At 73.8% G+C, this 56006-nt stretch carries 51 protein-coding genes and 1 pseudogene (1 of these 52 running past the window's edge); 28 read left to right on the forward strand and 24 right to left on the reverse strand.

The features are described 5' to 3' along the window. The first annotated feature begins 186 nt into the window (after positions 1 to 186). From ACFQ6N_RS15470 to ACFQ6N_RS15480, 3 genes are all read left to right on the forward strand, one after another. The gene (locus tag ACFQ6N_RS15470) at positions 187 to 1251 is read left to right on the forward strand and encodes a polysaccharide deacetylase family protein (protein ID WP_380649449.1); all 1065 of its coding nucleotides are present in this window, start codon (positions 187 to 189) and stop codon (positions 1249 to 1251) included. A 99-nt stretch (positions 1252 to 1350) separates the two neighbouring features. Beyond that, complete coding sequence (locus tag ACFQ6N_RS15475) at positions 1351 to 2226, forward strand: DUF3592 domain-containing protein (RefSeq protein WP_380649450.1); 876 nt, start codon at positions 1351 to 1353, stop codon at positions 2224 to 2226. 11 nt (positions 2227 to 2237) lie between these two features. Beyond that, positions 2238 to 3197 (forward strand): hypothetical protein, encoded by a 960-nt coding sequence (locus tag ACFQ6N_RS15480; RefSeq protein WP_380649451.1) that lies wholly within the window; start codon positions 2238 to 2240, stop codon positions 3195 to 3197. Positions 3198 to 3219: 22 nt separating this feature from the next. Here ACFQ6N_RS15480 and ACFQ6N_RS15485 read toward each other — a convergent pair whose 3' ends face one another. The 4 genes from ACFQ6N_RS15485 to ACFQ6N_RS15500 form a co-directional block, all read right to left on the reverse strand. Continuing rightward, positions 3220 to 3921 carry an exonuclease domain-containing protein gene (locus tag ACFQ6N_RS15485; RefSeq protein ID WP_380649452.1) on the reverse strand — a complete coding sequence of 234 codons (702 nt, stop codon included), beginning with the start codon at positions 3919 to 3921 and terminating at the stop codon, positions 3220 to 3222. A 172-nt stretch (positions 3922 to 4093) separates the two neighbouring features. Continuing rightward, on the reverse strand, positions 4094 to 5359 hold the full coding sequence (locus ACFQ6N_RS15490) for a Dyp-type peroxidase (protein WP_380649453.1): 1266 nt from the start codon (positions 5357 to 5359) through the stop codon (positions 4094 to 4096). A gap of 99 nt (positions 5360 to 5458) precedes the next feature. Beyond that, a complete protein-coding gene (locus ACFQ6N_RS15495) occupies positions 5459 to 5998 on the reverse strand; it encodes a GNAT family N-acetyltransferase (RefSeq protein ID WP_380649454.1) in 540 nt (179 codons plus the stop codon). Positions 5999 to 6105: 107 nt separating this feature from the next. Further along, entirely contained in the window at positions 6106 to 7296 is a 1191-nt protein-coding gene (locus ACFQ6N_RS15500; RefSeq protein ID WP_380649578.1) for an SAV2148 family HEPN domain-containing protein, read from the reverse strand. A gap of 529 nt (positions 7297 to 7825) precedes the next feature. Between ACFQ6N_RS15500 and glgX the strand changes: the two genes are divergently transcribed. From glgX to treZ, 3 genes are all read left to right on the forward strand, one after another. Next, positions 7826 to 9949 (forward strand): glycogen debranching protein GlgX, encoded by a 2124-nt coding sequence (gene glgX / locus ACFQ6N_RS15505; protein ID WP_380649455.1) that lies wholly within the window; start codon positions 7826 to 7828, stop codon positions 9947 to 9949. Between the two features lie 150 nt (positions 9950 to 10099). Then, positions 10100 to 12583, forward strand: a complete 2484-nt coding sequence (gene treY, locus ACFQ6N_RS15510; protein WP_380649456.1) for a malto-oligosyltrehalose synthase — start codon at positions 10100 to 10102, stop codon at positions 12581 to 12583. Then, the gene (gene treZ / locus ACFQ6N_RS15515) at positions 12583 to 14319 is read left to right on the forward strand and encodes a malto-oligosyltrehalose trehalohydrolase (protein WP_380649457.1); all 1737 of its coding nucleotides are present in this window, start codon (positions 12583 to 12585) and stop codon (positions 14317 to 14319) included. The genes treY and treZ overlap by 1 nt, the downstream gene beginning before the upstream one ends. Before the next feature lie 31 nt (positions 14320 to 14350). Here treZ and ACFQ6N_RS15520 read toward each other — a convergent pair whose 3' ends face one another. Next, positions 14351 to 15244 carry a transketolase family protein gene (locus ACFQ6N_RS15520; protein ID WP_380649458.1) on the reverse strand — a complete coding sequence of 298 codons (894 nt, stop codon included), beginning with the start codon at positions 15242 to 15244 and terminating at the stop codon, positions 14351 to 14353. Positions 15245 to 15334: 90 nt separating this feature from the next. Next, a complete protein-coding gene (locus ACFQ6N_RS15525; protein ID WP_380649459.1) occupies positions 15335 to 16084 on the reverse strand; it encodes a transketolase in 750 nt (249 codons plus the stop codon). Between the two features lie 57 nt (positions 16085 to 16141). Here ACFQ6N_RS15525 and soxR point away from each other — a divergent pair, with 57 nt between their 5' ends. Further along, positions 16142 to 16690, forward strand: a complete 549-nt coding sequence (gene soxR / locus ACFQ6N_RS15530; RefSeq protein ID WP_380649460.1) for a redox-sensitive transcriptional activator SoxR — start codon at positions 16142 to 16144, stop codon at positions 16688 to 16690. A 160-nt stretch (positions 16691 to 16850) separates the two neighbouring features. On the opposite strand, the gene ACFQ6N_RS15535 is transcribed toward soxR, so the two are convergent. Both ACFQ6N_RS15535 and ACFQ6N_RS15540 read right to left on the reverse strand, forming a co-directional pair. Then, positions 16851 to 17471 (reverse strand): formylglycine-generating enzyme family protein, encoded by a 621-nt coding sequence (locus ACFQ6N_RS15535; protein WP_380649461.1) that lies wholly within the window; start codon positions 17469 to 17471, stop codon positions 16851 to 16853. A 9-nt stretch (positions 17472 to 17480) separates the two neighbouring features. Further along, complete coding sequence (locus ACFQ6N_RS15540; protein ID WP_380649462.1) at positions 17481 to 18074, reverse strand: TetR family transcriptional regulator; 594 nt, start codon at positions 18072 to 18074, stop codon at positions 17481 to 17483. A gap of 63 nt (positions 18075 to 18137) precedes the next feature. Between ACFQ6N_RS15540 and ACFQ6N_RS15545 the strand changes: the two genes are divergently transcribed. After that, entirely contained in the window at positions 18138 to 18620 is a 483-nt protein-coding gene (locus ACFQ6N_RS15545) for an SRPBCC family protein (protein ID WP_380649463.1), read from the forward strand. A 107-nt stretch (positions 18621 to 18727) separates the two neighbouring features. Then, on the forward strand, positions 18728 to 19159 hold the full coding sequence (locus tag ACFQ6N_RS15550; protein WP_380649465.1) for an SRPBCC family protein: 432 nt from the start codon (positions 18728 to 18730) through the stop codon (positions 19157 to 19159). Positions 19160 to 19162: 3 nt separating this feature from the next. Here the strand turns inward: ACFQ6N_RS15550 and ACFQ6N_RS15555 are convergent, their stop codons facing one another. From ACFQ6N_RS15555 to ACFQ6N_RS15570, 4 genes are all read right to left on the reverse strand, one after another. Beyond that, a complete protein-coding gene (locus ACFQ6N_RS15555) occupies positions 19163 to 19615 on the reverse strand; it encodes a hypothetical protein (protein ID WP_380649466.1) in 453 nt (150 codons plus the stop codon). Between the two features lie 69 nt (positions 19616 to 19684). Beyond that, positions 19685 to 19867 carry a hypothetical protein gene (locus ACFQ6N_RS15560; protein WP_380649467.1) on the reverse strand — a complete coding sequence of 61 codons (183 nt, stop codon included), beginning with the start codon at positions 19865 to 19867 and terminating at the stop codon, positions 19685 to 19687. Then, positions 19864 to 20139 (reverse strand): hypothetical protein, encoded by a 276-nt coding sequence (locus ACFQ6N_RS15565; RefSeq protein WP_380649468.1) that lies wholly within the window; start codon positions 20137 to 20139, stop codon positions 19864 to 19866. The genes ACFQ6N_RS15560 and ACFQ6N_RS15565 overlap by 4 nt, the downstream gene beginning before the upstream one ends. Further along, the gene (locus ACFQ6N_RS15570; RefSeq protein WP_380649469.1) at positions 20136 to 20528 is read right to left on the reverse strand and encodes an ATP-binding protein; all 393 of its coding nucleotides are present in this window, start codon (positions 20526 to 20528) and stop codon (positions 20136 to 20138) included. Before ACFQ6N_RS15570 ends, ACFQ6N_RS15565 begins: the two co-directional genes overlap by 4 nt. 306 nt (positions 20529 to 20834) lie before the next feature. Between ACFQ6N_RS15570 and ACFQ6N_RS15575 the strand changes: the two genes are divergently transcribed. Beyond that, positions 20835 to 21680, forward strand: coding sequence for a helix-turn-helix domain-containing protein (locus ACFQ6N_RS15575; RefSeq protein ID WP_380649471.1), 846 nt, complete (start codon positions 20835 to 20837; stop codon positions 21678 to 21680). After that, on the forward strand, positions 21677 to 21898 hold the full coding sequence (locus tag ACFQ6N_RS15580; protein WP_380649472.1) for a DUF397 domain-containing protein: 222 nt from the start codon (positions 21677 to 21679) through the stop codon (positions 21896 to 21898). Before ACFQ6N_RS15575 ends, ACFQ6N_RS15580 begins: the two co-directional genes overlap by 4 nt. A gap of 106 nt (positions 21899 to 22004) precedes the next feature. Here the strand turns inward: ACFQ6N_RS15580 and ACFQ6N_RS15585 are convergent, their stop codons facing one another. After that, positions 22005 to 24044, reverse strand: coding sequence for a HelD family protein (locus tag ACFQ6N_RS15585; RefSeq protein WP_380649579.1), 2040 nt, complete (start codon positions 24042 to 24044; stop codon positions 22005 to 22007). A gap of 446 nt (positions 24045 to 24490) precedes the next feature. Here ACFQ6N_RS15585 and ACFQ6N_RS15590 point away from each other — a divergent pair, with 446 nt between their 5' ends. Together ACFQ6N_RS15590 and ACFQ6N_RS15595 are read left to right on the forward strand one after the other, a co-directional pair. Further along, complete coding sequence (locus ACFQ6N_RS15590; RefSeq protein ID WP_380649473.1) at positions 24491 to 25216, forward strand: class I SAM-dependent methyltransferase; 726 nt, start codon at positions 24491 to 24493, stop codon at positions 25214 to 25216. A gap of 36 nt (positions 25217 to 25252) precedes the next feature. Further along, positions 25253 to 26512 (forward strand): alpha/beta hydrolase, encoded by a 1260-nt coding sequence (locus tag ACFQ6N_RS15595; protein ID WP_380649475.1) that lies wholly within the window; start codon positions 25253 to 25255, stop codon positions 26510 to 26512. Positions 26513 to 27162: 650 nt separating this feature from the next. On the opposite strand, the gene ACFQ6N_RS15600 is transcribed toward ACFQ6N_RS15595, so the two are convergent. The 3 genes from ACFQ6N_RS15600 to ACFQ6N_RS15610 form a co-directional block, all read right to left on the reverse strand. Continuing rightward, on the reverse strand, positions 27163 to 27771 hold the full coding sequence (locus ACFQ6N_RS15600; RefSeq protein WP_380649476.1) for a hypothetical protein: 609 nt from the start codon (positions 27769 to 27771) through the stop codon (positions 27163 to 27165). Between the two features lie 156 nt (positions 27772 to 27927). Then, on the reverse strand, positions 27928 to 28491 hold the full coding sequence (locus ACFQ6N_RS15605; protein ID WP_380649477.1) for a GNAT family N-acetyltransferase: 564 nt from the start codon (positions 28489 to 28491) through the stop codon (positions 27928 to 27930). A gap of 62 nt (positions 28492 to 28553) precedes the next feature. Next, positions 28554 to 29462 carry a LysR family transcriptional regulator gene (locus ACFQ6N_RS15610; RefSeq protein WP_380649478.1) on the reverse strand — a complete coding sequence of 303 codons (909 nt, stop codon included), beginning with the start codon at positions 29460 to 29462 and terminating at the stop codon, positions 28554 to 28556. A gap of 70 nt (positions 29463 to 29532) precedes the next feature. On the opposite strand from ACFQ6N_RS15610, the gene ACFQ6N_RS15615 reads away from it, so the two are divergent. Further along, the gene (locus ACFQ6N_RS15615; RefSeq protein ID WP_380649479.1) at positions 29533 to 30264 is read left to right on the forward strand and encodes a hypothetical protein; all 732 of its coding nucleotides are present in this window, start codon (positions 29533 to 29535) and stop codon (positions 30262 to 30264) included. Between the two features lie 155 nt (positions 30265 to 30419). Here the strand turns inward: ACFQ6N_RS15615 and ACFQ6N_RS15620 are convergent, their stop codons facing one another. Next, positions 30420 to 31034 (reverse strand): GNAT family N-acetyltransferase, encoded by a 615-nt coding sequence (locus ACFQ6N_RS15620; RefSeq protein ID WP_380649480.1) that lies wholly within the window; start codon positions 31032 to 31034, stop codon positions 30420 to 30422. A 101-nt stretch (positions 31035 to 31135) separates the two neighbouring features. Between ACFQ6N_RS15620 and ACFQ6N_RS15625 the strand changes: the two genes are divergently transcribed. Continuing rightward, a complete protein-coding gene (locus tag ACFQ6N_RS15625) occupies positions 31136 to 32461 on the forward strand; it encodes a sensor histidine kinase (protein ID WP_380649482.1) in 1326 nt (441 codons plus the stop codon). 146 nt (positions 32462 to 32607) lie between these two features. Here the strand turns inward: ACFQ6N_RS15625 and coaE are convergent, their stop codons facing one another. After that, positions 32608 to 33207, reverse strand: coding sequence for a dephospho-CoA kinase (gene coaE / locus ACFQ6N_RS15630; protein WP_380649484.1), 600 nt, complete (start codon positions 33205 to 33207; stop codon positions 32608 to 32610). A 68-nt stretch (positions 33208 to 33275) separates the two neighbouring features. After that, positions 33276 to 33920, reverse strand: a complete 645-nt coding sequence (locus ACFQ6N_RS15635; protein ID WP_380649485.1) for an MBL fold metallo-hydrolase — start codon at positions 33918 to 33920, stop codon at positions 33276 to 33278. Positions 33921 to 33982: 62 nt separating this feature from the next. Here ACFQ6N_RS15635 and ACFQ6N_RS15640 point away from each other — a divergent pair, with 62 nt between their 5' ends. Further along, entirely contained in the window at positions 33983 to 34444 is a 462-nt protein-coding gene (locus tag ACFQ6N_RS15640) for a MarR family winged helix-turn-helix transcriptional regulator (protein WP_380649486.1), read from the forward strand. 38 nt (positions 34445 to 34482) lie between these two features. Here ACFQ6N_RS15640 and ACFQ6N_RS15645 read toward each other — a convergent pair whose 3' ends face one another. Together ACFQ6N_RS15645 and rpsA are read right to left on the reverse strand one after the other, a co-directional pair. Further along, positions 34483 to 36756: an MMPL family transporter gene (locus ACFQ6N_RS15645; RefSeq protein ID WP_380649487.1), complete on the reverse strand. Its 2274-nt coding sequence runs from the start codon at positions 36754 to 36756 to the stop codon at positions 34483 to 34485. A gap of 195 nt (positions 36757 to 36951) precedes the next feature. Then, positions 36952 to 38442: a 30S ribosomal protein S1 gene (rpsA, locus tag ACFQ6N_RS15650; protein ID WP_380649489.1), complete on the reverse strand. Its 1491-nt coding sequence runs from the start codon at positions 38440 to 38442 to the stop codon at positions 36952 to 36954. A 430-nt stretch (positions 38443 to 38872) separates the two neighbouring features. Here rpsA and ACFQ6N_RS15655 point away from each other — a divergent pair, with 430 nt between their 5' ends. The 8 genes and pseudogenes from ACFQ6N_RS15655 to ACFQ6N_RS15690 all read left to right on the forward strand — a co-directional run bounded on the left by ACFQ6N_RS15655 (position 38873) and on the right by ACFQ6N_RS15690 (position 46607). Continuing rightward, a complete protein-coding gene (locus ACFQ6N_RS15655; protein ID WP_380649490.1) occupies positions 38873 to 39799 on the forward strand; it encodes a class I SAM-dependent methyltransferase in 927 nt (308 codons plus the stop codon). A 5-nt stretch (positions 39800 to 39804) separates the two neighbouring features. After that, positions 39805 to 42321, forward strand: a complete 2517-nt coding sequence (hrpB, locus tag ACFQ6N_RS15660) for an ATP-dependent helicase HrpB (protein ID WP_380649491.1) — start codon at positions 39805 to 39807, stop codon at positions 42319 to 42321. Between the two features lie 21 nt (positions 42322 to 42342). Beyond that, positions 42343 to 43011 carry an HAD family hydrolase gene (locus ACFQ6N_RS15665; RefSeq protein WP_380649493.1) on the forward strand — a complete coding sequence of 223 codons (669 nt, stop codon included), beginning with the start codon at positions 42343 to 42345 and terminating at the stop codon, positions 43009 to 43011. Positions 43012 to 43110: 99 nt separating this feature from the next. Further along, on the forward strand, positions 43111 to 44310 hold the full coding sequence (locus tag ACFQ6N_RS15670) for a helix-turn-helix domain-containing protein (protein ID WP_380649495.1): 1200 nt from the start codon (positions 43111 to 43113) through the stop codon (positions 44308 to 44310). A 104-nt stretch (positions 44311 to 44414) separates the two neighbouring features. Beyond that, a complete protein-coding gene (locus ACFQ6N_RS15675) occupies positions 44415 to 44903 on the forward strand; it encodes an ATP-binding protein (protein ID WP_380649496.1) in 489 nt (162 codons plus the stop codon). Between the two features lie 14 nt (positions 44904 to 44917). Then, positions 44918 to 45481: a hypothetical protein gene (locus tag ACFQ6N_RS15680; RefSeq protein ID WP_380649498.1), complete on the forward strand. Its 564-nt coding sequence runs from the start codon at positions 44918 to 44920 to the stop codon at positions 45479 to 45481. A gap of 156 nt (positions 45482 to 45637) precedes the next feature. Next, positions 45638 to 46210: pseudogene (locus ACFQ6N_RS15685) on the forward strand (hypothetical protein); the annotation flags it as partial. Between the two features lie 115 nt (positions 46211 to 46325). Continuing rightward, positions 46326 to 46607 (forward strand): delta-aminolevulinic acid dehydratase, encoded by a 282-nt coding sequence (locus ACFQ6N_RS15690; protein ID WP_380649499.1) that lies wholly within the window; start codon positions 46326 to 46328, stop codon positions 46605 to 46607. Here ACFQ6N_RS15690 and hemC read toward each other — a convergent pair. From hemC to polA, 3 genes are all read right to left on the reverse strand, one after another. Then, the gene (hemC, locus tag ACFQ6N_RS15695; protein WP_380649501.1) at positions 46604 to 47530 is read right to left on the reverse strand and encodes a hydroxymethylbilane synthase; all 927 of its coding nucleotides are present in this window, start codon (positions 47528 to 47530) and stop codon (positions 46604 to 46606) included. The genes ACFQ6N_RS15690 and hemC overlap by 4 nt on opposite strands. Positions 47531 to 47555: 25 nt before the next feature. Then, positions 47556 to 48338, reverse strand: a complete 783-nt coding sequence (locus ACFQ6N_RS15700; RefSeq protein WP_380649502.1) for a hypothetical protein — start codon at positions 48336 to 48338, stop codon at positions 47556 to 47558. 91 nt (positions 48339 to 48429) lie between these two features. Then, positions 48430 to 51117 carry a DNA polymerase I gene (polA, locus tag ACFQ6N_RS15705; RefSeq protein ID WP_380649580.1) on the reverse strand — a complete coding sequence of 896 codons (2688 nt, stop codon included), beginning with the start codon at positions 51115 to 51117 and terminating at the stop codon, positions 48430 to 48432. A gap of 339 nt (positions 51118 to 51456) precedes the next feature. Here polA and ACFQ6N_RS15710 point away from each other — a divergent pair, with 339 nt between their 5' ends. From ACFQ6N_RS15710 to ACFQ6N_RS15725, 4 genes are all read left to right on the forward strand, one after another. Next, positions 51457 to 51993, forward strand: a complete 537-nt coding sequence (locus ACFQ6N_RS15710) for a PaaI family thioesterase (RefSeq protein WP_380649504.1) — start codon at positions 51457 to 51459, stop codon at positions 51991 to 51993. A gap of 695 nt (positions 51994 to 52688) precedes the next feature. Then, positions 52689 to 53927: a branched-chain amino acid ABC transporter substrate-binding protein gene (locus tag ACFQ6N_RS15715; RefSeq protein ID WP_380649505.1), complete on the forward strand. Its 1239-nt coding sequence runs from the start codon at positions 52689 to 52691 to the stop codon at positions 53925 to 53927. 130 nt (positions 53928 to 54057) lie between these two features. After that, positions 54058 to 54987, forward strand: coding sequence for a branched-chain amino acid ABC transporter permease (locus ACFQ6N_RS15720; RefSeq protein WP_380649506.1), 930 nt, complete (start codon positions 54058 to 54060; stop codon positions 54985 to 54987). Between the two features lie 5 nt (positions 54988 to 54992). Further along, a protein-coding gene (locus ACFQ6N_RS15725) for a branched-chain amino acid ABC transporter permease (RefSeq protein ID WP_380649581.1) crosses the window boundary here: on the forward strand, positions 54993 to 56006 show its 5' portion. The gene runs 918 nt beyond the window's last position; the window shows 1014 of its 1932 coding nt (coding positions 1–1014); its start codon is at positions 54993 to 54995; its stop codon lies beyond the right edge, outside the window.

The raw sequence follows: 56006 nt of genomic DNA on the forward strand, positions 1-56006 counted from the left end.
GCGTTGGGGTGCGTGCATCGCAAGGCGGAGGAGGGAGTCCATGCGGAGCATCGGCGACCGACGACAACGCGGCGAGGTGCGTGCCCCGGCGTCGCACGCCCGGCGGGAATCGTCAGACACGCCCTCACGAACAGTCATCCTGACCCGAGGGATCGGCACCGTAGTCGCACCTCAGGAGGCGCCGCCATGGACCGGACCGCCCGCCACCCCTCCGCACCGACCCGCCCGTCCCTCCCGACCCGGCCGACCCGCCCGTCCCGCTCCCGGCGGCGACTGGTCGCGGGCTGCGTCGCGGCGGCCGCCGTCCTGGGGCTGACCGCCTGCGGGACCGCCAGTGGGGCGCTCCAGCCGCCGGCCACCACGGCCCAGTCGCCGAACGCCGCACAGCCGACCACCGCACAGCCGAACGGGACGGCCGCGACCACCATCGCGCCGACGCCCGGCTCCGACGGCATACCGCCCGCCCCGGCCGCCTCCGCCCCGGCCGTTCCGACCACCCCGGCCGTGCCTTCCTCCTCTCCGACCGCCCCCTCGGCGCCGGTGAAGCCGCGCACGCCCAAGGTGCCGGACACCTCCTCCCCGACCTCGCCCACGGTGCCCACCACGCCGACCGCGCCGGCCACCCCCGCCGCTCCGCCCGAGCACCCCGGGGCCGGCACGGTGATCGGCTCCACCGCCTCCGGCGGCCGGACGGTCGCGCTCACCTTCGACGACGGCCCCGGCCCCGCGACCGGCCAGATCCTCGACCTGCTCGCCCAGTACCACGCCAAGGCCACCTTCTGCGAGATCGGCCAGAACGCCGCCGCCAACCCGGCCCTGGTCAAGCGCGTCCTGGCCGCCGGGCACCGGCTCTGCGACCACAGCGTCCACCACCCGCAGCCGTTCGCGAAGCTCCCGCACGACAGGGCCGCGTACGAGATCACCGCGGCCCGGGACATGATCGTCCAGGCCAGCGGCCCCGGCACCCGGGTCGACTGGTTCCGCGCCCCCGGCGGCGGCTTCAACGCCGACAACGAGCAGATCACCGCGAGCCTGGGCATGTCCTCGCTCGGCTGGTCCGTCGACCCGCGCGACTGGTCCCGCCCCGGCGTGCCGGCCATCGTCTCCACCGTGCAGAAGCAGCTCAAGCCGGGCGGCGTCATCCTCATGCACGACGGCGGGGGCGACCGCAGCCAGACCGTGGCCGCGCTCAAGCAGCTGCTGCCCTGGCTGGTCGCCCAGGGGTACACCTTCGACTTCCCGGCTGCCTAGCGGCCCAGGGGGCTCCGGCCCGTCTGTTCGCCCGTCGTTCACCCGGTGGACAGCGGGCGGACGGTGCCCCCGGCGGAGCGCCACCACTAGCATCCGGCCATGACGGCGAACGGGCCCGAAGACGGCCGACTCCCCCTCCACGCACGGCAGATGAGCCCCGGCTGGGTGCTCGCCGCCCTCCTCGGGGCGCTGCTCTGCGCGGGCGGCGGATGGCTGCTGTCCACGGCCGTCGTCCTGATCGGCGGGCCCGACGACTGCGAGGTCCCGCCCTGTCACGGCGGCCCGGTCACCGCGCTCTACCTCCTCGGCGGGCTCTTCGCCGGCGGTGTCGGCCCGACCGCCACGGCCGCCGCCACCGGCCGGGCGACGGCCGGCTCGCCCCGGCTGCTGCCCCTCGCCCCGGTCCTGTGCGTCTCCTTCGCCGTCGGCCTGCTCGGCGCCGCCCGCACCGAGGGCCGCACCCACGTGTGGGCGCTCGCCGCGGCCGCGGTGCTCGCCGCACTGGCCGTGCCGAGCGCCATCATGGCCCGGCCGTACCGCGCTCGGGAACGGGCGGCGTACCTGGCGGCCGTGGCCGCCGCGCGCCGCCTCGACGCCCACGGCGTCCGCACCACCGGCACCGTCACCGCGATCGAATCGCTCGGCTCCGCCGAGGAGCACACCCTCCGGCTCCGGCTGACCGTCCGCTACCCGACGGCCGACGGCACCGGCCACACCCGTCGGTTCACCCGCGACTACCCCGTCTACGACGCCCCCCGCACCGGCGGCCGCGTCGCCGTCCGCTACGACCCGCAGGACCCGGCCACCGCCGACCTCGGCGACCTGCTGCCCGACGCCGCGCCCCCGCAGGGCACCCGCCCGCCGCTGACCGCCGAACTGACCCGCCTGGCCGCGCTGCACCGCGAAGGCGCCCTGGACGCCGCCGAGTTCGAGCGCGCCAAGGCCGCCCTGCTGGCCGACCCCGACCGGCCGTAGGGTGGGGCCGCATGAGCCGCCCCAGCACCGCCGACCTCGTCGCCGCCGTCCCCGCACTGGCCTCGTACCTGCGGCCCGCCACGCTGCTCCACCCGTACGCCGCGACCCCCGACCCGCGGGCGAGCCGGATCGGCGGGCCCGCGCTGTGGCCGGCCGGCGAACCCTGGCCGCAGTGCACCGCCGAGCACCTCTGCGACGAGTACCGGGACGTCTCCGCGGCCGACCGCGCGATCTGGGAGGGCATCGACCGGGCCGTACGCGAGCGGGCCCGGGCCGGCGGCCGGGCGCACGTCGTCACCTGGGCGGAGGCCGCCGAGCAGGAGCGGATCATGGACGGCGGCGACTGGATCGACCTGGTCGGCTGGCGCACTCACCGGACCGTCCCCGAGCGGCCCGCCGCCGCGACGGCCATGGTGCCGCTCGCCCACCTGCGCGCCGAAGACGCCCCGCACCTGCCCTGGCCGGAGGGCGCCGACCGGCTCCAGGTCCTCTGGTGCCCCAACGACCACGACGGCCTCCAGGGCGAGCGCTACTACCACGGCCCGAACGTCGGACTCCACTGGCAGCGCGCCGCCGACCTCGCCCCCGCCGCTCCCCCGGCACCCCGGCGCAGCGAGGACCGGTACCTGCCGACGCCGTGCGCGCTGCGCCCCGAACGGCTCGCGGACCTGCCCGACCAGGACGAACTGCCCGAGGCCGTCCACGACGCGGCGGAGGAGTTCGCGCGGCGGCACGGCCTGGAGTACCACCGCGCGCTGTCCTGCGCGGAGGGCTGGAAGGCCGGTGGCTGGCCGTCCTGGCACTCCACCGACCTCGTCCCGGTCGACTGCGGCTGCGGCGCCCGGATGGTCCACCTGCTCACCGTCGACAGCGGCGGCGACCCCGGCCTGTCCGTCGGACGGTTCGGCGAACTGCGCGTCTTCGTCTGCCCGACGGACCTCTCGCACCCCGTGGGTCTGAACATCCAGTAGGCCCGCCCGGGGCGGGCGGACCTCAGCGGGCGGGCCAGCGCGGGTCGACCACCGCCTGCGGGTCCTTGCCCCGGCGCAGCCAGGACTGGAGGCCCTCCGCCCAGTCCCGGTACCAGCCGATCTGCCGCCCGTGCAGGTCGGCCGGGGAGACCTCGCCGACCTCGGCCGGGTAGCGCCCGGCCAGGGCGACGGCGACCCGCACGGCCGCCAGCGCGTCGCTGCCCGCCTCGTGCGCGTCCGTCAGCTCCACCCCGTAGACCTCGCAGACCCGCTGCAGGGTGCGGGAGCCCTTGCGGTACTTGTCCACGGCCCGGTCGATCACCAGCGCGTCCAGCACCGGACCGACCGGCCCGCCCAGGCGCTCCGCGAGCACGGGCAGCCCGTACCGGCGCAGCTCGGCGTCGAGCAGCGACAGGTCGAACGGCGCGTTGAACGCCACCACCGGCCGCCCGGCGACGATCCGCTCGCAGAGCGCGGCGGCTATCTCCTCCACCGCCTCCTTCGCCGGCCGCCCCTTGCCGCGCGCCACGCCGTCCCCGATCCCGTGGATCGCCTCCGCCTCGGCGGGTATCGGCACCCCGGGGTCGAGCAGCCAGTGCGCGGCGCCCACGCGGGCGGCCCCGACCGTGTCCACGAGCGCGGCCGTGACGATGCGGTCCACGGCCGGGTCGGTGCCCGTGGTCTCCAGGTCGAAGCCGACCAGTGGCTGCTGCCACCAGCTCATCAGGTGTGTCCTTCCGTCCAGCCTCTCCGAACAGCCCCTATCATCACCCGCCCCACCGACAACCCGGCCGGCCGCCCCGGCCCGGGGGTCGGGCGGACGGTGGCCGGGGGGCCGGTCAGGCCCCGAACGGGGGGCCATCAGGGGGCCGGGCGGACGGTGGACGGGAGGCTGGTCAGGTGCCGGCCAGCAGGGTGCGGCCGAGCCAGTCGTCCTGGTCCCGGACGCCGGGCAGGACGTAGAAGTAGCCGCCGCCGGTGGGGCGGAGGTGGCGGGCGAGGGGTTCGGTGTTGAGGCGGCCCTGGACGGCTTCGAACTGGCGCCGCACGTCCTGCTGGTAGCAGCAGAAGGCGAGGCCGAGGTCGGGCTCGCCGTCCTGGTCGAGGCCGCGGTCGAAATTGAAGGCGCGGCGCAGGACGCGGCTGTCGCGGGCGGCGTCGGTGCGGGGGTTGGCGAGGCGGATGTGGGAGTCGAGGGGGACGACGGCGCCGTCGGGGTCGTGGGAGTAGTCGGGGGTGTCGGTCTCGTTGGCGGCGCCGAGCGGGGCGCCGTCGCTCTTGCGGCGGCCGATCAGCCGTTCCTGCTGCCGCAGCGGGACCTCGTCCCAGCCCGCCAGGAGGGTGCGGACGGCGCGGATGACCTGGTAGCTGCCGCCGGCCGCCCAGCGCGGTTCGCCGCCGCCCTCGCCGACCCAGACCAGGGCGTCCATCTCCCGGGCCGAGCCGGTGTCGGGGTTCTCGATGCCGTCCTTGAAGCCGAGCAGGTTGCGGGCGGCGCCGGTGGGGCGCGAGCGGTTCTGGAAGCCGTCGAGTTGCCAGCGCGGGCGGATCAGTCCCTTGCTGCTCCGCAGCAGGTCGCGGATGGTGTGCTGGACGGTGTCGCGGTTCTCGGCGCAGACCTGGAGCGAGAGGTCGCCGTGACATTCGGCGGGGCGCAGGGCGTCCACCGGGAAGGCGGGCATCGCGGTGAGCCGGTGCGGGCGCAGGGCGGCGAGGCCGTAGCGGCGGTCGAACAGGGAGGCACCGACGGCGACGGTGACGGTGAGGTCGTCGGCGGGCAGGACGGGCCCGAGGGTGCCGCTGTCGGTGGGGGCCGCGTCGGGGCCGGGGTCGGGCGGGGTGCCGCCGGCGGTGAGGAAGCGGATCCGGTCGGTGAGGGTGTGCAGGAGGCTCTGGAGGGCGGCGCGGTCGCGGGCCTTGACGTCGAGGGCGAGGAAGGTGCCGTAGCCGGGGGGTGGGTTGGTGATGCCGGCCTGGTGGACGCCGTGGAACGCGATCCCCCTGGTCCCGGTGCGGCCGGCCGCGGCGGCCGGGCGGTCCGGTCCGAGGGCGAGGGGGCCGGCGGCGCCGAGGACGGCACCGGCGCCGAGGGCGGTGCGCAGCAGGCCTCGGCGGGTGGCCCTGGGGTGTCCGGGGCCGGTGGGGTGCGGGCTGTCGATCATGGAATCGGACGCTAACGGGCCGCCGGGCCGGGGCGCCGCGAGCGCGCCGGTCCCGGGGGGCGTGTCGGATGACTACCGGCCGGTCACCAGCCGTCCGGCCTACGCCGGGGCGGGTCCGGACGCGGGTGCGGGTCCGGACGCGGACGCGGGTGCCGGGGCGGGCGCGGATGCGGCGGCCGGTACCGGTCCGGGTGCCGGGCGGTACAGGTGGACGTCGACCGGGTCCTCGTGGACGACGGTGAAGCCGTGCCGTTCGTACAGCCGCTGGGCGGCGCTGCCCCGCAGGACGACGAGGCGCACCGGCTCCCCGGCGGCGTCGGCCCCGGCGAGGAGCCGGCGCAGCACGGCGGTGCCGATGCCCCGGCCCTGGAGGCGCGGGGCCAGGTAGAACAGTTCCAGGTGGCGGCCGCCCTGTTCGTCGGGGCGGACGGTGACGGAGCCCGCGAAGGCGCCGTCGACCAGCAGCACGGAGGTGTACCTGGTGGAGAAGGAGTCCCGCACGCGGCGGCGGGACCGGTCCGGGTCCCAGCGGCCGAGGCGTTCCAGGTCGGCGCGCATCACCTGCTCCTTGAGGTCGGTGATGCGTTCGAGGTCGGCGGGGGCCGCAGGTTCCAGGGTCCAGACGGGAAGGCTGTTCACGGCCCGCAGTCTGGCACCGGCCCCGCCCGGCCGACCAGCGCGTTTCCCACGGTACGGACACCGGGGCGCCGTCCGGGAGAACACCGGGGCACTGTCCGGCCCGGGCGTCAGGACACCGGCCGGGAGTCCCCCCAGATGCCCTCGAACTCCTCGCGGTAGACCTCCAGCAGCCCGGGCTCGGTGCCGCCGGGCTGCTGGCCGGCGCCACCGCGCAGCACCAGCGCCGGGGACTCCATGCCGCGGGCGCGGCGCAGGTAGGGCTGGATGACGCCGAGGTCGCGGCCCTGGCGGCGCCCGCCCGCCTGGCCGGCGGTGCGGGGGCCCTCGACCAGGTAGGCGGTGAAGCGCGGGGTCTCGTCGAAGACCCGGATCTCGAAGCCGCCCTGGTCCCGCAGCCGGGCCCGGACCCGGCGCACGTGCATGATGTTCATCTCGATGGAGCGCGACAACTCGTTGCGTCCGAGGCCGAGTTCGCGTTCGCGGCGGCGCACCGCGCTGCTCGCCGGGTTGAGGAAGAGCAGCCGGACCCGGCAGCCCTCGCCGGCCAGCCGGACCAGGCGCTTGCCGGTGTAGTTCTGGCAGAGCATGCCGAGGCCGATGCCGAGCGCGTCCAGCCGCCGGGCGCCGTCCAGCAGGTCCTCGACCGGCAGGTCGCGCTGGAGCCGGACGCGGTCGGCGTGCACCGCGACCACGTCCGCGTACCGGCCGGCCACCAGGGACTCCACGACGTCGGCGGGCACCCCGCCCGCGCCACCGTCCAGGACGGCCAGCAACCGGGCGGCGGCCCGCTCGGTCTGGGCGAGGACGGTCTGGGTGAGCACCCGGTTGCGGGAGACCACGTGCCGGGCCACTTCCAGTTCGTCCAGGGCGAGTTCGATCTCGCGCCGGTCGGCCAGGTAGGGCTCGAAGCAGGGCCAGTGCTGGACCATCAGTTCGCGCAGCTGGGGCAGGGTGAGGAAGACCAGCGGGTCGTCGTCGGCGGGGTCGAGCAGGTAGCCCTTGCGGCGGCTGACCTCGCGCACGGCACCGGCCCGGTGGGCCCACTCCTCGCCGGCCGGTCCGGCGGCGGCGGTGACCCAGTCCTCGCCGTGGGCGGGGGCGTAGATGGGGTGCAGCACCTCGTCCACCAGGGAGCGCAGCCGCTGCTCGACGAGGTTGAGCCAGACGTAGGCGCGGCCGGACAACCGGACCCGCTGGTAGGCGTCCTCCCACTCCCCGGCGGACCAGGCCAGGGCGGGTATCTCGACCGGGCCGCCCTGGGCGGGCACCAGCGAGCGGCCGGTCAGGGTGGGGCGCATGACCACCGTGGGTGCCTCGCTGCGGGCCGCGCCCCGTTCGGGGCCGTCCGGCCCGGAGCCACGGCCGCCGGCGGGGAACACCATGCGCCACCTCATCTGGTTGCTGCGGCTGACCACCGCGGGCGCGGGGGCCGTTGACAGACCGTCGGGGCCCGCCGGGTCGGCCGGGGCGGCCGGACGATCAAGGGTACTGCCCGCCGAGAGGCGCCCGCAGCCGGATGCCCGAGGGCCGGCCCCGCCCCGGGGGCCGCCCCGCCCGCACCACTGGCACCACCGGCACCACACCAGCGGCACCACTCTTCACACGAATGCCCGCCGGACACTCGTTCGGCCCAACCCGGGCCGGTTCTCCCGGCCACCGGGGAAGGGCTCGGGAATCATGCGGGCTGTGCCGTGCGTCACGGCACGCGAGCAGCGCACATGCCCGGTCACCCGGCCGGGCAGGAGAGCGTCCGGGTCCGGTCGGACCGTCGGACGTATTGTCGGACTACATGTCAGTTTCCGTCAGCAGCAAGGAAGTTGAGGAGCCATGCAGGTCTGGCCCGGTACGCCCTACCCGCTCGGCGCCACCTACGACGGGGCCGGCACCAACTTCGCCGTGTTCTCCGAGAGTGCCGACCGCATCGAGCTGTGCCTGATCGACGGGGACGGCTCCGAGACCGCCGTCGAACTGCGCGAGACGGACGCCTTCGTCCGGCACGCCTACCTCCCCGGCATCCAGCCCGGCCAACGCTACGGCTTCCGCGTGCACGGACCGTACAACCCCGGCCTGGGCCAGCGGCACAACAGCGCCAAACTGCTCCTGGACCCGTACGCCAAGGCGATGAGCGGCCACATCGACTGGGACGAGTCCGTCTACGGCTACCACTTCGGTGCCCCCGAGCGCCGCAACGACCTCGACTCCGCCCCGCACACCATGCACTCGGTGGTGATCAACCCGTACTTCGACTGGGGAACCGACCGGCCGCCGCGCACCGACTACCACCGCACCGTGATCTACGAGGCCCACGTCAAGGGCCTCACCCGGCTGCACCCCGGCATCCCCGAGGAGATCCGCGGCACCTACGCGGGCCTGGCCCACCCGGCGACGATCGAGCACCTCGCCAAGCTCGGCGTCACCGCGATCGAACTGATGCCGGTGCACCAGTTCGTCCGCGACCACCGGCTGCGCGACCTCGGCCTGGCCAACTACTGGGGCTACAACACCGTCGGCTTCTTCGCCCCGCACTCCTCCTACTCCTCCACCGGCGACCGCGGCCAGCAGGTGCAGGAGTTCAAGTCGATGGTGAAGGCGCTGCACGCGGCCGGCATCGAGGTGATCCTGGACGTCGTCTACAACCACACCGCCGAGGGCAACCACCTAGGCCCGACCCTCTCGCTGCGCGGCCTGGACAACGTCTCCTACTACCGCCTCGCCCGCGACCAGCGCTTCTACGAGGACACCACCGGCACCGGCAACAGCCTGCTGATGCGCAGCCCGCACGTGCTCCAGCTGATCATGGACTCGCTGCGCTACTGGGTCACCGAGATGCACGTGGACGGCTTCCGCTTCGACCTCGCCGCCACACTCGCCCGGCAGTTCCACGAGGTCGACCGGCTCTCCTCCTTCTTCGACCTCGTCCAGCAGGACCCGGTGGTCTCCCAGGCCAAGCTGATCGCCGAGCCCTGGGACCTCGGCGAGGGCGGCTACCAGGTCGGCAACTTCCCGCCGCTGTGGACGGAGTGGAACGGGATGTACCGCGACACCGTGCGCGACCTGTGGCGCGGCGAGAACGCCACCCTCGCCGAGTTCGGCTCCCGGCTCACCGGCTCCTCCGACCTCTACCAGGACGACGGCCGCCGCCCGATCGCCTCCATCAACTTCGTGACCTGCCACGACGGCTTCACCCTGCGCGACCTCGTCTCGTACAACGAGAAGCGCAACCAGGCCAACGGCGAGGACAACCGCGACGGCGAGTCCTTCAACCGCTCCTGGAACTGCGGCGTCGAGGGCCCCGCCGACGACCCTGCCGTCGAGGAGCTGCGAGCCCGCCAGCAGCGCAACTTCATCGCCACCCTGATGCTCTCCCAGGGCGTGCCGATGCTCTCCCACGGCGACGAGCTCGGCCGCACCCAGCTGGGCAACAACAACGCCTACTGCCAGGACAACGAACTCACCTGGGTGCACTGGCCGGACGACGACGGGCCGCAGGCGCGGCTGCTGGAGTTCACCCAGGGGATGATCTGGCTGCGCCGCGACCACCCGGTGTTCCGGCGGCGCCGGTTCTTCCACGGACGGCCGGTGTCCGCCTCCGGCGGGTTCGACGACCTCACCGACATCGCCTGGTTCACCCCGGCCGGGGAGGAGATGACCAAGCGCAACTGGGGCGCCAGCCACGCCAAGTCGCTGACCGTCTTCCTCAACGGGTACGCGATCTCCGAGCCGGACCGGCGCGGCGGGCGGATCATCGACGACTCCTTCCTGCTGATGTTCAACGCGCACTTCGAACCGCTGGAGTTCACCGTGCCCGCCGACCACGGCCGGGAGTGGCAGGTCGTGGTCGACACCGCGCAGCCCCGGCTGCCCGCCCCGGGGACGGGGGCCCGGGTCAAGGCCGGGGACACGCTGTGGCTCACCGACCGCTCGCTGCTGGTGCTCCAGCGGCCGGCCTAGCGGGGGCGCGGCGCGGACGGGACCGGGCGGACGGGTGGAACGACCGGGTCCCAGGGTGGGCCGGACGACCCGCCCGGGGAAGCGGCGCGGTCACCTGTTCGGATCAGCAGCGGGTCTTGGCGGCGGGCCGCCCCGGGTACCTATGGAGCTATGACCTCCGCCGCCGAGCCCGCGCAGCCCCGCCCGGCCGCCACCCCGCCCGGCACGCCCACCGCGAGCTACCGCCTCCAGCTCCAGCCCGGCTTCACCCTCCGCGACGCCACCGCCGCCGTCCCCTACCTGGCCGCCCTCGGCGTCTCCCACCTGCACCTGTCCCCGCTGCTGGAGGCCGTCCCCGGCTCCACCCACGGCTACGACACCGTCGACCACACCCGGATCAGCGAGCAACTCGGCGGCGAGACGGCCCTGCGCGCCCTGGCCGCCGCCGCGCACCGGCACGGACTGCGGCTGATCGCCGACGTGGTGCCCAACCACATGGCCGTGCCCACCCCCGAACGGCTCAACCGCCCGCTCTGGCAGGTGCTGCGCGACGGGCCCGACTCGCCGTACGCCCGCTGGTTCGACATCGACTGGACCGCCCAGCCCGGCCCCGCCGACGCCCCCGGACGCGGCCGGGTACTGCTGCCGGTGCTCGGCGACCGGCTCGGCGCCGTCCTCGACCAGCTGACCGTGGACGGCGAGGTGCTGCGCTACCACCGGCACGAGCTGCCGCTGCGCCCCGGCACCCGGGAGCTGCCGCTGCCCGAACTGCTCGGCCGCCAGTGGTACCGGCTCGCCTGGTGGCGGCTGGCCCGCACCGAGCTCAACTACCGGCGCTTCTTCACCGTCAACGAGCTGATCGCCCTGCGGGTCGAGGACCCGGAGGTGTTCGCCGCCACCCACGCCGTCCTGCTGCGGTTGCACGCCGACGGCGTCCTGGACGGCTTCCGGATCGACCACCCGGACGGGCTCGCCGACCCGCGCGGCTACCTGCGCCGCCTCGCCGCGGCCACCGGCGGGGCGCCGGGGACCGGCGGAGCAGCGGGGGCCACCGGCGGCGCGTACGTCGTGGTCGAGAAGATCCTCACCGGCGAGGAGCGGCTCCCCGCGGACTGGCCGGTCGCCGGCACCACCGGCTACGACGCGCTGCGCCGCATCGACGGCGTCCTCACCGACCACGCGGGCGCCTGCCGGCTGGCCGGGGCGTACGAGTCGTTCCTGCGCGGCGGCACCGTCCGGGACCCGTGCGAGGACCCGCACCCGGCGGTCGCCGCCGCCCGGCGCGGACGGGCCGACATGACCGGTCCGGACGGCGAGCTCGCCGCCGAGGTCGAACGGCTGGTGCGGATCGCGCTGCGGATCGGCGCCGCCGAGCCCGCCCACGCCGACCACGCGCCCTGGCAGCTGCGCGCGTCGCTCGGACGGCTGCTCACCGGCTACCCGGCGTACCGGCCGTACGCGCGGCCCGGGGAGCCCGCCGACGACAGCCACCTGCGAGCCGTCCTGGCCGGCTCCGCCGACCCGACCGACCGGCTGCTGGCCGCCCTCGCGCTCGGCGGGCTGGGGCGCGGCGCCGACCGGGACGAGTTCTGCGTGCGCTTCGCCCAGACCGCCGCCGCGGTGGCCGCCAAGGGCGTCGAGGACACCGCCTTCTACCGCTGGAACGCGCTGCCCGGCCTCAACGAGGTCGGCGGCGAGCCCGCCCGGCCCGGGCTGCCCCCGGCGGACTTCCACGCCTGGTGCCAGCGGCAGGAACGCGCCTGGCCGCACGGCATGACCGTGCTCTCCACCCACGACACCAAGCGCAGCGCCGACGCCCGCGCCCGGCTCGCCGTGCTCGCCGAGCAGCCCGGCACGTGGGCCGCCGAGGCCGCCGCCTGGTCCACCGCGGCCGGGCCCCGGGCGCCCGGCCTCGACCCCGACACCGACTGGCTGCTCTGGCACACCCTGGTCGCCGCCTGGCCGATCGACCCGGACCGGCTGGCCGCCGCGCTGCTCAAGGCCGCCCGCGAGGCCAAACTGCACACCTCCTGGACGGCCGCCGACCCCCGCTACGAACGGGCCCTGGAGGACCGGGCCCGCGCCGTCCACGGCAACCCCGGGCTGCTCCCCCGGATCGAGGGCGCGGTGCACGCCCTCGCCCCGTACGCGCGCTCCAACACCCTCGCCGCCGCGCTGCTGCACCTCACCGTGCCGGGCGTGCCGGACCTCTACCAGGGCAGCGAGGAGCCGCTGTACACCCTGGTCGACCCGGACAACCGGGGCGTGGTGGACTTCGGCGCGCTCGCCGTACGGCTCACCGACTCGGCCACCGCGCGCCCCGGCGACCTCGCCCGCGAGAAGCTGCACCTCACCACGACCGCGCTGCACCTGCGCCGCTCCCGCCCGCTCGGCGGCTACCGCCCGCTGACCGCGGCGGGCCCCGCGGGCGACCACCTGCTCGCCTTCGCCCGGGGGGACGACGTGGTCACCGCCGTCACCCGGCTGCCGTACGGGCTGGACCGGGCGGGCGGCTGGCAGGGCACCGTGCTGGAGCTGCCGCCCGGCGGGCCGTGGACCGACGAGCTGACCCTGCGGGGCTTCCCGGCGGGCGCGGTGCCGGTGGCCGACCTGCTGGCGACCCACCCGGTGGCGCTGCTGACGAGGAGGGGCTGATGGCGGTCTACGAGGTCTGGGCGCCGAACGCCGGATCCGGCGTCAGCGTCGAAGTCGACGGCGCCCCGCACGAGTTGGCCCGCTGCGCCGACCGGGACGGCTGGTGGTCCGGCGAGGCCCCGGCGGGCGACTACGCGTTCCGCCTCGACGGCGGGCCGCCGCTGCCCGACCCCCGCTCGGCCCGGCAGCCGTTCGGCCCGGACGGTCCGAGCCGCCCGGTGGACCACGCCGCGTTCCACTGGTCGCAGCCCGTCCGGCGCGGGCGCCCGCTGCCCGGGGCGGTGCTGTACGAGCTGCACGTCGGCACCTTCACCACCCGCGGCACCTTCGACGCCGCCGCCGAACGCCTGGACCACCTGGTCGGGTTGGGCGTCGACTTCGTCGAGCTGATGCCGGTCTGCCCGTTCCCCGGCCGGCACGGCTGGGGCTACGACGGGGTCTCGCTCTGGGCCGTCCACGAGCCCTACGGCGGGCCCGACGGGCTGAAGCGCTTCGTCGACGCCGCCCACCGCAAGGGCCTCGGCGTGGTGCTGGACGTCGTCCACAACCACCTCGGCCCGTCCGGCAACTACCTTCCCGCGTACGGCCCGTACTTCACCGACCGGCACCACACCCCGTGGGGGGCCGCGGTGAACCTGGACGCGCCCGGCTCGGACGAGGTGCGCGCCTACCTGATCGGCAGCGCCCTGGCCTGGCTGCGCGACTACCGGATCGACGGCCTGCGGCTGGACGCCGTGCACGCCCTCGCGGACGACCGCGCGATCCACTTCCTGGAGGAACTCTCGGGCGAGGTACAGAAGTTGGCGGTCACCACGAACCGCCCGCTGTTCCTGGTCGCCGAATCCGACCTCAACACCCCGCGCACCACCGCGCCGCGCGAGGCCGGCGGCCAGGGCCTCACCGCCCAGTGGAGCGACGACTTCCACCACGCCCTGCACTGCGCGCTCACCGGCGAATCCCAGGGCTACTACCGGGACTTCGCGCGCGAGCCGCTCACCGCCGTCGCCCGCACCCTCACCCGGGGCTTCTTCCACGACGGCACCTGGTCCTCCTTCCGCGGCCGCACCCACGGACGGCCGTTCCCGACCGGCGAGGGCCACCGGCTGCTCGGCTACCTCCAGACCCACGACCAGATCGGCAACCGGGCGCTCGGGGACCGCCTCTCCACCACCCTGCCCACCGGCCGGCTCGCCTGCGGCGCCGCGCTGGTGCTCACCTCGCCGTTCACCCCGATGCTGTTCATGGGCGAGGAATGGGGCGCCGCGACCCCCTGGCAGTACTTCACCGACCACACCGACCCGCACCTCGCGGACGCCGTCCGGCAGGGCCGGCGGCGGGAGTTCGCCGCGCACGGCTGGGCCGCCGAGGCCGTCCCCGACCCGCAGGAGCCCGCCACCCTGCTGCGCTCGGTCCTCGACTGGACCGAGCCCCGGCGCACCCCGCACGCCGAACTGCTCGACTGGTACCGGACGTTGATCAGGCTGCGGCGCGAACGCCCGGAGCTCGCCGACCCCGACCTCGGCGCGGTGCGGACGGTGACCGACGAGGCGGCGGGCTGGCTGGTGGTGCACCGCGGCCCGTACCGGATCGCCGTCAACCTCGGACCGGAGGAGGCCGCGCTCCCGCTGGGGGCCGCCGGGCGCGAGGTGGTCGCCGCCTTCGGGCCGGCCGTGCTGGACGGCGCGGTGGTGCGGGTGGCGCCGGACGCGGTCGCGGTGGTCGCGGTCGCGGTGTAGGCCGGGCGGGGCAGGGCGGGGGCAGCGGGGCTCACCAGAGGAAGGTGCCGATCCGCTGCTTCAGCGAGGCCGCGTCCAGGCCGTAGGCCGCCAGGTGCTCCGGGATCGAGCCGTAGTGCCGGTGCTCCTCGCGCGGCACGCCCAGCCCCAGCACCCGGTGCGGGCGGTCGGCCAGCGCCGCGTGCGCCTCGTTCGCCGAGGTGCCCGCCAGGTACGGCTCGACCAGCACCACGTCCGCGCGGTCGCCGACCGCCGCGCGCAGCCCGGCGGCGTCGAAGGGGCGCACCGTCGCCGCGTACAGCACGGTGACGTCCAGGCCCTCGGTGGCGGCGAGCACCGCGTCCAGCATCGGCCCGACGGCCAGGACGGCGCCGCGCGAGCCCTTGCGGACGGTGGTGAAGCGGCCCGGCTCCACGGCCACGGCGGCCTCGTTCTGGTGCCCCGAGAGCCGGACGTACACGTTGCGGTCGCCGTCCGCGTAGGCGTGGCGCAGCAACTGCTCGGCCTCGTCCGGGTGGCCGGGGACGTGGACCGTCCAGTCCGGCAGGGTGTCCAGCAGCGCCACGTCGCCCGGCGACATGTGGGTGCGGCCGCCGGCCGGCCAGTCGTACGAGCCGGCCGCGCTCACCAGGACGGCCCCGACGCCCTGGTGGACCAGGTCCAACTTGACCTGCTCGAAGGGCCGTTCGATCAGGAAGCTGGCGAAGGTGTGGGCGATCGGGCGCATCCCGCTGAGCGCCAGTCCGCCGGCCGCACCGATCAGCAGCTGTTCGCGGATCCCGACGTTGACCACCCGGTCGGGGTGGCGCTCCTGCGCCGGGGCGAAGGCGGCCGCGGTGATGTCGGCGAGCACCACGGCCAGCCGGGGGTCCTCGTCCAGCAGGCGGGTGGTGACGTCGACGAAGCGGTCGCGCATGGTGTCCATCGGTGGGGTTCCCTTCGGGGGTCTGCGGCTTGGTGCGTCTTGGTGCGGCTTGAGGCGACTTGAGGCGGTCGGGCGGTCGGGCGGCAGGGCTCAGGAGTCCTTGGGCTCGACCCGGGCGACCACCACGTGCGGGCGGCCCGGGTGCTCGGCGGTGAAGGCGCGGTACAGCGCCTCGTGGTCGCGGCCGTCGACCGTCGCGGTCGACCAGCCCTCGGCCTCGAACCGGGCCGCGATCCCGCCCCGCCAGCCGTGCGTGGCCGAGGAGTTGTCGATCACCACCGCGTGCAGCCGGTCCAGCCCGTACGCCCCGGCGAAGGCCACCGCCTCGGCGTTGGAGCCCTCGTCGAACTCGGCGTCGCCGACCAGCACCCACACCGCCGGGTCGGTCAGGCCCTGCGCCCGCAGCCCCAGCGCCGTGCCGACGGCCAGCGGCAGGCCGTGCCCGAGCGAGCCGGAGGCGATCTCCACGCCGGGGATCAGCAGGCGGTCCGGGTGGTGCCCGAGCGGCGAGTCGTAGCCGCCGAAGCTCGGCAGCACCTCGGGGTCGATGAAGCCCTTGGCCGCGAGCACCGCGTAGTACGCCATCGGGCCGTGGCCCTTGGACAGCAGGAAGCGGTCACGGTCCTCGGCCTCGGCGCTGCCGGGGGTGACCCGCAGCACCCGGTCGTACAGCACCCAGAGGGCGTCCAGGGTGGAGGTGGCGGCGGGGCCGTGCTTCTCGTCGCCGGTCATCAGGCCCATCAGGGCCGGCAGGTCCTCGAACCGGGCGCCGGCGGCAGGCTCCGACCGGGTCCCGGGACGGGTGCCGGTCACGGTTTCCGCGGTTGCGTTCGTCGTCATGACCACGATGGTGCAACTTAAAGCCAGCTTGAGGTCAAGCGGTTACAGTGGGCTCCCATGACCGCCCATTCCGACGGCCGCGGCACCTCCGGCCCGCACCACGCCGACCTGCTCACCATCGGCCGGCTCGCCGAGCGCAGCGGCCTCGCCCCCTCCGCCCTGCGGTACTACGAGAGCCTCGGCCTGATCGCCGCCACCCGCACCACCGGCGGCCAGCGCCGCTACACCCGCGGCACGCTGCGCCGGATCGCGTTCATCCGCGCCGCCCAGCGGGTCGGCCTCTCCCTGGACGAGGCCCGGGTCGCCCTCGACCGCCTCCCCGAGCGCCCCGCCCCCAGCGGCACCGAGTGGGACCGGGTCGCCGGGTCCTGGCAGACCCGGATCGACGAGCAGATCGCCGAACTCGAACGGCTGAAGCGCAAGCTGTCCGGCTGCATCGGCTGCGGCTGCCTCTCCCTGACCCGCTGCGCCCTCTACAACGCCGGCGACCGCGCCGCCGAGGCCGGCCCCGGCGCCCGCTACCTGCTCACCCGCGACCCGGCCGACGGGCCCGAACCGGTCTCCCCGGCCGCCGACGCCTGCGGCAGCCGCCCCGCCGGCCGGTGAGAACCCCCTTGCCGCCGCCGCGCCGCCCTGCCTACGCGGTGGGCCGCGAGCACGTCCTCAAGCTGTTCCCGGCCGCGAGCGCCCAGGATGCCCTCGCCGAGGAGTGGTTCGGCGTCGCGTAGGCCGAACCTTTCGGATACCGCCGGGCGCGCGCCCGCCGTCACCCGGTGACCGACCGGGCGAGCCGGAACCCCACGTCGTCGATCCGCAGCGTCGGATGGCTGCGCCGGCGGACGGAGGCGCGGCAGCTCCAGTGCTCGTCGAACCAGCCGCCGCCGCGCAGGACGCGGTAACTCCCGTACACCTCGGCGTCGTAGAGGTCCCAGCACCACTCCCACACATTGCCCAGGAGGTCGTACAGCCCGTAGGCGTTCGGCCGCAGTTCGCCCACCGCGTGCATGCGCTCGCCCGAGTTGGCGCGGTGCCAGGCGATCTCGTCCAGCGGGCCGTAGCGCGGGCCGTCGGTGCCGGCGCGGCAGGCGTGCTCCCACTCGGCTTCGGTGGGCAGCCGGTAGCCGTCGGCGGCGCGGTCCCAGGTGACGTCCTCGCCGTCCGACGCGTAGGCGGGGGTGCGGCCTTCGCGCCGGGAGAGCTCGTTGCAGTAGCGGACGGCGTCGTGCCAGGAGACGCTGTGCGCGGGCCGGCGGTCGTCGGTCACGCCTTCGTACTCCTCGCGGGTGACCGGACAGGACGCCAGCTCGTACCGTGCGACGTCGACGGCCCAACTGCGCTGGGTCCGGCGGTCGGAGAGTGTCACACTGCCGGACGGTACGGTGATCATCCGGCGATCCTACGGTCGGCCGGCGCGCAGCAGGTCGGCCGCGCTCCGCTCGGCCAGTTCCTCCGCGTGCGCGGGCAGCGGCGCACCGGCGTGCAGGGGGCCGCGCACGATGGCGAGCGGCAGGCCGGCGACGGCGAGCCTGAGCCGGTCGACGTCCAGGGGGGTGGCCGCGCCCGCGCGCTCGGCCAGCCCGGCCATGACCTCCCGCAGCCGCCGGCCGCCGAGCCGTTCCCGTTCCCCGTACTCCTGCGGCCAGTCCGCCTTGCCGAAGGCCTCGGCGCCGTACAGCAGCACGACGGCCCGCTCCCGGTGGGCCCGGCACCATGCGACGACCTGCCGGGCCACCGCGCCGGCGGCCAGGTGCGGCTCGGGGTGCGCGTCGAAGGCGGGCAGGCACGCGGCCTGGAACTCCTCCACCGTTCGCAGCCACAACTCGGCGAGCAGGGCGGTGCGTTGGGGGAAGCGGTGGTACACGGAGCCGTTGGGCGCGCCGGACTCGCGGGCGACGGCGGACATGGTGACGGCAGCCGGTCCGCCGGCCGCCGCGAGCCGGACGGCGGCGTCGAGGAGGGTGGCTTCGTCGTGACGGGGTGGCCTCGGCATGAAGTAGAGAGTACTCTCCAATTCAATTGGAGGGGAACCTCCAAAACCAGGAGAGGACCCGGCATGGCCGTGCTCAACATCCACGAACGCACCATCCCGGCACCGGCGGCAGCGGCCGGCGCCCTCATCGACGGCCTCGCGGGCCCCGACGACCCCATCTGGCCCGGACCCGCCTGGCCCCCGATGCTCCTGGACGGCCCGCTCGCGGTCGGCGCCGCCGGCGGACACGGCCCGGTCCGCTACACCGTCGCCGGGTACGCGCCCGGCCAGTGGGTGCGGTTCCGCTTCAACGGCCCGCGCGGCTTCGACGGCTTCCACGAGTTCACCGTCCAACCGGCGGGCGAGGGCGCCCTGCTGCGCCACACCATCGCCATGCGGCTGCACGGCATCGGCCGGCTCAGCTGGCCGCTGGCCTTCCGGTGGCTGCACGACGCCCTGCTGGAGGACGGCCTGGACCGGGCGGTCCGGTCCGGCGGCGGCACCGTGCCCCGCCCCGCCCGCTGGAACCCGTACGTCCGCCTGCTGCGCCGGCTCATCCCGCACTGATCCGCGACTGATACGCGACCGGTCCGGCGCCGACCACTGGCACCCGAGCCGCTCCGACCGCCAGGATGGTCCGGTCCTGGCGGAACACCGGAGAGGGAGCAACGACCATGGCGGAGACGAAGGTCAGCACGGTGGTGGACACTCCGGCCGAGCGCCTGTGGGAGCTGATCGGCGACTTCCACCGTCTCGGCCACTGGCACCCGGACCTGCCCGAGAGCAGGCCCGGCAACGAGCTGACCGGCAACGCGATCGGCACGGTGCGGGTCTTCGAGTTCGGCGGCACCGTGCTGCACGAGACCCTGCTGGGCTACAACGGGGAGGCGCGCAGCTACACCTACAGCTTCCCCGACGGGACCTTCGAGCTGCTCCACTACCGGGCCACCCTGCGGGTCACCCCCGTCACCCAGGCGGACGCCTCCTTCGTGGAGTGGAACGCGACATACGACGTCGAAGCCGGGCACCGCAAGGCCTCCGGCGACTTGGTCCACGGCGTCTTCAGCGCGGGCCTCACCGCCCTGCGCGAGCGCTTCGCGGGCTGACGGCTACACGGTCGACGCCACCCAGGTGACCCAGCCCCAGCCGGTCACCGTGACCGCCGCGCACAGCCAGGCGACCACGACCGCCCGACGGCCGCACTCCCGGCCCCGGGCCCGCTGGAACCCGGCGACCAGCCCGGCGACCGCGGTGACCGGCAGGAGCAGGAAGGCCAGGTAGAAGAGCCAGCCGTCGACCGCCAGCGCGAACATGACACCCACGAGCCCCGACGGCACCGACACCGCCGCGACGGCCATCCCGGCCGCCGCGCAGGCGACCCGGAAGTGGTCCCGGCGGCGGAAGAACGTCGGCACGGCACAGGCCACCGCGCAGACCAGCCCGGCCGCATACAGGAACACCCCGGCCGTGCCGAAGCCGTCCGCCACGGCGACCACGGGCAGCAGGAACGCCCCGACCCCCAGCCCCGAAAGCCACCGGGCACTCACCGGCACCGCGACCATGGATCCCCCTGCACGCCAGAATTTTTGAACGCGTTCGAATCTAGCATGCAGGGGTTCACCGACACACCGCTACGCCACCGGCGGCCGGCCGTCCTCCGCCTCCGCAAGGACCCGCCGACGGACGGCGGCCGACGCCTCGGGCAGCCAGAGCGCCAACTCGGCTTTGAGGCGCCGCCGTTCGGCCCGGAGGAGCCGGGCGAGACGGGTGCGGGAACAGTGCAGGAACCACCGGTCCCGGAGGCGGTCGATCACGCGGACTCCTCGGAGGCGTTCGCCCAGCGGATGCGGACCTCGCGATCCCCGACCGGGAGAACGAGGACGGGCTCGGCGGCGAGGTCGCGGATGATGTCGCGGCCGGCGCAGGGGCCGGTGAAGCGGCGCTCCAGGGTGTAGTGCTGGAAACGCGGCATCGGCAGGTGGCAGATCGAGGCCCAGATCCGCTCCAGGGCGTCGGGGCCCAGCATGTGGACAGTCGGCGGCCTGACGCCCGGGATCTCCACCAGGATGTCGTGATCGGCCCTCACGCGGCCACCTCACACCAGACGATCTTGCCGAGCGGCTCACGCGGGCAGCAACCCCAGCGCGTGGAGACGGACTTCACGAGGTGCAGCCCGCGTCCGGCCTCGTCGCCGAGACCGGACGCGGCAAGGACGAGCGGAACGTCCCGCCGGACGTCGTGCACCTCGATCCGCAGGCGCGCCGGGGTGACGTCGAGCGAGAGGTAGATGAGGTAGCCGGGCGGCGTCCCGTGCCGGATGGCATTGGTGACCAACTCCGAGACGACGAGGAGGCCGGAGTCCCGGAAGCGCTCCCCGTCCGAGACGGAGGAAAGGAGGGCGGAGAGGCGGCCACGGGCCTCACCGGGGGAACGGCGGCTGCGCGGCAGCCAGATGGTGGAGAAGCAGGAAGACATGGCGAAGTCACCTTCCAGGCACACGAGTGGAGAAGGCCAGGCCGCCGACCCGGCGGCCCGTACACGTCCAACACGAAGCGCCCATGGGAGTGCGCCACAGCCTTTGGCCATGCATGTCACGCATAGGCAGCGCTTCGTTACTCACAGCATGGAGCATGTCGAAGACTAGGCGCAAGGCAAGTCGCCAAAATATGAAAACTTTCAGCTTTGGTGACTAGGAGTGCCTCTCAGGCTTCTGTCGGTGGTAGCGAACCGTCACCACTCGCATGCACACTGGTCCCTGAACGTTCTGAAGGGGTTACACAGATGGCAGTCGCAGTGCCAGCCGTGCGGTACCGACGCATCGCCGCTGAGCTGAGGAGGCTCCGCGAGCTGAAGAACCTGTCAGCGGAAGAGGTGGCCTCCCAGGTCGAGGGCGTCAACCTGGTGAAGCTCAGCAGGTACGAGAACGCCCGCGTCCAGCTGAAGCCCGACGTCGTACGCGCGTTGCTCGACTTCTACGAGTGCGACGAGGAACTCAAGGAGGTTCTCGTCGAGATCCTCCGGGACAAGCGACGCCCAGGCTGGATGGCGGGCTACGAGCAACTGAACCCGCTCTACACGGATCTGATCCGCCTGGAAGAGACGGCCGTGGGCAACAAGTCCTATGAGTCTGCCTACATCCCCGGCCTGCTGCAGACCCGACAGTATGCTCACGCCATCATCGCGAGCGGGGTGATAAACAAGCCCAGCATCGAAGAGCGCGTCGAGATCCGGATCAACAGGCAGTCCGTCCTCACCCGATCCGAGAATCCTCTCAAGTTGTGGGCTGTGATTCACGAGGCAGCCCTGACCATGGGTGCCGCCCCAGGCGTGATGGCCGACCAGTTGGACAAGCTGCTCCAATTCAGCCGGCTCCCCAACATCAAGGTCCAGATCATGCCGGCCATGGCTCCGCCACACCCGGGAATGACCGGCCCGTTCGCGCTCCTGGAGTTTCGGCAACGCGATCTCGACTTGGTTCTGCTCAGCGGAATGCTCAGCAGCAACTGGGTTGAGGACCCGGACCAAGTCGACATCTATCAAGCGGCGTTCGACGAAATCATGGCAACCGCCTTGTCCCTCGACGAGTCGCGCAACCTCATCACACAGAAGAGAGACACGCTCAAGTGACACACTTCCCTGTCGCCTCCACGCTCCCCGTGCAGTGGAAGAAGGCAATCGCCAGCAACCCGAATGACAACTGCGTCGAAGTAGCCGACGGCATCACCGGCATCATCCCGGTCCGCGACAGCAAGGACCCCCACGGCCCGGCTCTCGGCTTCACCCCCGAGGCCTGGCAGTCCTTCATCGCCGGCGTCCGCTCCGAGGACTTCCCGACCACCCTCTGACGCAACTCCACCGGGCGGCCCCGCGCACCTCGCGGGGCCGCCCGCCTTACGGCAGTGGTAGCGGCTCGAAGTCGGCCTGGCCGACTTCCTGCGCCCAGGGCGGGCCCTACCCTTCGTCGGCCAAGCCCGCGGTGACCGTGCAGAGGCGCTTGGTGGCGCGGGTGAGGGCGACGTAGAGGTCGCGTTCGCCGGCGGGGCGGGCGCCGGCGATCCCGTCCGGGTCGACGACCACGGCCTCGTCGAACTCCAGGCCGCGCGCCTCCGAGGCGGGCACCAGCCGGGCGTACCGCTCGACCCCGGCCGCCGCCAGCTCCGCCACCCGGTCGTCCGCGCAGACCACACCGAGCAGTTCGCCCGGGTGCGCGGCGGCCTGGGCCCGCAGCTCCCGGACGACGCCGGCCGCCAACCCGTCCCGGGGCACCGCGACCGTACGGGGCTCGTCGCCCCGGCGGATCGAGCGGACCGGCGGCTGGTCCGGGGCGATCCGGCTCAGCAGCTCCCGTGTGGCGGCCAGGATCTCCTGGGTGGTCCGGTAGCTGACGGTGAGCGTCCGCAGGTCGAAGCGGCGGCCGAGGTGCGGGGCGAGCGCCTCGTGCCAGTCCCGTGCGGCCGTCGCCGGGCCGGCCTGCGCGAAGTCCCCGACCAGCGTCATCGACCTGCCCGGGCAGCGGCGCACGACCATCCGCCACTGCATCGCCGTCAGCTCCTGCGCCTCGTCGACGACGACGTGCCCGTAGGCCTGCGCGGGCGGCCCGTCGACCAGGTCCGCCGCCTCGTCGAGCAGCGGCACGTCCGCCTCGGTCCACGGCGCGCCGGGCGTGCGCAGCAGCGACGCCAGTTCCTCGTCGGCGAGTTGCGGCAGGTGCCCGCGAAGCGCGTCGGCGTCGGCCAGCAGGTCGGCGACCACCTCGCCGGGCACCAGCCTCGGCCAGAGCTCCTCGACGGCCCGGTCCACGTGCGGGTCGTCCAGCAGCGCGGCCCGGACGGCGTCGGCGTCGAACTCGTCGGCGCCGGTGGCGGGCGCGTCGTCGATGCCGAGCCTGCGCAGGTCCCGGGCCGCCATCCGGTCGAGGTCGATCCCGGTGAGCTGCGCGACCTCGGCGTCGATCCGGTCCAGCGCGTCGACGGTGCTGCGGGCCAGCGCGCCGGTCAGGGCGTCGACCAGGAGCTCCAGGAAGAGCCCGCGCGCACGGTTGTGCGCGAGCCCGGCCGCCTGCGCCGCCTGCCGAGCCCCGGCGACGTCGGCCTCCGCCAGCCGGACCCACTCCTTCCCGACCCGAACGGTGAACTCCGCGACCGGGGCCTGCCGCGAGCGGACCGACCCGGCCAGGGCGTCGGCCAGAGCGGCGGCGCCCTTGAGCCGCGCCGCCCCGGGCCGCTCCACGGCGCCCGGCGCGACGCCGGCCAGTTCCCCGCAGGTGGCCAGGACCACGTCGTTCTCGCCGAGCGAGGGCAGCACCTGGGAGATGTAGTCGAGGAACCGCGCGTTCGGCCCCAGCACCAGCACGCCCTGCTCGGCCGCCCTGGGGAACGCGTACAGCACGTACGCGGCGCGGTGCAGCGCCACCACCGTCTTTCCGGTGCCCGGACCGCCCTGCACCACCGTCACCCCCCGGTGCGGCGAGCGGACGATCGCGTCCTGCTCGGTCTGGAGAGTCGCAACCGCCGTCCCCATCCGCCCGGTCCGCCGCTCCTGGAGCGCCGCCGCCAACGGGCCGTCACCGATGACGTCCCCGTCGGCCGGCTCCGAGCCGTCCAGCAGCTCGTCGCTCAGCCCGACCACCGTACGGCCGCTCAGGCTCAGGTGGCGGCGGCGCCGCAGCCCCATCGGATGGACCGGCGTCGCCTCGTAGAAGGGCCGCGCCGCCTCCGCCCGCCAGTCCACCAGCAGCGGCAGCTCGTCCTCGTCCCGCTGCAGGCCCAGCCGCCCGATCCGCAGCGCCGTCCCGTCCGCCAGGTCGATGCGGCCGAACACCAGCCCGCCCTCGGCCCCTTCCAACCGGCGTACCTCGCCCGCCAGCCGGCCGGCCGCCACCTCCCGCTCGTACACCTCGCCCGCACTGCCCGCCCGCTCCGCGAGCACCCGCGCGAGCTGCTCCCGCGCCCCGGCGAGCCGCTCGTCGAACAGCTCGCAGATGGCGGACACCCGCGCCCGCTCCGACTCCACCTGGCTCGCGGCACCGTCGCCGGCCTGCGGCACGTGCGGCGGCTGCGAAATTCGCGACAAGGAAAGGCCCCCTCTTTCGGTTCGAGCCGCCACTATGCAGAGCCATTCCGGGAAAGTAAATATTGACTTGTCCCGGCCGAATGTGACCCTCGGTTCCCGGCTCTTCGATTCCGGCAGCGCATTTCCCCGGGTGCCGGGCGCCGCATACCGCGCAAAGGTGGCCGAAGTGTTATCCGGACCCCGTTCCCGCGCCTCTCCGCGGCCTGCGGAAACGGCCCTTCCCGCCCCTGGGCGGGGGTGCCGGCGGGCGTCGGCGCCGGCCCCGGCCCACCGTGCCCCACCGCCCATGGAAGCCCCAACCACCCGTCGCACAAAGGGTTTCGGGCCCCCGGCGGCCTGCCGTCGAGCCGCCTAGGCTCGGCGTCATGAACCGTACGATCCGCACCACCGAGGACGTCTTCGCCCTGCTCGACCGCTTCTTCCCGCCCGCCGAGGACCAGTGGGACCGGTTCTACGCGGACCGGTCCGCCGACCGGCCGTTCTTCGTGCCCAAGCCGGACGAGAACCTGGTCTCCTACCTCGACCGCGGCCTGCTCTCCCCCGGCCGCGCCCTGGACCTCGGCTGCGGTCCCGGCCGCAATGCCGTCCACCTGGCCTCGCACGGTTTCGACGTCGACGCCGTCGACCTCTCCTCCACCGCCGTCGACTGGGCCGAGGAGCGCGCCCGCGAGGCCGGCGTCGGCGCCGGCTCCGGCGCGGCCCTGCGCTTCCACCGGGCGAGCATCTTCGAGGCACGGCTCCCGCACGACCGGTACGACCTGGTGTACGACTCCGGCTGCCTGCACCACCTCCCGCCGCACCGCCGGATCGGCTACCTCGCCCTGCTCGACCGTGTCCTCGCACCCGGCGGGCACTTCGCCGTCACCGTCTTCGCGGCCGGGGCGATGGGCTCCGAGCAGCCCGACGAGGAGCTCTACCGGCTCGGCGGACTGGCCGGCGGGCTGGCCTGGTCGCCGGACGAACTCCGTTCCCTGTTCGACGGGTTCGTGCCGCTGGAGGTCCGTCCGATGGCCGCCCGGACGCCCGGGGACGGGACCTTCGGGATGCCGTTCCTCCTCACAGCGCTCTTCCAGCGAACTGCCAGTCTTTAACCGGCCTCTCATCCTCCGCCCCTAGCCTCCGGCCGTATGAACGTCTCCCTGCTCGACGGCTGTTTCCCCTGGACCGTCCAGGCCGTGGCCCTCGCACTGCTCCTCGCCACGGTGGTCCGACGGGACCGGACGTGGCGGGTGAAGCGGGGGCCGATCGCGCTCGGCACCGCGCTGGCGGTCACCGCGGCCGCCGCCGTGGCCGTGGTGTCGCTCGGCGGGATCACCGATCCGATCCCGTTCGGGGTGTGGCTGTGGACCGGGGCGGCGGTCGCGGCGCTCAGCGTGCTCGGGTTCGGCTGGCGCGGCGCGCGGTGGTGGCGGCGGGCGCTGGCCCTGCCGGCCGTGCTGGTGGCGCTGTTCTGCGCCGCGAACAGCGTGAACACCGCCACCGGCTACTACCCGACCCTGGGCGACGCGATCGGCGAGCTCGGCGGGCAGCCGCTGCCGGACCAGATCACGCTCGCCGAACTCGCCTCCATCCACGGGAAGACGAGGACCGGGCGCATCGTGCAGGTCGACATCCCGGACACCACCGGCGGCTTCGCCCACCGCCAGGAGCTGGTGTACCTGCCGCCCGCCTGGTTCCGCAGCCAGGCCCGGCCGAAGCTGCCGGTGCTGGAGATGATCGGCGGCGAGTTCGCGGCGCCCGACAACTGGATCCGCTCCGGCAACGCCGTGAAGACCGCCGACGCGTTCGCCGCCAAGCACAACGGCTTCGCGCCGATCCTGGTGTTCGTGGACGCCACCGGCGGCTTCCGGGTGGACACCGAGTGCGTGGACGGCCCGCACGGCAACTCCGAATCCCACCTGGTCAAGGACGTCCCGCCGTTCATCCGGAAGACCTTCAACGCCGCCACGGACCCGCACAAGTGGGGCGTGGCCGGCTGGTCGATGGGCGGCACCTGCGCCGTCGACCTCACCGTCGAACACCCCGACGTCTTCACCCACTTCGGCGACTTCTCCGGCGACAAGGGACCGTACATCGGCGACCAGCAGCACACCGTCCAGGAGCTGTACGGCGGCGACGCGGCGGCCTGGGCCGCCCACGACCCGCTGACCGTGCTCGCCCACCACCCCAAGTACCAGGGCGTGTCCGGCTACTTCGGCCAGGGCGACGAGGAACACGGCCAGATCGAGTCCGCGAAGGCCCTGGAGGCGGCGGCCAGGAAGGACGGCATCCGCACGGTCTCCGCGGTCGGCTCCGGCAAGCACACCTGGCAGACCGGCGCCGCGACCTTCGAGCGGGCCCTGCCGTGGCTCGCCCAGCAGCTCGGCGTCCCGGGCACCCACCCGTAGCGGCGGGCGGCTCGGGCCGCCCGCGGGGAAGGCCGTGGTCCGGACCTCGCCCGCGGGGAAGGCCCTGGTCCGGACGTCGCCCGCGGGGAAGGCCCTGGTCCCGACCTCGCCCGCGGGGGAACCCCCGGCGCGGAGGCCGTCTCCGGGCGGAACCCCGGCGTGGGCGCCGTTTGCGGGAAAGCCTTGGCACGGAGGCCGTCCACGCCGTGCCCGTCCGGGCGGCCGCGGGTGTCGTACGGACCCGGAGCACCCCGTCCCGGCAGCGGGGAGGCGCCGTTTCGGACGGCGCATCAGTGGGCCGGCGCGCTCCCGGTTTTCCCGCACGCCGCCCATAGCTCCCGACGCGCCCGCACACACGTTCCCCACCAGCCGTCTGCAAGCCCCCCGAACGCCGGGTCGGCGGGCGGAATCCCGCTTTGCTCCCGACCGTCCGGTGGCATAGGTTTCGACCGCCGTCGACGCAGCACCCGCGCCGACCGCCCCTCGAACCCGAGGAGGCGGCGCGACCAGGAGCCGGACGGCAGCACCCCACAGACGGCCGTCCGGCCCGTCCGGCACAGGGGACCGGACGGACCGGGCGGCTTCCTCTCACGCCCTCGCGCGGGGGTCCGGCCCCACCGCGTCAGGGCGTGTCACCGCCGCGGCGGGCCTCAGAGGCCCAGCGAGCTCAGCGCGGTGGTCCAGTCGGTGGCGATCGCGCTCCTGGCCGCGTCCAGGCTCACCCGGCCGCCGCACACCGCGTTCTTGAGCTTGGTCTCCACGGAGTCCTTGCTCTGCGCCGGCTGGCTGCCGTAGCGCGGCTCCGGCCACAGGTTGGCCGGGTCGCGCGGGGCGCCGCCGAGCTCCAGCGGGACGAAGTGGTCCTCCTCGTAGTCGGCCGTGTTGGTGTCCGCGTAGCCGTACTGCGCGATCTGCTGCACCTTCAGGGCGTTGGTGTAGCTGGTCGGCGGGCGGACGGTGGCGGTCCAGCCGGAGACGCAGATGGTCTGGCCGATGGTCGCCTGGGTGACGTCCGGGTTGTACGCACCGGGGGTGCAGTTCGGGTCGGGCAGCGGCAGGTACGCCTGCGAACAACTCGCCGAGAGCGTACGGGACTTCGGGGTTGAGGCCTTGGCCGGGGCGGCAGCCTGCGCGGTACCGGCGGCGAGCCCGGCGGCGGCGAGGGCGGCCGTCGCGGCAACGACGGTCAGACGCTGACGGAGCATCATGGGGAAGTTCTCCTGGGCCGGCCCGGCCTCGCGCCGGGCGACTGTGCTCATGACAGCACCGGGGGCGCGACAACCGTCAGACCCAGGACGTGAACGCCTGGTGCCCCCGCCTTCACAACCGCCGCCCGAGCCGCCGCCCCGCCGCCGCCCGCCTCGCCCCGCCACCCCACTGCTCCCGGAGCGGGGCGGACCCGGCCGGCCGGGCGGTCAGCCCCGGAGCACCGCCAGTTCGAGCTCCCGGCGGGTCTCGTCACCCGGCACCGGCAGCGCCACGCCGGAGCGCTCGAAGCCCGCCTTGACGTACATCGCCTCGGCCCGGGCGTTGTCCTCGTGGACGAACAGCCGCACCCGCCGGATCCGGGGCTCGGCGAGCGACCAGGACCACTCCCGGGCGGCCCCGAGCAGGTCCCGCGCCAGTCCGGTGCCCCGCGCCTCGGGGCGGACGAAGACCCCGACGATGTGCGTCTGCGCGACCCCGATGACGTCGCCCTCCAGGGCCGGCGCCCCGCCCGGCAGCTCGACCCGCGCGCTGACCGTGCCGAGCCAGCGCCCGTCCGCGGCCTCCGCGACGAACTGCGCCACGTCGTCACCCGTCGCGGCCCCGGCCGCGCGGTCCTGCCAGAACCGGTCGGGCCTGGCCGCGGCCTGCTCGTACGTCTCCAGGAAGGCGATGGACGCCGCCGGGTCGCGCAGCGCGTCGAGCCGGATCTCCTTGACCCGCTCCCAGTCTTCCGCCGCTACCCGTCTGATGGTCGTTTCAGTAGAACCCATCCGGTGATCATTCCATCGGTGCCGATAGCACCCGCAACCCGTTTGCGTACCGCTCACAGCGGTCAGCCCGCCGCGTCCCGCGCCCCCTCCAGCAGCCGCGCCAGCAGCGCGGCCGGCCCCTCCGGCAGGCTCCCGTGCACGAGTTCGGTGCGGTGCACCAGCCGGGGCGCGGCGATCGGCGCGCACGCCACCCCGGGCGCCCCGGCCGCCACCGGCCCCGGCAACAGGGCGAGCCCGTGCCCGGCGGCGACCAGCGCGAGCAGCCCGTGCAGGTCGGTGCCCTGGTAGCGGGTGGCGGGCCGGAACCCGTCGACGCCCGCGGCCGCGCGCAGCCGGGCGAGCGGCGGGGCCAGGTCCGGGGCGTCCAGCCAGCGGGCGGCGGACAGGTCGGCGAGGGCGAGGCCGGCCCGGCCCGCCAGCGGATGGCCGGCGGGCAGGGCGACCGCGACGGGCAGCTCGTCCACCGCGACGGTGCGCAGCGGACCGACGTCGGGCAGCGGCAGAGGGTCGCTCGGCGCGGCCAGGCCGTCGACCAGGGCGAGGTCGACCTCGCCGGTGGCGACCTGGGCGGGCAGGACGTCCTGGGCGAGCACCCGGACCACCGGCTCCACCCTCGGGTACGCCCGGCGCACTTCGCCGAGCGCGCGCCCCAGCACCGCCCCGACCGCCAGCGGGGTGGCCCCGAGCACCAGCCGGGCGTTCGGGGCACCCACCAGGCGCTCGACGTCGGCGCGCGCCGCCTCCAGCCGGACCAGCAGCGGCGCGGCGTGCTCCAGCAGCCGTCGTCCCGCCTCGGTCGGGCCGACCGGACGGCGCACCAGCAGGGCCGTCCCGAGGTCCGCCTCCAGGGCGGCGATCTGCTGCGAGACCGCGGACTGGGTGTAGCCGAGCTCCCGCGCCGCGTCCGAGAAGGAGGCGAGGCGGGTGACGGTGACGAAGGTGCGGAGTTGCTGCGGATCCACGGCGTCCATCAACCGATCTGATCGAGAGGTAAGAAATCATCGTTGGCGCTGATCTCGGGTGCGGGGTCAGGATAGCCGCATGACCTACCAGACCCCCCGGATCGCCCTGGTCGGCGACCGCTCCCCCGCCGTCCGCTCGCACGCCCGGATCCCCGGCCTGCTCGACGCCCTCGCCGAACACGACCGGCTCGTCCTGGACGCCTACTGGATCCCGACCGAGGACGCCCCCGCGCCCGGCGCCTTGGACGGCTTCGACGCGATCTGGCTGCTCCCCGGCAGCCCCTACCGCAGCGAGGCGGGCGCCCTGGCCGCCGTCCGGACCGCCCGCGAACACGGCATCCCCTTCCTCGGCACCTGCGCCGGGTTCCAGCACGCGGTCCTGGAGTACGCCCGGGACGTCTGCGGCCTGGACGACGCCGTCCACGGCGAGGAGCACCCCGACCGGGAACAGCAGGTGATCGCCCCGCTGGCCTGCTCGCTGGTCGGCCACGAGGGCGCCGTCACGGTCACCCCGGGCTCCCTCGCCGAACGCGTCCTCGGCTCCACCCGCACCCGGGAGCGCTACCACTGCGCGTACGGCGTCGACAGCGCCTACCTGGACCGGCTGCACGCGCACGGCCTGCGGTTCAGCGGCGCGGACGAGTCGGGCGAGGTGCGGATCCTGGAGCTGCCGGGCCACCCGTTCTTCCTGGCCTCGCTGTTCCAGCCCGAGCTCTCCGGCGACGGCACCCGGGCGCACGCCATGATCCGCGCCCTGGCCGAGGCCGCCGTGGCCCACGCGGACGCCCGGACGCCGGCCCCCACCGCCTGACGACCCGGCGGCGCACCGCCCGGCCGGGCCACCCGCCGCCCGACCCGGGCGCCCACCCCGGGCGCCCATCCTGGCCACCCCGGGCGCCCATCCCGGCCGTCCACCCCGGGCATCCACCCGGGCGGACGGCCCGCCGCCCACGGGCGCCCGCGCCCTCACATCGGCAGCGACCGCAGCCGCACCGGCCCCTCCGGCCACCCGGCGCCCGCCGACAGCGGCGCCCACAGGGTGCGCAGCGGCATCACCGCCAGCCGCCCCTCCGGCTGCTCCACCGTCACCTCCTCCGCCACCTCCCGGAAGCCGAGCCCCCGGTAGAACGCGGCCAGCGGCGGGCGGCAGAACAGCAGCGCGTGCCGGTGGCCGAGCGTGCGCGCGTGCTCCAGGGCGGCCCCGACCACGGCGCGAGCGAGGCCGCCGCCGCGCCGGTCGGCGGCGACGCACACCCCGCCGACGCCCATCACCGCCAGGTCGGTACCGCCCGCGGTGAGCGGCAGCGGCAGCAGCCCGGCATGGGCGACGAGCCGGCCGCCGGCGGCCCGGACCCCGAAGTGGAGCTCCTTGGGCCGGAAGGTCAGCCCGGTGTACGCGACCCCGTACGGGTCCTCCCCGGGGCCGAGCACCTCCTGCTGCTCGGCACGGGTGTAGCGCGCCAGCCGCTCGACGACGGCTGGCCCGGACAGCCCGGACGGCCCAGACGGCCCAGACGGTTCGGACGGCCCAGGCGGCCCGGACCAGGGCGATTCCGGCCCGGGCGAAGAATGATCATCCATGCCGCCATGCTCTCCCCTGCCCCGGCCCCGCGACAGTCCCTTCCCGGCCACTCGATCCGAAGATCATCCCGGTGATACCCGGGTGTGGAAGCATGCCCCTCATGCAGCAGCCCACCGACCAGTCGGCCGCCGGCCTCGACGCACCGCCGGACGGCCCGCCGCTGCCCGACCCGCCGCTGAGCCTGCCCCGGCCGCTCCGGGCCCTCGCGCCGACCGTCCTGGTCCTGCTGGTGCTCGTCCCGCTCGCCGCGAACGACCCGGACTTCGGCCCGACCACCTCGCCGCAGGTCAACGCCGGCCTGATGGCGTTCGGCGGCCTCGCTCTCACCCTGCGGCGCCGCAGCCCGGCGGCGGTCACCGCGGCCACCCTGCTGAGCGGTCAGCTCCCGCTCGCCGTGGCCCTCTACGGACTGGCCGCGCGGCGCGGCACCACCAGGCTGCTGTGCGTCCTGGCGGCCGTGGCCGAGCTGCGGCTGCTCGTCCCGTTCGACCTCGGGGACGTCAGCACCCCGTCCTCGCTCGCCAATCTGATCGAGGATCCGCTGGTCTTCGGCGCGGTCCCGCTCGCCCTGGGGCTGACCGCCCACAACCGCGCCCGCACCGTCCGGGTGCTCGCCGAGCGCAACCGCCTCCTCGGCGAACGCAACCGGCTGCTGGAGGAGGCCCGCCGGCACGCCGGGGAGCGCGCCGCGGTCGCCGAACGGGCCCGGCTGGCACGGGAGATGCACGACGTGGTCTCCAACCGGGTCTCGCTGATCACCCTGCACGCGGGCGCCGGCCAGGTCGCCCAGGCCGAGGACCCGGCTGCCGTACGGGAGACGCTCGGTCTGATCCGCACCCTCGGCCTCCAGGCGCTCACCGAACTGCGCGGCCTGCTGGGCGTCCTGACCACGACGGCCGAACCGCCCTCGCTGCGCGGCCTGCCCACCCTGGTCGAGGAGTCCCGGCAGGCCGGCCTGGCGGTCGGACTCACCGTCACCGGCCCGGCCGACGGACTGCCCGCGCCCGAACCGGCCGTGCAGTACGCGGCCTACCGGATCGTCCAGGAGGCGCTGACCAACGCGCACAAGCACGCCCCGGCGGCCGAGGTGGCCGTCACGGTCGAGGTCCGGACGGACGGGCTGCGCCTGGCGGTGGTCAACTCCCCCACCGGGCCGGACGGTTCCCCCACGGAAGGCTCCGGAGCCGCGGACCACGGAGCGGCGGGCGCCGGAGCACCCGACCCCGGAGCACCTGACCCCGGAGCACCCGACCCCGGAGCAACGGGCCCCGGGCCGGCCGCCGGCGGCCCGGAGCTGCCCTCCGGCGGCCACGGCCTGACCGGCATGCGCAGCCGGGCGGGCGACCTCGGCGGCACCCTGCACGCCGGGCCGACCCCCGAGGGCGGCTTCGCCGTCCGGGCCCGGCTGCCGCTAGGCGCGGGGTAGGCCGGACGACCACGGCGACCCGCCCGGGCCCGTACCGCCGCGCGCTTTCCGAGGCGACCGGCCGGCCCCGCGCCGCCCCCACCCACCGCGCGCCCCGCGCGGGCCGTGCCCGGCACGCCGCCCACGCGCCCCGTGCGCCCCGCGCGTCAGACCGTCGCGCGCTCCGCCAGCTCCGCCCAGACCCGGTCCACCCGGGCCGCCAGCTCCGCCAGCTCCCCGCCGTTGTCGATCACCAGGTCGGCGATCGCCAGCCGGTCCGCCCGCGAGGCCTGCGCGGCCATCCGGGCCCGGGCCTCCTCCTCGGCCATCCCGCGCAGCCGCACCAGCCGGTCCACCCGTACGTCATCGGCCGCGTCGACCACCACGACCAGGTCGAACAGCGGCGCCAGCCCGTTCTCCGCCAGCAGCGGCACGTCGTGCACCACGACCGCGTCCGGCGCGGCCGCCGCCTCCAGCTCGGCGGAGCGGGACCGCACCAGCGGGTGGACGATCGCGTTCAGCGCCTTCAGCCGCTCCGGGTCGGCGAACACGACCGCCCCGAGAGCCGGGCGGTCCAGCGCGCCGTCCTCCCGCAGCACCTGCGGGCCGAACTCGGCGACCACGGCCGCCAGGCCGTCCGTCCCGGGAGCGACCACCTCGCGGGCGATCACGTCGGAGTCCACGATCACCGCGCCGTGCGCGGCGAACAGCCGGGACACTTCGCTCTTGCCCGCGCCGATGCCACCCGTCAGTCCGATCTTCAGCATGGCGTCAGGCTACCGGCGTGGCGGCGGCCCCGTCAGCACCGGCCGGCGCCCCGCCCCCCGGCCGTGCGTCAGCCCAGGTCCAGGCTCTCCCCGTCCCCCAGGACCAAGAGCTCCGCGCCGCCCGTGCCCGGCCCGTCCGGCCCGAGCAGCCGGGTGGCCACCATGTGCCCGATCGGGCTGAGCGTCGCCTCGTGCACCGGCACCGCCAGGCGCGGGCCCGCCTCCCGGACGTAGTCGACCACCTCGCCGGCCTTGCTCCACGGCGCGGCGAGCGGCAGCAGCAGGGTGTCCACGGCGTGCGGCGGCACGGTGAACGCGTCGCCGGGGTGGAACAGCCGGCCGTCGAAGAGGAAGCCGATGTTCTTCACCCGCGGGATGTCCCGATGGATCTCCGCGTGCCACTCGCCGTGCACGCTCACCCCGACCCCGCCGAGCTCGAAGGCGTCGCCCTCGCCGACGGTGGTGACCCGCTGCGCGACGCCGTCCAACTGCGCGGCGACGGCGCTGTTGGTCCACACCCGCAGCGCCGGGTCGGCCTCCAGCGCGGCGCGCAGCCGGGACTCCTCGAAGTGGTCCATGTGCTCGTGGGTGATCAGGACGGCGTCCGCCCCGGCCAGGGCGGCGGGGTCGGTGAAGGCGCCGGGGTCGATGACGACGGTGGTGTCGTCGTGCTGGACGCGTACGCAGGCGTGCCCGAACTTGGTGATTCGCATGCCCAAAACTCTACAGCAAGGCTGTACAGCAATGCTGCATGATTTTTGGATAGACTGCTCCCATGCCCAGCGAACCCCCGCACCACCCCGGCTCCCACCTGCCCGACCCGCGCCCGGACACCCTGGAACTCGCCGCCGACCTGCGCGCCGCCCTCGGCGGCCTGGTCCGCGCCCTGCGCGACAGCGACGACCTGCCGCCGAACCAGGCCGCCGTCCTCGGCCTGCTGGTCCGCGACGAGCGCTCCTACACCGTCGCCGAACTCGCCGGGCTCCGGCGCGTCCGCCACCAGTCGATGGCCCGCACGGTCGCCCTGATGACCGAGGCCGGCCTGGTCGCCCAGCAGCCCCACCCCACCGACGGCCGCAAGCAGCTCGTCGCCGCCACCGACACCGGCCGCACCGCCCTGCTCGACCAGCGCGCCCGCCGCGAGCACCACATCGCCACCGCGATCGAGGCCCGCCTCACCCCCGAGGAGCAGGACCGGCTGCGCGGCACCGTCGCCCTGCTGGACCGCCTGCGCTGAGACGGCCGGACGCTACCGGGCGAACCGAACGCCGGGTTCTAGGCCTTCACCAGGTCCTTGACCTCGGGCTCGCCGTCCGCCGGCTCCCCGTCCACCGACCCGTCCGCAGACCCGTCCATCGACGCGCCCGCCGGCCGCTGCGCCGGGATCGCCGCCGCCCCGATCTCCGGCAGGTCGACGTGCTCGCTCAGCCCGAAGCGCCGGTGCAGCCGCCGCAGCGGGGCGGGCGCCCACCAGTTGAACTCGCCGAAGAGGCTCATCGCGGCGGGCACCAGCAGGCAGCGCACCAGGGTGGCGTCCACCGCGACGGCGACGGCCAGAGCGATGCCCATCTGCTTGACCATGAGCATGTCCCCGAGCGCGAACCCGGCGAAGACGATCACCATCAGCAGCGCCGCCGACGTGATGATCCGACCGCTGCGCTGCACGCCCAGCTCCACCGCCCGGGTACAGCTGTGCCCCTTGTCCCGCAGCTCCTTGATCCGGGCGAGCAGGAACACCTCGTAGTCCATCGACAGCCCGAAGGCGAAGGCGAAGACCAGCACCGGGATGAAGGTCTCCAGCCCGCCGGTCGGGCTGAACCCGAGCAGCCCGCTGAACCACCCGTCCTGGAACACCAGGGTGAGCGCGCCGAGCGAGGCGCCGAGCGAGAGCAGGTTCATCAGCAGCGCCTTGACCGGCATCACCACCGAACCGGTCATCAGGAACAGCAGCACCAGCGTTCCCGCCGCGACCAGCCCGAGCGCCCACGGCCCGCGTGACAGCAGCTCCTGCTGGAAGTCGACCACCGAGGCGGCGCCGCCGGTGACGTACGTCTTCAGCCCGCCCCGGTCCGCCCGCAGTTCGTCCACCACGTGCTTGGCCTGCGCGCCCTGCGGGTCCCCGTGCACCAGCACGTCGATCGTGGAGACCGCGTCGCTCACCGGGCTCACCGCCCGGACCCCGCTCACCCCGGGCAGCTTGGCGACCACGTCGTCCGCGTACGCCTGCGCCACCGGTGCGCCGCCCTCGACCACCACCGTGATCGGCGCGGCCGAGACCTGCGGGAAGCGCTGGTCGACGGTCTCGGCGACCTGCCGCCCGGCGGAGGACGCCGGCAGCACGGCGGCGCCCGAGTTGCGCATCTCGGCGTGCAGGAACGGCGCCCCTGCCGCCATCAGCAGCGCCGTGCAGGCGAGCGCGACCGGTACCGCCCGCTTGCGGACCCGGCGTACGGTCCGGCTGAAGAAGCCCTCGTCCGGTACGGGCGCGGCGGGCGCCTTGATCCGCGACCCGGCGAAGCCGAGCAGTGCGGGGATCAGCGTCAGCGCGGCGGCGACGGCGATCACCACCACGCTCACCCCGGCGGCGGCCACCGCCCCGAGCACCGGGCTGGTGAAGACGAACAGGCCGGACAGCGCGACGGCCACGGTCAGCCCGGAGAAGGCCACGGTGCGTCCGGCGGTCGCCGCGGTGCGTTCGACGGCGGCGGCGATGCCCGCGCCGTGGCCGCGTTCCTCGCGGAAGCGGTTGACCATGAGCAGCGCGTAGTCGATCGAGAGCCCGAGCCCCAGCACGGTGGCGATCGGCAGCACGCTGGTGTCGATGTCCATGATCCGGCTGAATCCGAACATGGCCAGCAGTGCGCCGCCCACCGAGGCGACCGCCCCGATCACCGGCAGCGAGGCCGCCGCGAGCCCGCCGAACACCAGCACCATGACGACCAGCGTGAGCGGCAGCGTCACCATCTCGCCGAAGCGGGTGTCCTGCTCGGTCTGCTTCTTGACCTCCTGCTGGAGTACCAGGTCCCCGCCGACGGTCACGTGTGCGCCGTCGGTGCCGTTCAGGGCCGCGAGCCGCTGGGTGACGGCGTCGGTCTGGGCGGAGGTGGCGGTGTCGGCCATCCGTACGGTGACCAGGCTCGCCGTCCCGTCGGCGGAGCGCAGCGCGGCCGGCGCCGGGCCGGGGCCGTACGCGTCGAGCGCGGCGGAGACCCCGGGCAGTGCGGCGATCTCGGCGGTGGCCTTCTCGACGGCGGCCCTGACGGCCGGGTCGTCCACCGGCTTTCCGTCGACCACGGCGGTGACGGTGCCCTTCACCGGGTCGGCCGCGGCGACCACCGCGCTCCCCCGGTCGGCCTCGGCGCTGGCGGAGGAGGCCCCGGCCACCGTGCCCTCGAACACCCGGCCGCCGATCAGGACACCGACGACCAGGACGACCGCCCAGAACCCGAGCACCCAGCGACGGTGCCGGAAGCAGAACCGGCCGAGAGCGGCGAGCCGGCCGCCGACCACGGCATCGGGGGCGGCGGAGGAGGGGTTGCGCATGCGCATGAAGGAGCCTTTCGGGCAGCTCCACTCAATGTAGGTGCATCCCGAACTTCGGCCTATAGAAGGGCAATGAGCCCCATCTCACACTTTCCTTCACATAAAAAACACATAAGGCAAAGCGGAAAAACAAATGGGCCCCACCCGGAAATTCCGGGTGGGGCCCACCGTCTAGCTATCGGCTAGCGGGAAGCGAGAGCCTCAGCTCTGGCCACCGGCCAGCTTCTCGCGCAGGGCGGCCAGGGCCTCGTCGGAGGCCAGGGCGCCCGAGCCCTCGTCGCTGCTGGACGAGTAGGAACCACCGGCGGCAGCGGCGACGGCGTCGCCACCCTCCTCGGCGGCCTGGGCATCGGCCTCGCGGCTCTTGATGACCTGGGCCTGGTGCTGCTCGAAGCGGGACTGCGCCTCGGCGTACTGGCGCTCCCACTCCTCGCGCTGCTTCTCGTAGCCGGCCAGCCAGTCGTTCGCCTCGGGGTCGAAGCCCTCCGGGTAGATGTAGTTGCCCTGGTCGTCGTACGAGGCGGCCATGCCGTACAGGGTCGGGTCGAACTCGACCTCGGCCGGGTTGGCACCCAGGGCCTCGTTGGCCTGCTTCAGCGACAGGCTGATGCGGCGACGCTCGAGGTCGATGTCGATGACCTTGACGAAGATCTCGTCGCCGACCTGGACGACCTGCTCCGGGATCTCGACGTGGCGCTCGGCCAGCTCGGAGATGTGGACCAGACCCTCGATGCCCTCGTCCACGCGGACGAACGCACCGAACGGAACCAGCTTGGTGACCTTACCCGGGACGACCTGACCGATCTGGTGCGTCCGGGCGAACTGCTGCCACGGGTCCTCCTGGGTCGCCTTCAGCGACAGGGAGACGCGCTCGCGGTCCATGTCGACGTCGAGAACCTCGACGGTGACCTCCTGGCCGACCTCGACAACCTCGGACGGGTGGTCGATGTGCTTCCAGGACAGCTCGGAGACGTGCACCAGGCCGTCGACGCCACCCAGGTCCACGAAGGCACCGAAGTTGACGATCGAGGAGACGACGCCGGAGCGCACCTGGCCCTTCTGCAGGGTGGTGAGGAAGGTCTGGCGGACCTCGCTCTGGGTCTGCTCCAGCCAGGCACGGCGGGACAGGACCACGTTGTTGCGGTTCTTGTCCAGCTCGATGATCTTGGCCTCGAGCTCCTTGCCCACGTAGGGCTGGAGGTCGCGGACGCGGCGCATCTCGACCAGCGAGGCGGGGAGGAAGCCCCGGAGGCCGATGTCGAGGATGAGACCACCCTTGACGACCTCGATGACGGTACCGGTGACGATCCCGTCCTCTTCCTTGATCTTCTCGATCGTGCCCCAGGCACGCTCGTACTGAGCGCGCTTCTTGGACAGGATGAGACGACCCTCCTTGTCCTCCTTCTGGAGAACCAGGGCCTCGATGTTGTCACCGACGGCGACGACCTCGTGCGGGTCAACGTCGTGCTTGATCGAGAGCTCGCGGGACGGGATGACGCCCTCGGTCTTGTAACCGATGTCGAGGAGAACCTCGTCACGGTCGACCTTCACGATGACGCCCTCGACGATGTCGCCATCGTTGAAGTACTTGATGGTCTCGTCGATGGCGGCGAGGAAGGCCTCCGCGTCGCCGATGTCGTTGACCGCGACCTGCGGGGTGGTGCTGAGGGAGGAGTCGGTGGGGCTCGTCATTAGGAAAAGGGCTCCGGTACGGACATGAAAGTCGTAGGTAATGCCACGCGGAGGGCCCGTATCGCTCCCACCGAAAGCCGGACAGCCAAGAACACGGCGCACCAAAGGATCCCGCACAGGAGAAATCCCGTACAAGGGAATCGGCGTCCGTCTTGCGACCGTGGGGTCTTCGACAGATGCGAGCGCGACCTGCTCCGTCCGAGGCGCGCAGGCCCGCAGCGCAACTTGTAGCATACGGGGACGGCCAGGCACGGTCAATGCCGAAGGACGGCAAGACGGTGGAGCCCGGTACGGATCAGGCCATATCCTCCGATTGCGCGCCTCTCGGCGGCGCCCGCAGGGGCCTGTTTCCCCGGATGCCACCGCCAGGATCCGGACCCTCTCGGGCCGGTTCGCGGCAGCGGCGCTTCCGCATTCCATACCCTACGCGATGGGCATTGTCACCGTGGCCACCACCCCCCAGTCCGACCTGCACGATCTTGAAACGCCCGCCGCGGCAGGCGCCGGCGCGGCCTTCGACGCGGCCGTCGCCGAGCCCGTGGACGCGGGCGACGAGGAGGGCGACGACGACGCGGTGCGGCGCACGGCCGACGTCGGGGAGAGCAGCCGGGCCAGCCGGCACTGGTGGGACCGCAACGCCGACGAGTACCAGGACGAGCACGGCGAGTTCCTCGGCGACGACCGCTTCACCTGGTGCCCCGAAGGCCTGGACGAGGCCGACGCCCGACTGCTCGGCGAGGTCGCCGGCCGGGACGTCCTGGAGATCGGCGCCGGCGCCGCCCAGTGCTCCCGCTGGCTCGCCGGCCGCGGCGCCCGCCCCGTCGCCCTCGACATCTCCCACCGCCAGCTCCAGCACTCCCGCCGGATCGACCTCGGCCGCGGCAGCACGCCCGTCGCGGTCGTCCAGGCCGACGCCGCCGTCCTGCCCTTCGCCGACGGCTCCTTCGACCTCGCCTGCTCCGCCTACGGCGCCGTCCCCTTCAGCGCCGACACCGCCGCCCTGATGCGCGAAGTGCACCGGGTCCTGCGGCCCGGCGGGCGCTGGGTGTTCTCGGTGACCCACCCCATCCGCTGGGCCTTCCCCGACGAGCCGGGCGTCGAGGGCCTCACCGCGGTGGCCTCCTACTTCGACCGCACCCCCTACGTCGAGCAGGACGAAGACGGCCACGCCACCTACGTCGAACACCACCGCACCCTCGGCGACCGGGTCCGCGAACTCGTCGCCGCCGGGTTCCGCCTGGTGGACCTCGTCGAGCCCGAGTGGCCGGCCGGACTGGAACAGGAGTGGGGCGGCTGGTCCCCGCTGCGCGGGCGGCTCATCCCCGGCACGGCGGTCTTCGTCACCGAGCGGGGCTGAGCCGCTTGAACCCCGCGTGGCACGACCTGCCCGTCCGCACCGCCCTGCCCGCACTGCACGACGCCCTCGCCGGGCACGGCACCGCCGTCCTCGCCGCGCCGCCCGGCACCGGCAAGACCACCCTGGTGCCGCTCGCCCTGGCCGGGCTGCTCGGCGACGGCCGACCGGTACGCCGGGTGCTGGTCGCCGAACCGCGCCGGCTCGCCGTCCGGGCCGCCGCCCGGCGGATGGCCTGGCTGCTCGGCGGATCCGTCGGCGACCTGGTCGGCTACACCGTGCGCGGGGACCGTCGCGTCGGGCCGGGGACGGTGGTCGAGGTGGTCACCACCGGCGTGCTGCTGCAACGGCTCCAGCGCGACCAGGAGCTGCCCGGCGTCGACCTGGTCGTCCTGGACGAGTGCCACGAACGGCACCTCGACGCCGACACCGCGCTCGCCTTCCTGCTGGACGTCCGGGCCGCGCTGCGCCCCGACCTCGGACTGGTCTGCGCCTCGGCCACCTCCGACACCGCCGCCTGGGCCGAACTCCTCGGCGGCGCACCGGTGGTGGAGGCGCACGGGGTGTCCCACCCGGTGGAGACGGTCTGGGCGCCGCCGCCGCGCGCCGTCCGGCCCGCGCACGGCACCCGGGTCGACCCGGCGCTGCTCGACCACGTCGCCGCGGTCATCCGCCGGGCCCTGGACGAGCGCGCCGGGGACGTGCTCTGCTTCCTGCCCGGTGTCGGCGAGATCGCCCGGGTCGCGGGGCAGTTGAGTGGCGTCCCGGCCGAGGTGCTCCAACTCCACGGCCGCGCCCCGCAGTCCGTCCAGGACGCCGCCCTCACCCCGTCCGCGTCCCGCCGGGTCGTCCTGGCCACCGCCGTCGCCGAGTCCTCGCTCACCGTGCCGGGCGTCCGGGTCGTGGTCGACGCCGGACTCGCCCGCGAACCCCGCACCGACCACGCCCGCGGCCTCGCCGCCCTCGTCACCGTACGGGCGTCGCTCGCCGCCGCCCGCCAACGCGCCGGCCGCGCCGGACGCGAGGCCCCCGGCACCGTCTACCGCTGCTGGCACGAAGCCGAGGACGCCCGCGCCACCCGCTACCCCACCCCCGAGATCGCCCTCGCCGACCTCACCTCCTTCGCCCTCCAGGCCGCCTGCTGGGGCGACCCGGACGCCACCGGCCTCGCCCTGCCCGACCGGCCCCCGGCCGGGGCGATGGCCGCCGCCCGGCAGACCCTCACCGCCCTCGGCGCCGTCACCCCGGACGGGCGGGCCACTCCGCGCGGGGTGCGCCTCGCCCGCACCGGACTGCACCCCCGGCTCGGCCGCGCCCTCGTCGACGGCGCGGCGGCGGTCGGCGCGCGCCGGGCCGCCGAAGTCGTCGCGCTGCTCTCCGAGGAACCGCCGCGCGCACTGGGGGACGACCTCGGCGCGGTGTGGCGGACGGTCCGGACCTCCTCGGGCGACCCCTATACCGGGCGCTGGCGCGAGGAGGTCCGCCGCCTCCTCCGCGCCACCTCCGACGAACCTTCCACCGCCCTGCCCGACGCCACCGCCGCCGGACTCGTCGTCGCCCTCGCCTTCCCCGAACGCATCGCCCGCGCGAGGGTGGAGCGGCCCGCCCCCGGCGAACGCAGCCCGTACCTGATGGCCTCCGGAACGGCCGCCGAACTCGCCCCCGGCACCGCGCTCGGCGCCCTGCCCTGGCTCGCCGTCGCGGTCGCCGACCGCCCGGCGGGGTCCCACTCCGCCCGCATCCTGCACGCCGCCGCACTCGACGAGGACACCGCCCTGCTCGCCGGCGCGGCGCTGACGACCACCCGCGAGGAAGTCCACTGGGACACCCGCCGCGACGAGGTCACCGCCCGCACGGTCGAGTCCCTCGGAGCCATCGAACTCGCCGAGAAGCCACTCAACCGCCCCGACCGGGCCCTCGTCCGGCAGGCCTTGACGGAAGGCCTCGCCCGCGAGGGCATCAGCACCCTGCTGACCTGGCCCGCCTCCGGCCTCCGCGAACGCCTCGCCTTCCTCCACACCGCCCTCGGCGCCCCCTGGCCCGACGTCTCCGACGCCGCACTCCTGGAACGCGCCGACGAGTGGCTGGAACCCGAGCTGTCCCGCGCCCGCCGCCGCGCCGACCTCGCCCGCATCGATACGACAGCGGCCCTCCAACGCCTGCTGCCGTGGGCCACCGGCGAGGCCGGCCGCCTGGACGAACTCGCGCCGGAGCGCATCACCGTGCCCAGCGGCTCGAAGATACGGGTCGACTACAGCACCGAACGCCCGGTCCTGGCCGTCAAGTTGCAGGAACTCTTCGGATGGAAGGCAGCCCCCGCCCTCGCCGGCGGCCGTGTCCCGCTCACCGTCCAACTCCTGTCCCCCGCCGGCCGCCCCGCCGCCATCACCGGCGACCTGGAGAACTTCTGGCAGAACGGCTACCGCGCCGTCCGCGCAGATCTCAGGGGCCGCTACCCCCGCCACCCCTGGCCCGAAGACCCGACCACCGCCGAACCCACCCGCCGCCTCAACACCCGGAAGTAGCAGGAGAGGACGACACCCACCATGGCACTGACCGCCCCGACCGCCGCCCGCCCCGGTGGGACCGGGCTCCCCTTCGCAGCTCTCATCCTGGACTTCGTCGGCGTCCTGACGGCCAATGCCGGCCCCGCACACCGCGAGTGGTGCCTCGCCCAGGGCCTCGAGGCCGGGGCGTGGCGGCAGACGCTCGGCTATGAACCGGAAGCCAGCCGCCTGTACACCGAACTCGAAGCCGGCCGGCTGAGCCAGGCGGAGTGGAACCGGCGGGTGGCCCCCATCCTCGGCGTGCCGGAGCACGAGAACCTGATGGGCCGGGCGTGGTCGGGCGTCCGGCCTGCCGACGACATCATCGCGCTCGCCCGCTCGGCGCGGCAGGCCGGTCTCAAGGTCGCGCTGCTGTCCAACTCCTTCGGCCTCGACCCGTACGACCCGTACGGGGCCCTGGGCGTATGGGAACTGTTCGACGTGACGGTGATCTCCGAACGCGAGGGTGTGGCCAAACCCGATCCGGAGATCTACCGGCTCACCCTGGACCGGCTCGCACTGCCCGGCGAGGCATGCGTCTTCGTGGACGACCACCCGAGGAACCTGCCCCCGGCCGAAGCACTCGGCATCACCACCGTCCTCGCCGACGGCACCCCCGGCAACGCCGCCCGCATCGCGACCCTGCTCGGCCTCCCCGCCGCACCCTGAGCAGTCGTCAACACGGCTGAAGGCTCGGCCGTTCCGATACCAGGCGCGGAACTCCGGGGGTACGGTCCGCTGTGAGGCCGCTCACCTTCGGAGGTACCCATGACGCAGTGGTCCGACTACTCCACCGGCCAACGCATCAAGATGCTGCGGGCCGGCATGACGCAGGAGGAACTCGCCGAAGCCGCCGGGGTGTCCGTACCGACCGTCCGCAAAGCCGAGAAGGAGGGGGGCAGCATCGGGCTGCCGTCACTCCTCAAACTGTCCGGCGCCCTCCACACGGACGTGTCGGTGATCCTCGGGCAACAGGCCCCCCGAAGGGCATCGCTGATCGGCGACCGGGCCATGCTGCAAATGCTGTCCCGCACCGTGCACGACACCGCCGCAGGCATCGGAACCGACGTCGAACCACCGGACGCCACGGCGCTGCGGGCCGATCTGGCGCGGGCATGGGCCGACTACCGGGCCGGGGACTACACCCGGGCCGGCGGCCTCGCCGCCCCCGCCATCGTCGAAGCCGCCGCCCTCCTGCGATCCGCCCCGGACGGCGAGCGGTGCACGGCCCACGGCATCCTCGCCGACGCCTACCGACTCGCCTCCTACACCGCCCAGTTCCACGGCGCCCGGGACCTCGCGTACGCGGCGATCGGCCACGCCCACCACCACGTCCAGCAGGCCGCAGACCCACTGCGGGCCGCCATGGTGGACTGCGGCCGGTCCTGGATCTACATGCGCGACGCCCGCCTCGACCAGGCCACCACCATCGCCGAGGAGGCGTTCGCATCGATCGAGCCCCGTTACGCGGAACGGGATCCGGAGGTACTGGCCACCTACGGATGGCACGTCACCTTCGCCGCCGTGGTCGCCTCCCGCAGCGGTGACGCCGACCGGGCCCGCGACCTGCTCTCCCAGGGACAAGCGGTCGCAGCGAGGATGGGCCGCGATGTGATGATCAACGGCACCAGCTACGGGCCGACCACGGTCACCGCGCAGGCCATCGGCATCCACACCGTCATGGGCGACCCCGGCAAAGCCCTGGCACTCGCCCGCAACCTCGGCGACCTGTCCCCGCTGCCGCAGGCCGCCCGCAACCGGCTCGCCCTGGACCTCGCCCTCGCCCAAGCCGACACCCGCCAGTACGACGCGGCCCTGGACACCCTTCTCCAGGTGTGCACCGCACACCCCGACTGGGCCCGCCACCAGGCCCTGCCGGGAGCGATCATGCAGCGCGCCGGTCACGCCGGCACCACCCGCGTACGCAAGCTCGGCAGCATCCTCGGTATCAGCCTGTTCACTCGCTGAGACGGCACTGATACGCCGCGTATCACGCAGGGCCGGTACGACTTCCGGAAGTGGCACGCCCCGCACGTTCACGACCGCCGGCCCCGGCGGGCAGCCTGGGCACCATGACGCCAGCTCAACCCGCCTGTCCCGCCTCGTACCTCACCGCCAGCAGCGCGGCCGCCACTCCCGCCCTCACCAGCCGCCCCCGCGCGTTCGCTGCCCGGCTCGACTCGCGGACCGAATTCACCCCCCTGGCCCGGAAGTTGCTCCGCGCCTACCTCGCCGCCCTCCCCGCCGGCGACCGGTACCGCCACACCGCCGAACTGCTCCTCGGCGAACTCTTCGCCAACGCCGTCCAGCACGGCGACGCCCCCGACGACCGGCTCATCGAGGTCCGCTTTTCCCTCGTCCGCGACCGCCTGCGCATCGAGGTGCACGACGCCGGCGCGGGCCGACCCTCCGTGCGCCCCTCCACCCCCGACGACGAGCACGGACGCGGACTCTTCCTCGTCGACGCCCTCGCCGAACGCTGGGGCTGCTGCCCCCGCTCCGGCGGCATCGGCAAGTTCGTCTGGGCCCTCATCGCCCCCACCTACCCCACCGCCGCTTGAGAGACCGACTCCCCATGCAGCAGCCCTCCCTCACCGCGCTCGCCCGGCACGCCCTCGCCCGCGGCCACACCCCCGCCGCCGCCTACGCCCTCCTCGCCCGCCGCAGCCGCCGCCCCCTCCCCTCCGCGCGCGCCGTCTGCCTGGCCCTGGGCGTCCCCCTCGCCGATGCCGTCCACCGCCTCGCCGACTGCCACGACGCCCTCCTCACCGACCCCCGCCCCGACTCCGAGACCGACACCGGCGAACTCCTCGAAGCCCTCGGCCTCTTCGACGTCCCCAAGCCCCTCACCCCCACCGAACTCGCCGTCGTCGCCCACTTCCTCACCGCCGTCGACGCCATGGGCGGCATCCGCCCCGGCCACCGGCACGGCCTCGACCGCTGGTTCACCACCGGCAACCTCACCGCCGCCTACCTCTCCCTCGTCGCCGCCCAACCCATGCCCCGCACCGGAAACCCCACCACCTACTGGACCGCACTCGTCACCGCCGGCGAACTCCTCACCACCACCCCCAACCCCGACACCCGCATCAAATACGCCCTCACCCGCTGCCGCACCCACGCAACGAAACACCCCTGAACCCCCCGGGCCCCGCACAGGAAGTCGGCCCCACCGACTTCCCGCGCGTCACATATCCCTGCGGGCGACTTCTCGTCGGGCGGCCCCGCGCTCCGAGCGGGGCCGCCCTTTTCCACAACGCCTCGGCACCGCATGCCACAGACCGAGAGGGATGAGATGACCACCACCCAGCACACCGCCGCACACGCCGTCGCGGACCGGCTCCACGGCCGTCCGGCCGTCCGCAGCTTCCTGCAAGGCCCCGAGCTGACGGCGGCAGACCTGAGCATGGTCCTGCTGGTCCGCGAGGACAGCGAGGACTCCGACCGTCCCATGCCGACCGCCACCGTCGCCGAGATCCCGCAGGCCGTCCGGAACCTGGCCGCCGTCGGCGTGCGTTCGGTGAAGGTGTTCGCCAACAGCCTGAACCGCGATCCGCAGGCCACCGGAGCGGTCGCACCGGACAGCCTGATGGTGCGGGCCATCCGGGCTGTGAAGGACACGGCTGCGGACTTCGCGGTGATGACGGAGAACTGCCTGTGCGGGCACACCGACACCGGCGAGTGCCACCTGACCGTCGGCGGCCGGATCGACCTCGGCGCGACAGCCGAGCTGATCGCGGCCCAAGCCGTCGTCCAGGCCGGTGCCGGCGCCGACATCGTCGGTCCGGCCGCAATGACCCGGGGAACCACCCGGACCGTGCGCCAGGCTCTGGACGAGGCCGGTCACCGCGATGTGGCGACCATGCCGCACCTGATCTTCGACTCGGCTCTCTACGAGGGATACCGCTCCACCATGCGGGCCACTCCCCCCCCCCGGCACCCGCCGTCCGTTCCAGATCAGCCCCCGCAACCCGGAAACCGTCGTGGACACCGGTCTGGCGTTCCTCGCCGAGGGCGCGGACATGCTGCTGCTGGAACCCGGGATGCTCTCCGTGGACACCCTCGCCGCCCTCAAGCGCCGCACCTCGGCGCCGCTGATGCCGTTCTCCGTCTCCGGCGAGTACACGCGTCTCGCGCCGCGCGACCCGGCCACCGGGAAGCGGGATTTCCGCCCGCTGGCGGAGCTGTTCACCATGCTCAAGCGGACCGGAGCCGAACGGGTCATCACCTACGCCGCCCTTGACCTGGCCCGCCTCCGTGCCTAGACGGTGGGCCGGATCTCCCCCAGGATGCCCTCCGCGCCCTGGTCCAGCAGGAGGCCGGCCACCTGCATGCCCAGCTTCTCCGGCTCGCCCAGCGGACCGGAGAGCCGGGCCTCCACCCGCCGCCTGCCGTCCACGGAGGTGACCTGCGCGTGCAGGGTCAACACGTCCCCGTCGGCCTTCCCGTAGGCGCCGATCGGCACCGAGCAGCCGCCGTGCAGCTCGGCGAGCATCGCCCGTTCGGCCCGTACCTCCGCGTCCACGACCGGGTCACCGACGGTGGAGAGGATCTCGCGGGCCCACTTGTCGTCCTCCCGGATCTGAATGCCCAGGGCCCCCTGACCGGGCGACGGAGGGAACTGTCCGACCGGCAGGATCTCACTGATCGCACCGTCCAGTCCGAGCCGCTTGAGACCGGCCGCCGCCAGCACCACGGCGTCCAGGTTCATGGTCTTGAGCTTGTTCAGCCTCGGCGGGACGTTGCCGCGGATCGGCACCGGGACCAGGTCCGGGCGGGCATGCAGGAGCTGGGCGATCCGGCGGGCCGCCCCGGTACCGATCCTGCCGCCCTGCGGCAGGCCGACCAGCGTGCTCCCGCACAGCGCGTCCCGCACGTCCTCCCGGCCCGGCGGCGGCAGCAGCACGAGGCCGGGCGGGTTGGTGGTCGGCAGGTCCTTGAGGCTGTGCACGATGACGTCGACCTCGCCCGCGACCAGGGCGGCCTCCTGGTTGGTCGAGAACGCCGAGCCGCCGGAGCGGGCCGACACCTGCGACAGAGCCGCCTTTCGGTCCTGGTCACCGCCCTCCAGGATCACCTGGTGCCGGAAGACCACATCGGGGAAGCGCTCCCGCAGCGGTGCCAGGAACTCTCTGACCTGGGCCCGTGCCAGGTGGCTGGCCCGCGATCCCACCACCAGTGTGTTCATACGCCAACTCCAAGCACCTGAGCAGCTATTGACCGCATGCTACCCGCATCGAATACGCCCGGTTTCCGACGAAATGTCGGAAACCGAAGGCCCCCGCCGCTCGGGCCGACGGGGCGCGCCGGCGGTCGGTGGTCAGCGTCGGGGTCAGCCTCCGGCGGAGTTGGCGGAGCCGGAGCCGCCGTAGATCCAGGGGGAGGGGGGCGGGGGTTGGGGGCGGACGCTGCGGAGGGTCCAGTTCGACGCGCACGCCGGCCGGGGCGAGCAGCGCCTTCAGTTCCTCGGCCAGTCGGGTGGGGTCCCCGGCGCGCGAACGGACCGACGGGGCCTGCTGGTTGTGTCGTAGGACCATGCGCAGGTCGTAGGTGTGGGCGGCGGGGCGGCGGTCGCCGGGGTAGGGCTCCTGGATCCGGTGGACGATCACGAACCTGCTCAGCTCCGACACCGGGAGCCAGGGGTCGACGCGGCCGGTGCGGACGAACCGCAGCCGTTCGGGGGCGGCCGGCGGACCGAACTCCACCCGGTAGAACGCCCTGAGGTCGGCGTAGGCCCCCAGGGGCGCGAGGAGCAGGACCTCCCCTGCCGAGACCAGCGCGAGGACCAGCAGCACCGTGCCCAGGCCCACTCCGAAGGCGATGAACAGCACGAGGCCGAGCAGCACCGAGAACCCGCCCAGGACCACCGGCGCGAACAGCGCGTCGCGGCCCGCGCCCAGGACGGCACGCACCGCCTGGGCGCGTGTTCCGCCGCCCTCCGCGAAGACCAGGTCCGTCGAGTCGGCCCCTGTGCGCAATGCCGGTCCGGCCGCCATGGACCAAGCGTAGGGGCTGCGGGTGCGGCCGAACAGGCCCGCACCCGCAGCTTCCTGACGAATCGCCGGCAGACGACCTCGGCGCCCCGCGTCAGTGCGCGGCGGCCTCCCAGTTCGCGCCGACGCCGACCGAGACGTCGAGCGGGGCGCGCAGCGGGTAGGCGCCGGCCATCTGCTCGCGGACGACGGCCTCGACGCGCTCGCGCTCGCCCGGGACCAGCTCCAGGACGATTTCGTCGTGCACCTGGAGGAGCATCCGGCTGGTGAGGCCGGCCTCGCGCAGGGCCTCGTCCACCCGGAGCATGGCGATCTTGACGATGTCGGCGGCCGAGCCCTGGATCGGGGCGTTGAGGGCCATCCGCTCGGCCATCTCGCGGCGCTGGCGGTTGTCGCTGTTGAGGTCCGGCAGGTAGCGGCGGCGGCCCAGCAGGGTCTCGGTGTAGCCCGTCGCCCTGGCCTCCTCGACGACCCGGTGCAGGTAGTCCCGCACGCCGCCGAAGCGCTCGAAGTAGGTGTCCATCAGGCCCTGCGCCTCGGCCGGCTTGATGCCGAGCTGCTGGGAGAGCCCGTACGCGGACAGCCCGTACGCCAGGCCGTAGGACATCGCCTTGATCTTGCGCCGCATCTCGGCGTCGACCAAGGCGCCCGGGACCTCGAAGACCTGCGAGGCGACGGTGGTGTGCAGGTCCTCGCCGGTGGCGAAGGCCTCGATCAGGGCTTCGTCCCCGGACAGGTGGGCCATGATCCGCAGTTCGATCTGCGAGTAGTCGGCGGTGAGCAGCGACTCGTAGCCCTCGCCGACGATGAAGGCGCGGCGGATGGCGCGGCCCTCCTCGGTGCGGACCGGGATGTTCTGCAGGTTCGGGTCCTGCGAGGAGAGCCGGCCGGTGGCGGCGACCATCTGGTTGAAGGTGGTGTGGATCCGGCCCTGCGGCGAGACGGTCTTGAGCAGGCCCTCGACGGTGGTGCGCAGCTTGGCCTGGTCGCGGTGGCGCAGCAGGATGACCGGCAGTTCGTTGTCGGTCTGGGTGGCGAGCCAGGTGAGCGCGTCGGCGTCGGTGGTGTAGCCGGTCTTGATCTTCTTGGTCTTGGGGAGGGCGAGTTCGCCGAAGAGGATCTCCTGGAGCTGCTTGGGCGAGCCGAGGTTGAACTCGCGCCCGGCGGCGGCGTGCGCCTCCTCGACGCAGCGCTGGATCTCGGCGGCGAACTGCGCCTCCAGGGTGGTGAGCCACTCGCGGTCGGCGGCGATGCCGTGCCGCTCCATGCGGGCGAGCAGGGCGGCGATGGGCAGTTCCATGTCGCACAGCAGCTCGGTGGCGCCGACCTCGGCGAGACGGGTGTCGAAGAGCGCGGCGAGGTCGAGCACGGCGCGGGCCTGGAGCATCAGCGACCGGGCGGCGGCGGTCTCGTCCTCCTCCGGCGCGTCGAAGGCGAGTTGGCCGCTCTCGGTGGCGGGGGCCGGGGTGAGCGAGCGGGCCAGGTACTCCTCGGCGAGCACCTCCAGGGTGAAGGTGCGGCGGCCGGGCTTCTCCAGGTAGGCGGCGAGCGCGGTGTCGGCGACGACCCCGGCGATGGTCCAGCCGCGCTCGGCGAAGGCGCGCATGACCTGCTTGGCGATGTGCAGGGCCTTGGGGGCGGCGGCGTCGGCGAGCCAGTCGGCGAAGGCGCGTTCGTCCTCCTCGGCGAGCAGCGCCGGATCGAACCAGGCGGCCGTCTCCCCCGCGGCGAGGGCGACTTCGGTGACCTCGCCGCTGCCGAGCGCCCACTGGTAGACGGCGGCCAGGGCGACGGTGGTCTTGCCGTCGGAGGCGTGCTCGCGCAGCCAGCCGGCCAGCGTGCCCGGGTCGGTGAGGAGTTCGCCGTCCACCTCGACGCCGGGGGCGAGTTCGGGCTCGGCCGAGGCCTCGGCGCCGGCCGGGTCGATGCCGTGGACGCGGTCGCGGAAGTTGGCGTTGCGGAACTCCAGCGACTCCATGAGGGTGTCGACGGCGGGCTTGTCGAACGGCGCGCGGGCCAGGTCGTCGACGCCGAGCGGGAGTTCGACGTCGCGGACCAGCTCGGTGAGGACGCGGTTGCGCTTGACCGAGTCGAGGTGGTCGCGCAGCTTCTCGCCGATCTTGCCCTTCACTTCGTCGGCGCGGGAGACGAGCTCCTCGAAGGAGCCGAACTGGTTGACCCACTTGGCGGCGGTCTTCTCGCCGACGCCGGGGATGCCGGGCAGGTTGTCGGACGGGTCTCCGCGCAGCGCGGCGAGGTCCGGGTACTGGCGCGGGGTGACGCCGTACTTCTCGGCGACCTTCTCCGGGGTGAAGCGGGTGAGCTCGGAGACGCCCTTGGTGGGGTAGAGGACGGTGACGTGGTCGGTGACCAGCTGGAGCGAGTCGCGGTCGCCGGTGACGATGTCGACGTCGTAGCCGGCCGCCTCGGCGGCGGTGGCCAGGGTGGCGATGATGTCGTCGGCCTCGAAGCCCTCGACCGTCATCCGGGGGACGTTCATGGCGTCGAGGAGTTCGCCGATCAGGCCGATCTGGCTCTTGAACTCGTCCGGCGTCTTGGCGCGGTTGGCCTTGTAGTCGGGGAACTCGACGGAGCGGAACGTCTGCCGGGAGAGGTCGAAGGCGACGGCGAGGTGGGTGGGCCGCTCGTCACGGACGGTGTTGGCGAGCATCGAGGCGAAGCCGTAGACCGCGTTGGTGGGCTGCCCGGTGGAGGTGTTGAAGTTCTCCACGGGCAGGGCGTAGAAGGCCCGGTAGGCCATCGAGTGCCCGTCGAGCAGCATCAGCCGGGGCCGCGGGCCGGCCCCGCCGCCACCCGTCGCGCCCTTGTCCGTACTCTGCGTAGCCACGTCAACGTCCGTTCCTGCCGATTCCACTACCGGCCACCGATCCTATGGCCCGGCACCGACAAAAGGGGCACGGCGCCGGTGCGGGCACGGGGCCGGGCCGGTGGGGGCGCGGGGGCCGCGCCACCGGTCGGGCGCGGGGCCGGGCACGACCCGCGCCGGGGCCCGCCGGGGCCGCCGCGCCCGGCCTCCGGCCGCGCGCGCTACCACCGAGTAGGACGGTCGTACGATCACAGTCGGCAGGACCCGTGATCCCCGAGCGGCAGGAGCTCCCCGATGACCGACGCGGCCCCCGACACCGCCCCCGGCACCGCCCCCGGCACCGCGCCCGAAGGCGCCCCCGGCAGTGCGCCCGACAACGCCCCCGACAACGCGCCCGTCCTCAACGTCCCGCAGGACGTGCTGGACCACTTCGCCAAGCTGGGCGTCAGTCCGCAGACCTTCTCCGGCGGCCACCTCGGCGAGAAGCTCGGCATCCGCATCGTCGAGGCCTCCGGCGACCGCGTGGTCGGCACGATGCCGGTGGAGGGCAACCAGCAGCCGTACGGGCTGCTGCACGGCGGCGCGTCCGCGGCGCTGGCCGAGACGCTGGGCTCGATCGGCGCGATGCTGCACGCCGGGCCCGGCCGGTACGCGGTCGGCGTCGACCTCAACGCCACCCACCACCGCTCGGCGACCTCCGGCCTGGTCACCGGGGTGGCGACGGCGGTGTTCAAGGGCCGCACCGCCGCCACGTACGAGATCGTGATCACCGACGACACCGGAAAGCGGGTCACCAGCTGCCGGCTGACCTGCATGCTGCGCGACCTCTGACATCCCGGGACCCCGGTACCGCCTCCGGGCGCCGTACCGCCCCCGGGAACCACCACCACACCGGCCCCATCAGGCACACCGCACCACACCGGCAACGTCCGTACCCCCCAAGCAAGTTCAGTCAAGACGACATCAAGTCCCTTTGCCGCCCCCTTGTTTGACCATCTGCCACTCTGGGCAGGCGTTGGTCTGGACAAGGGGGCGGTTCGCATGTCCGGGCGCGGCCGGCACGACTCCCGCGCCCGTAACGCTGTGTAACAAGTAGGAAATCCGAGCACAGGCCGGTTCCGGGGGCTTCCCAGCACCCCCGGAGCCGCTTCGTCGCGCCCTCCTTGTCCGTAATCCGGACAGCCGAGGCCGAAACGCGGGAATCGAACGTCACTGTCCGATTATCGACGATGCCAGCCGCAACCCCCATTTCTGGCCCTTACATCACCTCACCAGCATGTAAACACCCGATATCGCCGGGTCGATCGGGCCAAAACGACCACATGTTGAGACAACTGCTCCGTGTGCTCATAACAAGAGAATCACAGCCTGCTCGCACCACTGCCCGAGTCGCCCAACGGCATCTAGAGTCACGGCCAGTCACCGCGCCATTCGAATGGGCTCAGCCCTCCGCTGCTCCCAGCCCTCCGCGCCCTCCGGCTCCCGCCAGTCAGGCGCGGGCGCCTCCTGAACCGAAGGGGACCCTCGTGCGTCACCGTTCAGCAGTTGTCGTGAGCATTGCCGTGATCGCCGCTCTCAGCCTCACCGCCTGCGGCTCACGCGATGACAAGAAGTCCGGCGACGGGGGCAACAGCGGCGGCGGCTCCGCCACCACCGTCACCATCGGCATCGACGCCCCGCTCACCGGCGACCTCTCCGCCATCGGCATCGGCATCCGCAACTCCGTCGACCTCGCGGTCAAGAAGGCCAACGAGCAGAACGAGGTCCCCGGGATCAAGTTCCAGGTCAAGGCCCTCGACGACACCGCCAAGCCCGGCCCCGGCCAGCAGAACGCCACCCAGCTGGTCGGCGACACCTCCGTCATCGGCGTGGTCGGACCGCTCAACTCCAGCGTCGCCCAGTCGATGCAGCAGATCTTCGCCGACGCCAACCTCGTCGAGATCTCCCCCGCCAACACCGGCGTCGCCCTCAGCCAGGGCGAGAAGTGGGTCACCGGCGAGAAGAAGCGCCCCTTCAAGACCTACTTCCGCACCGCCACCACCGACGCCGTCCAGGGCCCCTTCGCCGCCCAGTACCTCGCCAAGGACGCCAAGAAGTCCAAGGTCTTCCTCATCGACGACCAGAAGACCTACGGCGCCGGCCTCGCCGCCACCTTCAAGGCCGAGTTCACCAAGCAGGGCGGCACCATCGTCGGCGAAGAGCACGTCAACCCCGACGACCGCGACTTCTCCGCCATCGTCACCAAGGTCAAGAGCTCCGGCGCCGAAGCCGTCTACTACGGCGGCGAGTACCCCGCCGCGGGCCCGCTCTCCCTCCAGCTCAAGGAAGCCGGCGTCGCCATCCCGCTGATGGGCGGCGACGGCATGCAGAGCGCCGACTTCATCAAGCTCAACCCCAAGAGCGCGGGCGACCTCGCCACCGCCGTCGGCGGCGCCGTCGAGAAGCTGCCCACCGCCGCCAAGTTCATCGCCGACTACAAGGCCGCCGGCTACAAGGACCCGTACGAGACCTACGGCGGCTACTCCTACGACAGCGGCTGGGCCATCATCCAGGCCGTCAAGTCCGTGGCCGCCGCCAACAACGGCAAGCTGCCCGCCAACCCGCGCGCCGCCGTCGTCGACGCCGTCCAGAAGGTCTCCTTCGACGGCGTCACCGGCAAGGTCTCCTTCGACGAGTTCGGCGACACCACCAACAAGCAGCTCACCGTCTACGCCGTCAAGGACGGCAAGTGGGACGTCGAGAAGACCGGCACCTTCGGCGGCTGACCCACCGTCACCGACGGCAGGACCGGCCCCACTTCACCACCCAGCGCGCGGGGGCGCCACGAGTGCCCCCGCGCGCCCCCACATCCACCACCCACGCGGACACCCCCGAACGCACTACGGAGGCCCAGCGGTGCACGACCTACCGCAGCAGCTGGCCAACGGCCTGATCCTCGGAGCCCTCTACGGACTCGTCGCGATCGGCTACACGATGGTCTACGGCATCGTCCAGCTCATCAACTTCGCCCACGGCGAGATCGTCATGGTCGGCGGCTTCGGCGCCCTGACCGCCTACCTCGCCCTCCCCGGCGGCACCACCCTCTGGCTGGCCCTACCGCTGATGCTGATCGCCGGCGTCCTGGTCTCCACCCTCACCGCCGTCGCCGCCGAGCGGTTCGCCTACCGCCCCCTGCGCAACGCCCCCCGGCTCGCCCCGCTGATCACCGCGATCGGGCTGTCCATCTTCCTCCAGCAACTCGTCTTCTCCTTCTACCCCGACGCCAAGAAGGCCAGGGTCTTCCCCAAGATCCCCGGCGACCCCTTCAGCCTCGGCTCCGTCACCATCCAGCGCAGCGACCTCTTCCTGATCATCGCCGCCCCGCTGTGCATGCTCGCCCTCGGCTGGTTCGTCACCCGCACCCGCTCCGGGCGCGCCATGCAGGCCACCAGCCAGGACCCGGACACCGCCAAGCTGATGGGCATCGACACCGACCGCATCATCGTCATGGCCTTCGCCATCGGCGCCGCGTTCGCCGCCGTCGCCGCCATCGCCTACGGCCTGCGCAGCGGCCAGATCGACTTCCGGATGGGCTTCATCCTCGGCCTCAAGGCCTTCACCGCCGCCGTCCTCGGCGGCATCGGCAACATCTACGGCGCCATGCTCGGCGGCCTCGCCCTCGGCCTCGCCGAAGCCCTCGCCACCGGCTACATCCAGCACCTCCCCGGCATGCACCTCTTCGGAGGCGGCGCCTGGAAGGACGTCTGGGCCTTCGTACTCCTCATCCTCGTGCTCCTCGTCCGGCCCCAAGGCCTGCTCGGCGAGCGCGTCGCGGACAGGGCGTGACCACCATGACCACCACGGCCACCGAAACCACCCCGGTCATCGCCCTCCCGGCCCGCGCCGCCGCCGCCCTCTGCGGCCTCGGCGCCCTCGCCACCGCCGCCTCCGCCGCCATGTCCTGGACCTGGACCTCCGACTTCCCCGGCGACCTCACCTACTACGGCTCCCCCGCCGGCCTCCAGTGGCTCGCCCTCGCCGCCGGCCTCCTCACCCTCGTCCTGCTGCTCGGCAGCCAGGGCGTCCCCGGCCTGCGCTGGACCGCCCCCGCCCGCACCAACAACGCCGTCCTGTACGCCGCCACCGGCGCCCTCACCGTCGGCGTCTACTCCGTCGTCTCCATCGCGGTCGAACTCGGCGGCCTCGCCAACCTCGAACCCGGCGGCTGGGTCCTCGCCGCCGGCGGCCTGACCGCCGTCCTCGGCGCCCTCGGCCTCCCCCTCGACCGCCGCACCGCCGTCCCGCTGCGGATCGTCGACAAGCGCCTCTTCCTGCTCGTCCCGGCCGCCCCCCTGGCCTGGTTCGGCACCCACGCCATCCCCTCCGACAAGCCCGTCGCCCCCGTCCTGACCGCCCTCGCCGGCGGCCTGGCGATCGCCACCGGCGCCGTCCTGCTCCTCCAGCTCGGCCACCTCGCCAACAGCGCGCTGCGCCTGGGCCGGATCGACCGCCCGACGGCCGCGCCCCGCGCGCTCCCCTCCTGGGTCGAGGTCCTGCTCATCGTGGTCGCCTTCGGGCTCGGCCTGTTCGCGATCACCTTCGGCATCGACACCGAGTACGGCGAACTCTTCACCGGCTGCCTGCTGTTCACCGCCCTGGCGGTGACCGCCCTCAGCAGGTCCGGCCTGATCGCCCGGCTGCGCGCGCTGACCGTCAAGCACCGCCCGGTCACCACCGGCGCCGCGTTCGCCGCCGCCGCGAGCTTCCCGTTCACCCAGAACAGCGACCAGTACACCTCAGTCGCCACCAACATCCTGATCTTCGCCACCGTCGCCCTCGGCCTGAACATCGTCGTCGGCCTGGCC

This window comes from Kitasatospora sp. NPDC056446 (assembly GCF_042796115.1).
In the GTDB taxonomy this organism is placed as follows: Bacteria; Actinomycetota; Actinomycetes; order Streptomycetales; family Streptomycetaceae; genus Kitasatospora.

Bases quoted from the DNA above. Each gene is read 5' to 3' on its own strand.
- ACFQ6N_RS15665 (WP_380649493.1), top strand. From the start codon at position 42,343: ATGGCACTGACCGCCCCGACCGCCGCCCGCCCCGGTGGGACCGGGCTC.
- hemC (WP_380649501.1), bottom strand. From the start codon at position 47,530: ATGAACACACTGGTGGTGGGATCGCGGGCCAGCCACCTGGCACGGGCC.
- ACFQ6N_RS15590 (WP_380649473.1), top strand. From the start codon at position 24,491: ATGAACCGTACGATCCGCACCACCGAGGACGTCTTCGCCCTGCTCGAC.
- ACFQ6N_RS15595 (WP_380649475.1), top strand. From the start codon at position 25,253: ATGAACGTCTCCCTGCTCGACGGCTGTTTCCCCTGGACCGTCCAGGCC.
- ACFQ6N_RS15600 (WP_380649476.1), bottom strand. From the start codon at position 27,771: ATGAGCACAGTCGCCCGGCGCGAGGCCGGGCCGGCCCAGGAGAACTTC.
- ACFQ6N_RS15655 (WP_380649490.1), top strand. From the start codon at position 38,873: ATGGGCATTGTCACCGTGGCCACCACCCCCCAGTCCGACCTGCACGAT.
- ACFQ6N_RS15700 (WP_380649502.1), bottom strand. From the start codon at position 48,338: ATGGCGGCCGGACCGGCATTGCGCACAGGGGCCGACTCGACGGACCTG.
- ACFQ6N_RS15540 (WP_380649462.1), bottom strand. From the start codon at position 18,074: ATGCCGAGGCCACCCCGTCACGACGAAGCCACCCTCCTCGACGCCGCC.
- ACFQ6N_RS15520 (WP_380649458.1), bottom strand. From the start codon at position 15,244: ATGGACACCATGCGCGACCGCTTCGTCGACGTCACCACCCGCCTGCTG.
- ACFQ6N_RS15645 (WP_380649487.1), bottom strand. From the start codon at position 36,756: ATGCGCATGCGCAACCCCTCCTCCGCCGCCCCCGATGCCGTGGTCGGC.
- polA (WP_380649580.1), bottom strand. From the start codon at position 51,117: ATGCTGCTCGACGGGCACTCGATGGCCTACCGGGCCTTCTACGCCCTG.
- ACFQ6N_RS15550 (WP_380649465.1), top strand. From the start codon at position 18,728: ATGGCGGAGACGAAGGTCAGCACGGTGGTGGACACTCCGGCCGAGCGC.
- ACFQ6N_RS15605 (WP_380649477.1), bottom strand. From the start codon at position 28,491: ATGGGTTCTACTGAAACGACCATCAGACGGGTAGCGGCGGAAGACTGG.
- ACFQ6N_RS15485 (WP_380649452.1), bottom strand. From the start codon at position 3,921: ATGAGCTGGTGGCAGCAGCCACTGGTCGGCTTCGACCTGGAGACCACG.
- ACFQ6N_RS15525 (WP_380649459.1), bottom strand. From the start codon at position 16,084: ATGACGACGAACGCAACCGCGGAAACCGTGACCGGCACCCGTCCCGGG.
- ACFQ6N_RS15545 (WP_380649463.1), top strand. From the start codon at position 18,138: ATGGCCGTGCTCAACATCCACGAACGCACCATCCCGGCACCGGCGGCA.
- ACFQ6N_RS15640 (WP_380649486.1), top strand. From the start codon at position 33,983: ATGCCCAGCGAACCCCCGCACCACCCCGGCTCCCACCTGCCCGACCCG.
- ACFQ6N_RS15570 (WP_380649469.1), bottom strand. From the start codon at position 20,528: ATGTCTTCCTGCTTCTCCACCATCTGGCTGCCGCGCAGCCGCCGTTCC.
- ACFQ6N_RS15635 (WP_380649485.1), bottom strand. From the start codon at position 33,920: ATGCGAATCACCAAGTTCGGGCACGCCTGCGTACGCGTCCAGCACGAC.
- ACFQ6N_RS15710 (WP_380649504.1), top strand. From the start codon at position 51,457: ATGACCGACGCGGCCCCCGACACCGCCCCCGGCACCGCCCCCGGCACC.
- ACFQ6N_RS15610 (WP_380649478.1), bottom strand. From the start codon at position 29,462: ATGGACGCCGTGGATCCGCAGCAACTCCGCACCTTCGTCACCGTCACC.
- ACFQ6N_RS15490 (WP_380649453.1), bottom strand. From the start codon at position 5,359: ATGATCGACAGCCCGCACCCCACCGGCCCCGGACACCCCAGGGCCACC.
- ACFQ6N_RS15470 (WP_380649449.1), top strand. From the start codon at position 187: ATGGACCGGACCGCCCGCCACCCCTCCGCACCGACCCGCCCGTCCCTC.
- ACFQ6N_RS15675 (WP_380649496.1), top strand. From the start codon at position 44,415: ATGACGCCAGCTCAACCCGCCTGTCCCGCCTCGTACCTCACCGCCAGC.
- ACFQ6N_RS15615 (WP_380649479.1), top strand. From the start codon at position 29,533: ATGACCTACCAGACCCCCCGGATCGCCCTGGTCGGCGACCGCTCCCCC.
- ACFQ6N_RS15680 (WP_380649498.1), top strand. From the start codon at position 44,918: ATGCAGCAGCCCTCCCTCACCGCGCTCGCCCGGCACGCCCTCGCCCGC.
- ACFQ6N_RS15555 (WP_380649466.1), bottom strand. From the start codon at position 19,615: ATGGTCGCGGTGCCGGTGAGTGCCCGGTGGCTTTCGGGGCTGGGGGTC.
- ACFQ6N_RS15575 (WP_380649471.1), top strand. From the start codon at position 20,835: ATGGCAGTCGCAGTGCCAGCCGTGCGGTACCGACGCATCGCCGCTGAG.
- ACFQ6N_RS15535 (WP_380649461.1), bottom strand. From the start codon at position 17,471: ATGATCACCGTACCGTCCGGCAGTGTGACACTCTCCGACCGCCGGACC.
- treZ (WP_380649457.1), top strand. From the start codon at position 12,583: ATGGCGGTCTACGAGGTCTGGGCGCCGAACGCCGGATCCGGCGTCAGC.
- ACFQ6N_RS15480 (WP_380649451.1), top strand. From the start codon at position 2,238: ATGAGCCGCCCCAGCACCGCCGACCTCGTCGCCGCCGTCCCCGCACTG.
- glgX (WP_380649455.1), top strand. From the start codon at position 7,826: ATGCAGGTCTGGCCCGGTACGCCCTACCCGCTCGGCGCCACCTACGAC.
- ACFQ6N_RS15500 (WP_380649578.1), bottom strand. From the start codon at position 7,296: ATGCGCCCCACCCTGACCGGCCGCTCGCTGGTGCCCGCCCAGGGCGGC.
- coaE (WP_380649484.1), bottom strand. From the start codon at position 33,207: ATGCTGAAGATCGGACTGACGGGTGGCATCGGCGCGGGCAAGAGCGAA.
- ACFQ6N_RS15625 (WP_380649482.1), top strand. From the start codon at position 31,136: ATGCAGCAGCCCACCGACCAGTCGGCCGCCGGCCTCGACGCACCGCCG.
- rpsA (WP_380649489.1), bottom strand. From the start codon at position 38,442: ATGACGAGCCCCACCGACTCCTCCCTCAGCACCACCCCGCAGGTCGCG.
- ACFQ6N_RS15475 (WP_380649450.1), top strand. From the start codon at position 1,351: ATGACGGCGAACGGGCCCGAAGACGGCCGACTCCCCCTCCACGCACGG.
- ACFQ6N_RS15620 (WP_380649480.1), bottom strand. From the start codon at position 31,034: ATGGATGATCATTCTTCGCCCGGGCCGGAATCGCCCTGGTCCGGGCCG.
- ACFQ6N_RS15670 (WP_380649495.1), top strand. From the start codon at position 43,111: ATGACGCAGTGGTCCGACTACTCCACCGGCCAACGCATCAAGATGCTG.
- treY (WP_380649456.1), top strand. From the start codon at position 10,100: ATGACCTCCGCCGCCGAGCCCGCGCAGCCCCGCCCGGCCGCCACCCCG.
- soxR (WP_380649460.1), top strand. From the start codon at position 16,142: ATGACCGCCCATTCCGACGGCCGCGGCACCTCCGGCCCGCACCACGCC.